The following is a 57,671-nucleotide window of genomic DNA, read 5'->3' as shown; positions in this document are numbered from 1 at the left end:
GTCTTACTCACATATTAAAAACACTTCGTATAAAAAAATAGTTCGAGGTAAAAATATGAAATTAACAACTTTTTAATGATTTAATAATGATGTACAGTTATAACTATTTTGAATGTTTTTATCATTGCATACCACCTCTTCACTTCTTATAACAACTGCGAAAAAAATCGTGTTGAAATCGTATTAACATAAACTGTCGGAAAACGGCCCAGTTGTTAAAGAATTACCTCTCTTTTACCTCCGATTATAGGGAGTGGGGGTAAACGGACCTTTAACGGAGGTTCAACGGAGGTAAGATGGGGTTTTTCTATGTTAAAACAGGTAAGAATAATTATGTTTGTTTAACCGGTTTTGCGTGAACACAATTTTGGGTTATTCAGTAGCTCAAACTTTTTTCCGCCTTCTCTGGTTCTTAAAATAGAGTGCAACCTGACAAGTAGGCGAGACTCCAGATCTCTTAATTTTACTGTTATGGCACTCGGTAATGGATCATGACAAAGATTAGCGGATCGGCTGGCAATTTGACTTACCGCATCCTGGAAGGAAAGCAGGTAATGATGGGACGTATTCAAAAAATGACGAATCCCAAAACTGCTCTCCAAGTGAACCAACGTATTAAATTTCCTAATATCGTCGCGATGTATAGGGCGTTTCACGGATTGCTTAAGGAAGGCTTCGAAAAGAAGCGTAAAGGAAGAAGAAGTAAGGATGTGTCTGATTTCAATCGTTTTATGAGTGCTAATCTGCAAAGTGCACCGGTGTTTCTGACCCAGAGCGAGTCGGCTGCTGGCTATTGCTTCGCTGGTTACAGTGGCAGGAGTTGTGCGAAGTACAGGTGATCATACATTTGCCATCCAGAAAGATGACAAGGTCGTATTGGAAGGCTCACAACTTGGAGGTAATGGATCGGTACAAGTTGTTTATGGGACAACCGATAAAGAATCGGACGAACACAAAGTGACAGACTTGACTGTGGTTACGCGTACGAATAACCGCATCGAGGCTACTGTACCGGAAGAAGCCGCAGGTTATTGTTTTGGTTTCTATGTTACGCCACGCATGGTAGCTGTGTATGTAGGCGAACAGCAAAATCCCGGAACAGGCGGCGACAGGCCGGAGATTGAATGACTCTTATTTATCTACTTTTCCATTGGTATAATGTAATCTAGGGATAGCCCTCTTGTGAAAGAGGGTTATTTTTTTGTTTATGTCTTTTTTTAGTAAAAAACCAACTACTAATGAATCTGAAAAAATCTTAGAACACGAAATTATAATCTTACCAGATAAAACAAAATAAAAAATGCCATTGTTATTTTAATAAACATACATTATTTATTGAAACAATATATTATTTTCTGAATAATGTATTGAAGAATAAAATTATGGCAAATTGAATAATAAAATAGGTGTTTTAGTATTGTTTTAGATGTATTTAAGTGTATAATTTAAAAAAAAACTATTCAAATGAAAAAGATTCTTTTTATAGCATTTTTGCTGATAACATCCCTTGGCGTATTTGCCCAAAAAGGAGAATTTTCACTATTGGGAAATTTTGGTTATCAGACAGATTTTAAACGAGTCATGTTGGGCGCTCAAGGGCGTTATAATTTGACGGATCATGTACGTTTGGCACCGGATCTGATGTTCTTTTTTCCAAAGGATAAAACAACAGGATTGGATGTGGATGTCAATGCTCACTATGTATTTAATCTGAAAGAAGATCACTTGTCGCTTTATCCTTTGGCGGGGTTTAACTTACAGAATAATTTTCAGGGTAAACGAACTGTAAAAGGAGAAGATGGAGAAGTTACTTTAGATTCTCACAGTTCTACTAATTTCGGTTTTAATGTGGGAGGTGGATTGACTTATAATCTTAACCCGCGCAACTTTCTTAACGTCGAATATAAATATGTCTTTGGTAAAGACAATTCTTCTGTAATTGCATTTGGTTGGGGATATCGCTTCTGATCCCGATTTTTTTTCATCACAAAAATAATCCAATCATGAAAAAGTATTTGTTTATTATGGTGCTTTTTAGCATCATACAAACCTCTTTTGCCCAAACAAAAGAAGGTCAAAGTTTGGAACCGGCTCGTAAAGCAACTTTTATCAATAATGGTTTCTGGGATCATTGGTTCATTGGGGCTGGTGCAGGTGCTAATATATATTTCGGTGACAGGAATAGTGATGCCGACTTTTTCCATCGTTTCACTGTCGCGCCGGAAATTCAGTTTGGTAAATGGATTAATCCTTATTTGGGCACTCGTATCAAGGGTGCGGGGCTGACGAATCTGCATACGTTTAATGACAATGCGACTATTATGTCGCGTAACAGATATGCGAGTGTACAGGCGGATTTAATGTGGAGTATGACTGATTATTTTATGAAGTATAATTCCAAACGCGTGTATAGCTTTGTGCCATACGTAGGATTCGGATGGGCTTTTGGATGGGACTATGCAAATCAACCGGCTTATGCCGGCGGACATACTCGTGTAAACGGTATGACTCTCAATGCTGGTATTGTCAATAATTTTAAATTGTCAGACCGGGTGACTCTTTCTATTGAGTTTGCTGCAACGGCTGTGAAAAGCGAATTTAATCAGGTCAAGAGTAGTGGCAACTACGATATTTTGGGAACTGCTTCGGCTGGTCTGATCTTTAATGTGGGTAAGTCGGCAACTTTTTCGGAAGCCGAGTTGAGGAATCCGCAGGAGATTGATGAGTTGAACAGTCGTATTAATGAATTGTATGCTCAGAATCAGGAATTGGCAAAACGTCCTATAGATTGCCCGGATTGTCCGGAACCTGAGGTTATTACTGAGAAAGTGGTTGAATTTGAAGAAAATCCGTTAATTAATAATGTAGTTCTCTTTAAAATCAACCAAACAAAGGTAGATCCTTATCAGGGAGTTAATATTTATAATATTGCACAATATCTGAAAGATAATCCTCAGTTTAAGGTACGTGTGATCGGTTATACGGACCGTAAAACCGGAACAAGCCAGATCAACGAAAAGCTTTCTGCGGAAAGAGCACAAAATGTTGCCCGGATATTGATTAGTGATTATAATATCAATCGCGATAGGGTTATTGTGGAATGGGTTGGCGATAAGGAACCTCCTTTCGATAAACCGGAATGGAATCGCGCCGTGATTCTTTACGTAGAACAATAACGAATAAGGATGAGACCATCCCGTAATGTGTTTAGGAGATGGTCTCTATATTTTTAAGAACAGAGTAATTGATTAAAATTTAAGCATTATGACACGTTTAAATAATTGGGATGAATTGAAAAAAAGAGTTTCCTGGGGTAGTGTATTTGGTGGTGTGGTGACAGTGCTGGCTGTTTCTATTTTATTGTCGGTATTAGGCTCCAGTATCGGATTGTTTATGTTTGACCCATTTGCAGATAATCCGGTTTCGGGTATTGGGACTACGGTTGGTATAGGTACTGCTGTCGCTTTGATTGTCAGCATGATTGCAGGTGGTTTTGTAGCCGGTAAATTAGCAGGAGTAGATGGTTTGATACATGGCTTCCTGGTTTGGGGCACGACACTTATTGTCGGGGCATTTTTCGGCGTTTTACTTACTGTTGGAGCTGCAAAGTTAACTATGAATGCATTAGGAGCTGCATCGTCGGTTGCAGGAGGGGTTATTTCCGGAACTGGCTCGATTGTCGGTAGTGGAGTTTCTGCACTTTCGGATCAAGCGAAAGAATTATTCGGTGGAATTGATTTTAAAGTAGATTTGAAAGATGGAGAGATTCCGAAGGATATCCGTGCGGTGCTTGCTAAAAGCAAAGTGAAAGAGTTGCAACCCGATTATTTGCAGAAGCAACTTGAAAATGTAAAGACCGACTTAGGAAAATCTGTGAAGAAAGCGATTGCTTCTCCTGAAGATGCAGATGAAATTTTTAAAAACTTTCTTACCCGTTTGAAAGAACAAACGAATAATTGGACTAAAAGTATAGATCGTAATGACTTGGCCAAAGCCTTGGCAAATAATACCAATATGTCAAAAGCTGAAGCCGATAAAGCGATCAAGCAGTATACGGAAATTATGCGTAAGGCATCAACCGAAGCAGACAAACAAATCCGGAATCTGGAACAAAGTTTGGAGAAAGCGACCCAAGAATGGCAGGAAGTGAAACAGAATACATTAGAAGCTGCGGATAAAGCTGCGGATGCTGCCGCGCGATCAGCTCTTATATCTTTCTTTGCCCTGTTGATTGGAGCTGTTTTGTGTTGTTTGGCCGGTGCATACGGAAGCAGAAAAACACAGGAAAGAATCGATATATAATATACCTGCTAAATTATCATTAAATAAAATCTCTCTTTAAGTAGACGGGACGTATCTGTGAAGATGCGCTCCCGTTGGTTGCTGGTATTGGTTTTCTTTATAAAAATCAAAAATAAATAGTATGAGAACAAGATTATTTTTATTGTTTCTTGGTATGGCTTTAATATTTAAGTTCCCATTGAAAACAAATGCGTGTACAGGAATTACTTTGAAAAGTGAAAGTGGAACAACAATAGTGGCACGCACGATAGAATGGGGAGGAGGTAATTTGAATAGCCAATACGTGGTGGTTCCACGTGGCTATCAAGCTATATCGTACACACCAGATGGCATTAATGGTATGACTTTTAAAACCAGATACGGTTATGTCGGATTTGCAGTAGAACAGAAGGAGTTTATAGCAGAAGGTTTGAATGAAGTTGGGCTGTCTGCCGGATTGTTTTATTTTCCGAAATATGGAGAATATGAAAAATATGAAGCTTCTAAAAGAGATATAAGTATCTCCGATCTTCAGTTAGTCTCTTGGTTGTTGGGGGAGTGTGCAAGTGTAGATGATATAAAAGAGGCTATAAGTAAGGTTAGGATTATCAGTTTAGATCCCCAAATTTCAACAGTTCATTGGAGATTTGCCGATATTTCGGGGCGTCAGCTTGTGCTTGAAATAATAGGAGGAGAACCTCGTTTTTATGAAAATACATTGGGAGTCTTGACTAATTCTCCTGGGTTTGACTGGCAATTGACCAATCTTAATAACTATGTGAATTTGTTTCCTGGGGCGGCACCAGGGCAATCTTTAGGAGTACTCCGTTTGTCTCCTTTTGGTTCAGGAAGTGGTTTTCTGGGAATACCAGGTGATGTGACTCCGCCATCCCGTTTTGTACGTGCAGCTTTTTATCAGACTTCGGCACCCAGACAGAAAACGGCTCTAGATGTGGTTTTTCAGGCTTTTCAGATATTAAATAGTTTTGATATTCCGATAGGAATAGAAGTTGCTACGGGAGAAGTTGCAGCCGATATACCAAGTGCAACGCAATGGACTTCAGTTACTGATATGCAAAATCGTATAGTTTATTTCCGTACTATGTATAATAGCGCAATCCGGAGTATAGATCTGAACACGATAGATTTTTCTTCTGTTCAATATCATGCAAAACCTTTGGACAGAAGTAAACAGCAACCGATAGAGTCTATTATGGTTAAGTAGGGAAATGTAGGAATTTTTGGTGAATACGTTTAATAACATGTTGAACTTGAATTGTTCTAATATAAAAAGTGTGGAACAGGTATGGTTTATTTAGCAATATGGTTTATAGGCTTGGTTTTGGCTTTAAAAGCTGCACTTAGAATCTGGAATCTTAATGCTCCTAGAAGAAAAAGGCTGATAGCTGTTATATTGATAGTCTTTACCAGTTGGGTAGGATTGTTATTTTATGATTTTTATGGTAGGAGCAGATTTCCGGTGTGGTTAAACCACTAAGTGAAAAATGTAAATTTTTCCAGATGATTTGACATTGTTTTAGGAGGAATGAGAGTGATCTCTGTTCCTCCTTCTCTTATTTGTTAGATATTGGTTTGTGGCGTTTAGAGGATACGTTCGAAACCAAATATATCTTTGCGTTCGTCCTTTATTCCTTGTAGGGTATTACGTATGATCTGTGCACCAATCATACTGAATGTGATACCATTACCACCGTATCCTAGATCGAAAAATATATGTTTCGTTCCCGGCCATGTTCCAATAAAAGGAAGTCCGTCTTTTGTTGTACTGAATGTACCGCACCAAGCCATTTCTGTTTTGAAAGGTACAGAAGGTAATAGCTTGTGAAATTTCTTTTCAAGTATTTCCGTTTTTTTTCGAAGCAGTTCATCCCTTGCTTCTGGATCGTTGAATTCTTCATCCTCTCCTCCTATGATAATGCGGTTACCGCTAGTCCTTACATATATATAAGGTTCTTCAGTTTCCCAGATGAGGCAATGTTTCGTCCATAAGTCTTTACGGTCGATAGGGTGAGAGATAAGCGCGTAAGTAGAAGTTAACTTCATTACTTTCTTGGGTAGAAACTCTCCTGCTTCAAAACCGGCCGCGATGATTACATATTTGCATTGAATGATTGAGCCTTCCTTTGTTTTCAGTCGACAGCCTTCAGATATTTCTTTACATGACGTTACTTCTGTGTGGGTGAATATCTGTAAATGATTTTTTTGCATGTGATACCAGAGGAGTTGTGTCGCTGCTTTATAGGCATCAATCTGTGCTGATTGATCATTGAGTAACGCTCCCGCATAGGTTTTCAGTTTATATTTCCTATAAAGTTCTTCCTTGTTTAATAGTTTTGTTGGAAGTCTGTGTTGTTTGCGTATTTTATATTCACGTTCGATAAGTTTCACGCCTTTTTCATTACTGGCATAGAAAATGCTGGGTAGCCATTCAAAATCGGCATCAATTCCTGTTTCTTTTAAAACAGCCTCAATATCTGATATCGATTGAAGGCAAGAACGGTAAGCAGTTACCGCTTTTTTTTCACCGATTTGTTTTACCATTCGGCAAAGCGGAACATCAATTTCGTATTGTAGTAATGCCGTACTGGCAGCAGAACTTCCTGTGGCAATACTCCGTTTGTCCACAACGCAACATTTCAGTCCCGTTCGGCATAGTTCGTGTGCCATGAGAGCACCGGTAATACCGGCACCAATAATTACTATATCCGTTTCCAGATCCTTTTTCAAAGGATTAAAATAATCAAATAGAGGATTTTTAATTATCCAATAGGGTAATCCTGAATGTAAGTCCATTGTAATAAGTTTTTTATTTTTATATTTTTTCTACTTTATGTTTTATCTTATCTGTTCCTTTTCGGTTTTCTTTCTTAGTTTCATACAAAGTGTTTTTTAATTTGTCTGCCTCGTGTTCCACTTTTTCTATGGCATTATCCAAGGCTTTGTTTATATCGATCTTATTCTGTTTTTTATTGCTGCATGATAACGAAAGAAAACTAAACAAGCAAATTGTAGCTAATAAAAGTGTATGCTTGATCTTAACTTTTGATTTGCGTGAAAAGAAATATAATCCGATTCCAACAAATACAATCAGACCTTGAATGAATTTATTATTTCCAAATCTCTTCCTGTTCTCCAATATGGGAGTGGATTTCTTTACTGTGTTACTTTTTGTTTTCATACCATTTCTATATAAGTTAAACTTTTATGTATTTAGTTCTTGTTTCTTTTAGAAAACAGTATGAGAATATTTTTTGGTTGATAGTCTTAAGAAAACTGAAGAATATTTTTGAGAATTGTTTTATTGTTCTATAAAAAGGAATAAAAACAAATAACATTCTTTCTTTTATAAGAAATATAATTGTTTATATATTCGGATATTTTGGGGGATTAGTGTAAGTTTTTTCTTTGTTTCATATTTTTAATTTTATCTTTGTAAGATAATTCTTTATTATCTGTGAATATATGAATGAGACCATTCTGAACGGTTTGTTGAATCTGTTTGCTGTTTTTGCTTCGGCTGTACGTATCGAAGAACAACAGGCGAGCCGTGCAGTTCATTTCTATTTGTCCAGTCATTTCGGTGTCCGTTCCCATAAAGAGTATATTGAGTTATACAGTGAGTTGCGTAGCATGTACGATGATCCGCTTTTTCCTGTAGATAAGGAGAATGTGATCCGCAATATCTGTGAACAGATGAAGGTGAAGCTGGTGGCGGAAGAACAGCTGCTTCTTCTGGTCCGCTTTGTGGAGTTCGCCTATTCGAACTCGGAAGAGTTTGAAAATCATTTGCCACTCTTTCATCTGGTGGCTGATATTTTTGCTATTCCGCAAGAAGAGTTTGACGATATACTTGCTTTTATTACCGGAAAACCCTCTTCTTCTTTATTGACTATCAGTGGAGAGGATGCCGCCATAGGGAATCATATTACCCGTAAAGGGATGGACGGTTTTATTCGTGTACTCTTTATCCGGCGGTTTGACAAGCAAATCTTTACTTACTATGGCTCAGGTGTCGTTTTCATGAACGATATTCCTTTGTCGCCGGGTATCTTTTATGCTTGGCAGCATAGTAGTGTGTTGAAAGGACCGTTGTTTCTTCCGGTTTATTACAGTGATCTGCTGACCGTATATAATAAGAATGAACGGAAGGAAGCCATATTCCTGAACGGTAGAGATTTGAATTTTACTTTTAAGAATAGTACCAACGGTTTGCATAACTTTTCTTTTAACCTGGAATCGGGCCAGTTGGTCGCGATAATGGGAGGAAGCGGAGTCGGTAAATCTACTTTGTTGGGTATCATGAACGGGAATATCCGTCCCGATGAGGGTAGTATTACGGTGAACGGCTACCCGTTGGATGCCCCCGAAGCCCGTCAGTTGATCGGTTTTGTTCCGCAGGACGACTTGTTGATAGAAGAATTTACCGTGTATCAGAACCTTTGGTTCACGGCGCGTCTCTGTTTTGCCCGTCTTTCGGATCAGGAAATCAAAGCGCGGGTCGAAAATGTATTGAAAGAATTGGACCTGGAAGGGATAAAAGACCTGGAAGTCGGTTCCCCCATCCGTAAAACGATCAGCGGGGGACAGCGGAAACGGTTGAATATAGCCCTTGAACTGATCCGTGAACCGGCTATCCTGTATCTGGACGAGCCGACCTCCGGTTTATCTTCATCCGACTCCGAGAAAGTTATCATGTTGCTGAAAGAACAGACGCACCGGGGGAAGCTGGTCGTTGTCAATATCCACCAGCCATCGTCTGAAATCTATAAATTATTCGACCGTCTCTGGTTACTGGACCGGGGAGGTTATCCCATTTATGACGGAAATCCGATCGAAGCGATTATTTATTTCAAACAAGCTGCGAAATATACCGATCCGGATATCAGCGTTTGCAGTACCTGCGGGAATGTGAATCCGGAACTGATTCTGAATATTATCGACTCGAAGAAGATCGACGACTCCGGAAATCAGACGAACATCCGGAAGTTTACACCTGAAGAATGGCACGAGAAATATATTTCGTCGCGTCCGTCCTATACACCGGTTGAGGAGAAGGAACTGCCTGACAGCAAGCAGAAAAAACCGACCTGGTTCAAACAGTTTTGTATTTTCCTGGAACGGAATATCCGGACAAAACTGGTTAATAAGCAATATCTGGCAATTACGTTGCTCGAAGCTCCGTTGCTGGCGCTGATCGTTGCTTTGCTTACCCGGTATGTGGATGGTGACGAATATACTTTGCTGGCTAACAAGAATTTTGTGTCTTATATCTTTATGTCGGTTATTGTGGTTACCTTTATGGGGTTGAGTATAAGTGCCGAAGAGATTATAAAAGACCGGCCTGTCCTGAAGCGGGAACATTTCCTCCGGTTAAGCCGTAGCAGCTATCTTACATCTAAAATAGTTTACCTGCTGGGAGTATCCGGACTTCAGTCCTTACTTTTTATTTTAGTGGGAAATACGATCATAGGGGTAGGATGGGAGATGTTTGGTGTTTGGTGGAGTATCCTTTGGGCAACCTCTTTCCTAGCCAATCTGACGGGACTGATTTTGTCACAGTCGATGAACTCTGTCGTTGCGATCTATATAACTATTCCTCTTTTGTTGATCCCGCAGATATTGCTTTGCGGATTGGTTATCAAGTTTGATGATTTGAATACCAGTGCTTCAAAGGAAAATAAGGTCCCGTTGATCGGTGATATTATCCCTTCGCGCTGGGCTTTTGAGACCTTGATGGTAGAGCAATTTGCCGATAATGCTTACAATCAGGCTTACTTCCCGATAGAGAGGGAAAAATATCTGGCGCAGTATTATGAAAATATACATTCGAAAGAAGTGCGTCGCCTGGCTGAACAACTGGAGGGAAAAGATGATCCGGACAAACGTCTGACGGTAGAAAATGAACTTGCCGTATTGGGACGTGCCGCCCGTATCGCTTCCCGCCATGAAGGTGAAACTTACTTGTCGTATCTGGATAAGGTAGATTCAGCGTTGCACGAGCGCGCTCATAACTTTACGGCCTATCTGGATCAGGTACAGGAAAAGGATATACGCGAAAAAGGGGCTGAATGGGTAACCGAACAGAAGAAAAAGTATCATAATTCGGCTATCGAAGACCTGGTTATGGGAACCGGTGGCCGTAACTTTTATAAAGAGCACGGGCATCGCATCTATCCGGCCGTCGGTCAGATTTATATTGTTCCGGATAATCCGTTTGGCAGGGCTCCTTTCTATTCTTATGAGAAAAAACTGGGCAGTATGTTAATTTCTACCTATAATTTTAATTTATTGATTATAGGTTTCTTTGCATTATTAGCTATTATCGCTATATTCGCAGAGTTTCCGGGACGTTTCCTGAGAGAAGAATAAAAAAGCTGGAATATAAATTATTAAATAAAGTAACATGAAAAAGAGTGTATTAAGCGTGCTTGCAATAGCCGCATTAATGGTGGGCATGATTTCCTGCAACGGAGCTAAAAAATCAAATGAAGCCGAAAAGACGGAAGAAGCTGCCGTTATAGCAGGTAAAGCGCCGAAAGATTTGTTAACTGAAGAAGTAAAACAGGAAACTGTTAAATTCCTGGCTGATATGCCGGAGTCAGAAATTCCTTATCGTTTGTCCAGCGGTGAAGTTCAGGTAAAAGTGGGTGATTTAACTTATATGCTGCCTGTTGCTAAAGCTGCTGAACTAAGTACTGCTACACAAAAAGCGCGTGCACTCGGTATGTATATGGCTGATTACAATGTGTTGAAAGCGATCGGTCAGCCTACTGCAGAAGTAGAAGGAGCCATTGTAAAACTGGCTACAGACCTGAATGTTTCTTTTGTACTCGATATCCTGAAAGAGGAAGCTCCGAAAGATGCAACCAAAGAACAGTTGCAGGCTTTCATGAATGCACAGGAAGATAAGATCATCGACAAGATGGCTGCCGAAAACAAGATCGATGTACAGATTGAAATCTTAGGTGCCTCTTCTGCTGAATATGCTTGTCTGCTTGCTAACCCGACATTGGTTATTAAAGGGGATGCTACATCTGCCGGACTTTCTGATAATATGCTGAAACGTGTGACTATGCTGGAAGAAGTAGTAGCCGACCTGGCTTCTTATTATCCAGACCTGCAACAGCTGGGTACAACTATCAGCCCGTTGAAGGAAAAAGTCGGAACTATCCAGGATGCCAGAGCTGCTAATGCAGATATCATGGGTATCCGTGATGCTTTACTGAAATAAGTACATATATATAATGTATATAAAAAAGGAGATGTTCCGACCGGGGCATCTCCTTTTTACTATTCTGTGGAAGTCTTTTATCCCTGATAGGTAATAGACAACAAGGTGATATCATCCGATTGTACGGCTCCTACAACGAATTTTCCTACCGTTTCCGTTATTCTGTCTACAATTTCTTTGGGACTCTTTCCGATCAACTCCCGGCAGTTTTCCAGCAAACGTTTTTCGCTGTACTGTTCGTGGCAGGTATTCATCGCTTCTGTTATTCCGTCCGTATAGAGCAGCAGGTTGTCGCCGGGCGATAACTGCAAAGTCTTTTCGTGATAAGTCATGTTTTCTACGCCGCCCAATATAAAGTCGTTTGTGAGCGGGACTGATACAACCGTGTTATCTGCTTTCATTAGAACCGGTGGATTATGACCGGCATTACAATAGGTTACAAGACCGGTATTCAGGTTCAGTATTCCGTAAAACGCTGTTACGAACATTTCATTAACGTTCTCCTGGCAAAGGAACGTATTTGAGCGTTGCATGCACATGGCTGCCGAGTTTTCCGTCAGTGCAATTGTCCGGATAACAGTCCGGCTGATCGCCATAAAGATGGCAGCCGGGACACCTTTGCCGGCAACGTCTGCAATAACAAATCCCAAACGGTCCTGATCTATGCGGAAGAAATCGTAGAAGTCGCCTCCCACATATTTTGCCGCATTCATATAGGCATAGATATCGAACGTTTTCAGTTCGGGAAACGGAGGAAATGTTTTCGGCAGGATCGTTTGCTGAATCTCCTGGGCGATGTGAAGGTCGTTACGGATGGATTCCAGTTGCGAATGCTCCTGCTGTGCTTTTTTGATGAATGATATTTGTTCGGCTGCTTTTTCGATCGTACGTTCCAGGTCTTCCAGATTGATCGGTTTGGTCGTGAAGTCGAATGCTCCCTGATTCATGGCACTACGGATATTGTCCATATCTCCGTAGGCTGAAACCATGATGCATTTTAGAGCCGGATTTTGCATTTCGTTGATTTTGGCAAGCAAGGTCAGTCCGTCCATTTCCGGCATATTGATGTCACTTAGTATCACATCGAAATCCGGTTGGACAAGCATCAGTTGAAGTGCTTCCAGTCCGTTGTGCGCAAAATAGAATTCATATTCTCCTTTCTTTATCTTGCGACGGAAATATTGGGTAAGCAACCTTTCCAGGTCTAATTCATCGTCTACACTTAATATTTTTATAGCCATGACTTTTGTCTCTGTTATTGTTGGATAGGAATAGAAATAGTAAAACGGGTATATTCGCCGGGGCGTGAATCCATTCCGATCGTACCGTTATGTTTTTGTTCGATAATCGATTTAGTGATCGACAATCCGAGACCGGTGCCTTCACCGATCGGTTTTGTCGTGAAGAAAGGCGTATAGAGTTTCTTTTTTGTCTCTTCCGAAATTCCTTGTCCGTTGTCTTCTATGCTCAGGTTTATACGGTCACCCTCTTTTTTCAGGCATACCCTGATGGTTGGCTGATAGGTCGCATCGGCTATCTCTTTCGACTTGCTGAATACGGCGTAGCAGGCATTGTTCATCAGGTTGAGTATGGCGCGGCTGAAATCCTGCGGAATAACTTTTACTAATGGCAGGTCGACGGCATACTCTTCCTGTATCGCGACATTGAAACTTTTGTTGTTTGCCTTGACTGCATGGTAAGAAAGCCATACATATTCTTTGGTCAGCTGATGCAGGTCGGTCGGGATATATTCGTCGTCTTTGCCGCGTGAATAAAGCAGGATGCCACGCACAATTCCCGAAGCCCGGTTGCCGTTCTCCTCTATCTTGTTCATATTACCTTCCAGGTCAGACATGATCTCTTTGATCTCTTCGACTGAGTCTTCCGGTAATGCGTCTCCGAGTTCATCCAGGACTTCCTGCATATCCTTTAGTAACTTCTGCGAAACTTTGCTGAAATTGATCACGAAATTAAGAGGATTCTGTATCTCATGTGCAATGCCGGCACTCAATAATCCGAGTGAAGCCATCTTCTCCTGTTGGCTGATCTGTTTCCTCAGCTTCTCAATTTCTTTTTGGGTGTTCTCATTCATTGTTAATCCTTTTTTGACTGATAGGAATTGTAATTAAGAATTCTGTATAGCTATCCTTTTCGCTTTTCGCCAGGATCGAACCCTGGTGGTTGAGGATAACTTCACGGCAGAGATACAACCCGACACCGGCTGCTTCGGCAGAAGGTTTGGTTGTAAAGAATGGTTCGAATATCTTGTCCTTGATACTGTCTTCGATACCGATCCCGTTGTCATAGATACTGATAAATACAGTATTGTTGCCTCTTTCTTCCAGTTTTATAGTGATAAAAGGAGAGAAACTTTGTTTTTGCAGTTTACGGAGCAATGCATAAATACTGTTTTTAAGAATGCTGCCTAGTGCCTTGTTCATCTGTTCGATATTAATTTCAGCCATAACCGGCTTTTCGGGGCATTCTATATGTATCTGTATCTGATTTTCTTCAATTTCTTTTTTGAATAGTTTGTTAAGGACATCGACGTTTACTTTGCACAGGTCGCACAGGTCGGTCGAAGTCACATCGCCGTGCCGGTCTTTCAACAAATCTTCCATCGCTTTGACAATGCGGACGGTGTTGCAACCATGTTCATTGATCTTTTGCAGGTTGCCTTCTATCATGTCGAGTATTTCGATGCTGTCTTCATAGATTTCTTTCGTCATGACAGATTGCTCGTTCGTGATGTTGTCTTTCAGGTCTTTGATCAGGTTCGCCGACAGGCCGGCAAAGTTATTGATGTAGTTCACCGGATTCAGGATACGGTCCACCAACCCTTGTGTAAGTTGCCCTACAGTAGCCAGTTTCTCTTTTCGAACCAGTTCGTCCTGTGCCTTGGCAAGGGCATCCAGCGCTTGCGACAACTTTTCGGATTCTTTCAGTACCTGATCCCGCTGGATACGGAGTTCGATGGTACGTTCTTCCACTATTTTGGCCAGATATTCTTTTTGTTTCAGCTTCTTTCGTAGGCGTCCTTTTAATATATAAAGAACGATCTGCACGACCAGCATGATGCCGGGAACTGTGTCCCAGTCATAGTAGAAACCCGCAATGATGAGTATCCAACCTGCCAGCGTCAGTTTTTCTATGATGCGCAGCTGTCTTTTGAGGGAAGCTATCTCTTTTATATCGAAGTCGGCCATATTACTGAATTTCTTTGGTCATTGTTAATCTATTCTTTCCTTCGGAACGGTCGTATCTGACATCTGTCATCAGTTGTTTTACCAAAAAGATGCCTAGTCCGCCGATCGGGCGTTCTTCCAATGGAAGTGTAATATCCGGCTCCCGCGTTTCCAAAGGGTTAAATGGGATGCCGTTGTCGGTTATGACTATTTTCAATAGTCCGTCGTCGCACCCCATATCAATGCCTATATCTCCTTCCATACCGGGATATGCATATTGAATAACATTTGTTACAGCCTCATCCATCGCCAGCTTTATCTGCATCAGCAGTGCTGTGTCAATTCCGCAACTCTTGGCCTGTATTTCCAGAAAATCATACAGGAGCGCAAGTTGTTCCGGATTATTCTTAATGTGTAGTGTGCTGGTCATTCTACCGGAGTTTGAATCTTGTTATTCAATGGTAAGAAAAGAAGAGAAACCTGTTATTTTGAATATCTCCATAATGCTGTCCTGGATATTCCTCAATACAAATGTTCCGCCTTTCTGGCCCATCTTTTTTTGCAGAATGAGAAGCAAGCGAAGTCCGGCACTGCTGATATATGTGAGTTTTCCACCGTCAAGCACCACGTTTTGCGCATTACCTTCAAGTATATTGGTAATCTCTTTTTCCAGATCGGGCGAACTGAGTGTATCCAGCTGTCCGGAAAGACAGATTACTGTCTCTGTTCCGTGCTTTATTTCTATTTCCATATATCTTTTTGTTTTCTATTTGAGCAAATGTAAATATTATAATCAAGCTCAGCAAGTTATTCTCAGAATTTGTTTATTCCGGCTTACTTCTTAGTAAGCCGGCTGATGCCTCGTGCAATTTCACCTATCCAGAGAACCAGCGAGCTGGAACCGATAATGATACCCCAGTCTTTTAAAGACAAAGGAACCACATTGAACATCTCTCCGCCAAACGTAACGATCAGATACTGACCGATAAGGATAAGCAGGGCTACAAACAGGAAGCTCTTACTCTCTTTCAGGTTAGCGAATGCTGAACGGCCTTCCATAAATGCCTTGGCATTGAACATATTCCAGAACTGAAGCATTACAAAGAAGCTGAAGAACCACGACAAGTCATGCGGCGTCAGTCCAGTCTGTGCATGGAAATAATACAATACTCCCATTAGGATCAGCACGAAAGCAATACCTACTCCGAAGATATTGTATGCCATCGGCCGGGTGATGATAAAATCGCCATCTTTTCCGCTCCGGCGGGGTTTATCCTTCATAACCCGTTCGTTAGGGGGGAGGGAGGCCAATGCTCCGGCGGCAAATGTATCCATGATCAGGTTTACCCATAACATCTGTGTGATGGTAAGCGGTGATTCGGTCCCGAACAGCGAACCCAGCAGCACGATCAGACAGGCTGCCACGTTGATGGTTAACTGGAATAAGAGAAACTTCTGGATATTACGATACAAGGAACGTCCCCACATTACGGCACGTGTGATACTTCCGAAGGAGTTATCCAGGATCGTGATGTCGCTGGATTCTTTGGCAACAGAGGTTCCGTCACCCATGGAAAGACCCACCTGGGCGGCTTTCAGGGCCGGAGCATCGTTGGTTCCGTCGCCGGTTACGGCAACTACGGCACCTTTCTTCTGTAATAACTGCACCAGGCGTTGTTTGTCGGTAGGACGGGCGCGGCACATGATTTTCAGATCCAGCACGCGGTCGAGCACTTCTTCGTCGGTCAGTGCTTCAAAGCCCGGACCTGTGATGATGTTGCGGTCGGTATCTTCCGGTTTCCAGGTTCCGATCTGACGGCCAATCTCACGGGCCGTTCCCGGAGTATCACCGGTTACGATCTTTACATCAATACCAGCATTCAGACAGCTTTGTACGGCGGCCGGAACATCTGCACGGACAGGGTCGGAGATCGCAACGATTCCCAGATAGGTCAGGTCGGTATTATGCAGGCGGCCATTGACGAAGAACGATTCGTCCTGTCCGTCTTCAATAATCTGATAAGCAAAACCGAGTGTACGCATTGCCTGATTCTGGTAATCCAGCAGTTGTTTTTCGATATCGGCTTTGCAGGCGTCTACCGGTTTATAAGTGTTGTCAATGGCTACACGTTGGCTGTTTGCCAGTACAATTTCCGGTGCCCCTTTTACGTACAGCACTTTTTTACCCAATAGCGGCGACTTAACGACTGTCGCCATATATTTCCGTTCGGTCGAGAAGGTCAGCTGGTCCATGACCGGCGCTTCTTCTCTTAATGTCAGGTAGTTTTGTTGCTGGCTGTTCAGCCAAAGCAATAAAGCTGCTTCGGTAGGGTTGCCTAATGTCTTTACTTTCTCTTCCGAGAAGTCGAGGAAGGCAGTCGAGTTAGCGGAAATACCTTCCTTAATAAGGTTGCTTAGTTCATCGTCTCCCAGTTTCTGGTCTTTGAGATTATAGAAATTGGTCTGGTAAACCTGCATTTGGTTTTGTGTCAGCGTACCGGTTTTGTCGGTACAGATAACCGTAGTCGCCCCCATCGTTTCGCAGGCATGCATTTTGCGGACCAGGTTGTTTGTCTTGAGCATGCGGTTCATACTCAGGGCAAGGCTGAGGGTTACGCTCATCGGCAAACCTTCAGGAACGGAAACTACGATCAGGGTTACTGCTATCATGAAGATATTCAGTATATGGGAGATCAGATCCATGACCGGCATACCCGATGAACCGAGTAATAATTTGATCAGCAAGGCAATAAAAGTAAGCCCGGCAACCGTATACCCTCCTTTACTGATTACGGCGGCAAGTCCTTTCAGCTGTATCTGGAGCGGAGTCTCTATGTCGCTTTCAATCTGCGAACCTTCATATACTTTACCATATCCGGTAGCGTCTCCCACTAGTTCGACTTTCATGACTCCATGCCCGTCGACAACAGTTGTTCCCCGCATGACCATATTGGACGGATAGGTCGCTTCAGGATCGAATTCGGCTTCGTTGGTTGTTTTACTGATAATTGGTTCCCCGGTCAGTGTCGATTCGTTGATTTGCAAAGATATAGCTTCCAGCAAATGACCGTCGGCAGGAATCTCCTCTCCGGTTTCCAGTACGACGATGTCGCCGACAACGACTTCTTTTTTGGTTACCTGGCAGATATTTCCTTCGCGGATCACTTTGACCAGTGTATCGTCATTGACGGTATTCAGCACATCGAATGCTTTGTTGGCCTTCAGTTCGAAGAAAAAGCCGACACAGGATGCCAGCATGATGGCAAAGAATATACCGATCGGCTCCAGGAAAGCGGTAAACCCTTTCGCTTCCGGTCCCCAGCAATGTACGCCGGCAATAATCATTGATAACAACCATGCTACCAGCAGGATCTTGATGATCGGATCATTAAACTTTTCGAGGAATTGACTCCAGAGAGAGGCTTTCTCTGGTGGAGTGAGGATATTTTCGCCGTGAAGGCGCCTGCTTTCTTCTACTTCTTGTTTGGTTAAGCCTTGATACTGATGTTTTTTCTCCATAAATTTGTTTAATCTGATTCAGAAAAATGAGTAGACAAATTACGTAAAGTTGACGGACATACGCAAGTGCTTTGGTTTTTAATTGATGATAGAATATAACAGTAATGTTTTGTTAACCGTTTGTTGTGTTAATTTAACGAACGGAAGGTAAACCTTTGGTCTGTTCTGATTGTCTTATATATAGAAGCAAAATGTGTGTTATTTATTTAAGGTTATGAAGAATGTTAGGTTATTCTGGTTATTAGGGATTGTCCTTTTATTAGCAGGGCAATCCCTTTATGCTCAAAGTAAAAAGGAAAAGCGGGAGCAGAAGGCAAATGAAGTGAAAGAATTAATAGATAGTAAACGGTTTACAATAGATGTAAATCGTGCGATACCCATGGGAGGACGTTCACTCAATCTGACGTCTCCCTACTCTTTGGAAATGCGCGGTGACTCGGTTATTTCCTATCTTCCTTATTTCGGAAGGGCTTATTCGGCTCCTTATGGTGGCGGTGACGGGTTACGTTTCGAAGAATCAATTACCGATTATCAATGTTCTTTTAATAAGAAAGGAACCGCTCAAATACAGTTTCGTACCCGAAGCGATGACGATACCTTTGCATTCAGTGTGCAGGTGTTCTCAAATGGTTCCGCGACAATCAATGTGACGCCTGTCAACAAACAGAACATCACATTCTATGGGGAACTGGCTCCTAAGAAAAAGGAATAAATAATCGTCCTTGCCGTGCATTTCTTTCGGCAATACGCTTATTTACTTTCGCAGTAAATTCGAAGTTCTTAAGTCCCCAGTCGGGAGCGATCAACAGCTCTTTCGGGGATTGCGATACAAACCTCTCTACCACAATAGAGGGGTTTAATTTTTCTATGAAGTCGATTACCAGGTCGATATATTCGTCGGCCGTATAAAGATGGAACTCTTCAGGATGTTCGGCATATTCTTTGGCCATGCGGGTGTTGCGAATCAGTTGCAGTTGATGCAGTTTCAAAGTGGTTACGGGCAATTCGGATAACCGGTCGGCATGATGTAATATTTCATCCCTGCTTTCTCCCGGTAAACCCAGAATCAGGTGGGCACCGGTGTAAATGCCCCGTCCGGCTGTCCGGCGGATAGCGTTTTCCGACTCTTCATAGGTATGTCCGCGGTTGATGCGGAGCAACGTTTTATCGAGTGTGCTTTCCAGTCCGTATTCTATCATGACGAACTTTTCCCGGGAAAGGGCCGTGAAATAATCCAGCAAAGCATCCGGCATGCAGTCCGGGCGTGTTCCGACGATTAACCCGACTACACCGGGATAAGATAACGCTTCTTCATATTTGGCTTTCAGCGAACTGAGTTCATCGTATGTATTGGTGTAAGCCTGGAAGTAGGCGAGGTATTTCATCTCCGGATATTTGCGGGAGAAGAAGCGGATTCCCTCTTCCAACTGTTCGGTCACACTCTTTTCCGTGTGGCAATACTCCGGACTGAATGTTTGATTATTACAATAAGTACAGCCGCCCCATCCTTTCGAACCATCGCGGTTCGGACAGGTGAAGCCTGCATTTATAGAGATTTTCTGTACCTTACAGGGGAATATTTTCCGCAGGAAATCTCCGAAATCATTATAAGGTTTTACGTTTTCCATGGGGCAAAGGTAATTTATAATGGTTAATGACCAATGTCCGGTGGTTAATTTAATGATAAAATGCCCGGATAACCAGGCTCCGGTACATAATTTACCTTTAATGGTGAACGGTTTACCGTGATAAAATACTAACTTTGCAGCCTATTCAAAATAAAATAAAAGTATTCATGAGACGATTGGGTGTTGGTTTCTTGCTTTCATTGGCGATAATTGGAAGCGTATCTGCTCAGAACGGGAGCAAACGTGTCGATTTAAAAGAAATTACAGATGGAAAGTTCCGTCAGGTAACTGCTATTGGTGAAATGCGGTCGCTGCCGGATGGAGAACATTATACAGCAATGAATAAAGATCGGAGTATGATTATCAAATACTCCTATCGTACAGGTAATCCGGTGGACACGTTGTTCAATGCCCGGACTGCCCGTGAATCCACATTCGATGATTTTGACGGATACGATATCAGCAGTACCGGCCATCATATCCTTGTTTGGCGGGAAACCGAACCGATTTACCGTCGTTCTTTCAAGGCGATGGTGTACGATTATGACGTGCGCCGTAACTATGTAAAGCCTGTTTCCGATTCGAAGAACAAGCAGATGATTCCGACTTATTCGCCGGACGGACGCATGTGTGCTTATGTCGTGGATAATAATATATGGATTCGTAAGTTTGACTATGATACGGAAGTACAGGTTACCAAAGACGGTGAACTGAACAAAATACTGAACGGCATTACCGATTGGGTATATGAAGAAGAATTCGCTGTGACTAACCTGATGGCCTGGTCGCCCGACAGTGAATATCTGACTTATGTGCGTTTCGACGAAAGCGAAGTGCCGGAATATTCCATGCAGATGTGGGGTAACGGACTGTATCCGGGATATTATAATTTCAAGTATCCGAAAGCAGGCGAGAATAATTCGAAAGTAACGGTTCATTCTTATAGCGTAGCGACAAAAGATATCAAAGAACTGAAAGTGCCGGTGGAAGGTGATTATTATATTCCGAGAATTACCTTTACTACCAATTCCGACCAGTTGGCTGTCATGACGTTGAACCGTCAGCAGAATGTTTTCAATATGTATTATGTGAATCCGAAGAGCGGCGTATCCCGTTTGATTCTTCGCGATGAGAACAAATGCTATGTGGATTCCGAATGGCTGACTTCCATTCATTTCAATCCGAGCGGATTTACGTATGTCAGCGAACAGGATGGCTATTCCCATATTTATTTGTATTCTCCGACGGGTGTTATGCAACGCCAGGTAACGAAAGGCAACTGGGACGTAACCCGTCTGATTGGTTACGACGATGCCACTAAGGTTGTATATTATGAATCGGCCGAAGAGAGCCCGTTGCGTCGTTCTGTTTATAAGATTGACCAGAAAGGCGTAAAGACAAAACTGTCGGAAGGAGAGGGGACGAACAGTGCCGACTTCAGCGCGAACTATGCTTATTTTGTCAATAATTATTCGAATGCAAACACTCCCGCAGTGATTACCGTCAACGAAACAAAGTCGAAAAAAGTATTGCGTGTGTTGCAGGATAATGCTGCTTTGAGAGAAAAATTGGCAAATACATCTTTCTCTAAAAAAGAATTCTTCAAGGTGCATACAGCATCTGATATTGAGTTGAATGCCTGGATCGTTAAGCCGGTCGATTTCGATGAATCGAAGAAATATCCGGTGTTGATGGTACAATATAGTGGTCCTAATTCGCAACAAGTACTGGACAAATATGGTTTTGACTGGGAACATTACCTGGCTGCGAACGGAATCATCGTAGTCAGCGTGGATGGCCGGGGAACCGGTGCACGTGGTGAAGCCTTCCGCAAATGTACATACTTGCGGATGGGTGATTTGGAATCCAGAGACCAGGTGGAAGCAGCACAGGCTTTAGGCAAACTGCCGTATGTGGATGCAAAACGCATCGCCATCTGGGGCTGGAGCTTTGGCGGATACAACACATTGATGTCGATGAGCGTAGGTAACGGTACATTTAAGGCCGGTATCGCTGTCGCTCCTCCGACAGACTGGAAATATTATGACTCGGTATATACCGAACGTTTTATGCGTACGCCAAAAGAAAACTTCTCGGGCTATGCTGCAACATCGCCCATCCGGCTGGCAAAAGACTTACAGGGTAAGCTGTTGCTGGTACACGGAACTGCTGACGATAATGTACACTTCCAGCAGACGATGGATTATGCAGAAGCATTGGTACAAGCCGGTAAACAGTTCGATATGCAGGTTTATAAAGACCGTAATCACAGTATTTACGGAGGAAATACCCGTTATCATCTGTATACCAGGATGTCTAACTTTTTATTGGATAACTTATAATGTCAGAACATGTGAGAAAGCCGGATTGGTTGAAGATCCGGCTTGGTGGGAACGAACAGTTTACAAAGACGAAAAGCATTGTTGAGTCTCATTGTCTGCACACCATTTGTACAAGTGGAAAATGCCCGAACATGGGAGAATGCTGGAGCCGGGGAACTGCTACGTTTATGATTGCAGGCGATATCTGTACCCGTTCCTGTCGATTTTGTAACACGCTAACAGGCAAACCGCTGCCGCTGGACCCGAAAGAACCGGCGAATGTGGCGGAAAGTATTCGCCTGATGAACTTAAAACACGCAGTGATAACGTCGGTTGATCGCGATGATCTTCCTGACTTGGGAGCCCAACATTGGGTGGATACAATCCGGACCATCAAAGAGGTAAATCCGGCCACCACCGTAGAAGTCCTGATCCCTGACTTTCAGGGACGCCTTGAACTGGTGGATCAGGTAGTGGAAGCTGCTCCCGAGATTATATCGCATAATATGGAAACCGTGCGGCGTATCAGCCCGCAGGTTCGCAGTGCAGCCAAATACGATGTCAGCCTGGCTGTCCTGTCCCGTATAGCCGGACAAGGTGCGACGGCAAAGACCGGTATTATGGTCGGTTTGGGCGAAACCCCCGAAGAAGTATGCTGTCTGATGGACGATGTGCTCGATGCAGGTGTTTCCGTATTAACAATTGGTCAATATTTACAACCATCCAGAAAAAATATTCAAGTAACTGAGTATGTGACCCCTGATCAGTTTAATGTCTATAAATCAATCGCTTTGGAAAAAGGTTTTCGTATGGTAGAGAGCGCTCCGCTGGTCCGTTCCTCTTATCACGCTGAAAAGCATGTTTAATTACCAAAACTTTTAACAAAGTGGGTTGTTATATATTTAAAGTGCGAAGAAAGGGGGAAAGGGTATGAACAAAGTTAAGAAGGGATTAGACAATCAAGCCGTTGGTCTGTTGCCATTGTTGCTTTTTATGTTTTTGGATAATTATTTTTCTTATCTGTTGTCTTTCATTATCGGCGTTACCTTCTGTTTTGTATGTATTTTTCTGTATCAGGTGTTGAGTAAGGATAAGGTATATCAATTTTTATTGTTGCCTTCTGCAATTACTTTAGTATTGTATTCCGTCTTTCTCTGCTTGAAACTGGAGCCCGTATTGTTTATTTATTCTCCGTTGATTACGGAGGTGCTGTTGGTCGTAGTACTGGCGTTTATCGGTTTTAGCCGGCGCTCAGTATTAAAGAAGATAAGGACTTCAAAGCACCCGACTTATAAACGGACTTTAATGCGTACGACGCTGAATGAATTCTATTTCATTGCCCAGCTGGTTCAGAATTTGTATACATTACATCTGTTTGTCATCCTGGTTTACAGTATCCTTCCGGATACGATGCAGAATGTACATGCGGAACGTTTCCTTTACAGGGAACTGGGGGTATTGATTGGAGTTCTGGTCATTCTTTATGAGCAGGTACGTTTATCGTTGATGCAAGGTAGTTTACAGAAAGAAATGTGGTTACCGGTGTTGAATGAGGGAGGAAAGGTTATTGGTTGTATTGCGCGTTCGGTCAGCCGCACGTTGCCTAAGAAGTACTACCATCCGATCGTCCGGATTGCCGTCATTCATGACGGAATGCTTTATCTGATGAAAAGGAGTAAAGATGCGTTCGTATCTCCGGATACGATTGATTACCCTTTCCATAGTTATGTATTGTTCAGGCACAGTATTGAAAGTACGGTGCGTGAATCGGTTGGCGAACTCGCCGAACAGCAGGATGTAAATCCCCGTTTTCTGATACGTTATACGTTCGAGAACGAGAAGGTGAAACATCTGGTATCGCTTTACGTGATCTGTCTCCGTACAGAGGAGCAGTTTAACCAGTGTAAGCGAGCTGGCGGTAAGTTATGGACAGCCAAACAAATTGAAGAGAACCTGCATACCGGTGTATTCAGTGAATATTTCGAACAGGAATTCTCTTATCTTCAGAACACAATTTTACTGGCAGAGAGTTTCTGCTGTGGTAAGTAGGCTGGGTATTTATCGGATACCCAGTTCGATTACTTCAAGGTCTTTAATATTTTTGCCGTCAATCACAAAACGGATAAGGGTACGGACCTGATGGAAGCCGCTTTTGCCGGCTGCGCCCGGATTGATATATAAACAATTCAGGGATTGGTCGAAGGCGACTTTCAGAATGTGCGAATGACCCGCTATGAACAAGTTCGGGCGGGTATCGTACAATTCTTTGCGGATAGCCGGGTTGTAACGGCCTGGATAGCCGCCTATATGCGTCATCATCACATTTACTTCTTCCGCTTTAAAATGAGCCACTTCGGGATATTCTAACCGGAGCGATTGCCCGTCTATATTTCCATATACCGCCCGGAAAGGTTTCAAAGCAGCTAGCTTTGCTGCCAACCCGTCCGAACCAATATCACCTGCGTGCCATATTTCATCGCATTCTGCGAAATATTCCGCATATTTATCATCCCACCAAGCATGGGTATCTGAGAGAAGTCCTATTTTAAGCATAACTGTTTCTTTTCAACATGTAAAAGTAAGAAAATATTACAATGAACCGGTTGACGGAGTTAGTTTAGTTCGTATTTTCTTTATAAAGGTTTCTTTCTGGTGCGATAGTCCCAGTCTTTTACGGCTTCCGGGATTATAGTTTTATATATTATGATACTGTATTCTCATATATTATGATATCGAAGTCGTATAATATATAAGAATACAGTATCATAATATATGAGAATTTGAAAGAGTATATTAGTGGCTTGTGATGATTTTGTTTACTTATGGCTATTTATTTTGAAGATTGTGATGGAATGTAAAATATTGTTCTTACATTTGGGGTGTTTGCATAAATGTATTCATATAAATTTAAAACTATGCCTATGGTATAAAACTGTCTAAAAGACATATTAAGATATAAAAACGTAAAGTTTATTTCGAAGGTGCTGAAAAACTACCACTTTTAAATGCTCTCTTCCAAGTACACTGGACGTTCACGTTTAGGCGTGGACTTCATTGTTGTATTATGAGGAGAGCGGGTTGTGGTAGACCTTTCAGGACCGTAATACGAAAAGACAATGGGTCCACGTTTTTTTATTGGTCTACTTTCTCTCAATTTTGGACTCCCGGCGAACAGCCGGATATGAAACCTTGTTTAGTACTATTCCTTTCTTATAGGATTCTGATGTAACAACGTGAATGTTGCCAAATGAATTATTATGAAATGCGGACATTGTTTTGTAGCAAGAATGTGTGGTGAATGTCATTCGCTTGTCTTCATGCTGAAACGTCTTCTTGTTTATTTTGTCCCGCAATAAATCAAATTTATTATTATTTAATAAAATGAAACGAGAGAAAAATGTATTCCATTTAGTGGGTGTTTTATGTCTTGCCGTAGCATTGCAGTTCTTTCCTGCATCTACATGGGCGGAGACCAATGTTTTTCCTATTGTTAACCAACAAAGTACGTATACTGTAACGGGTAATATCGTGGATGGGAAAGGAGAGCCGATTATCGGTGCCAATGTTGTGTTAAAAGGTTCTGCGACAGGTGTCGTGACTGATGTGGATGGGAATTTTTCAATGAGTGTATCGGGAAATGATGTCCTGATGGTTTCCTATATAGGATACAATTCGTTGGAAATTCCGGTAAAAGGACAGAAGAGTTTGAATATCGTAATGAAGGAAAATGTAGAATCGTTGGATGAAATCGTGGTTATCGGCTATGGTACGATGAAGAAGAAGGATTTGACAGGTTCCGTGTCAGCGATAAAAGCCGACGAAATTACAGCCTTTGCTGTTTCTAATCCTATCCAGGCTTTGCAGGGGAGGGTTCCGGGGGTTGTTCTTTCGCAGAATACCGGAGATCCATCGGGCGATTACTCGATCCGTATTCGGGGAGTCAATTCTATCAAGGGGGACAATGCTCCGCTTTATATCATTGACGGAATACCGGCGAGCACTTCCTCTGTTAATACTTATGACATCGAATCCATGGAAATTCTAAAGGATGCGTCGGCGACAGCGATCTATGGTTCACGTGGTGCGAATGGCGTTGTTATGATTACAACCAAGAAGGGAAAAACCGGAAAAACAACCGTTTCCTATGATTTTGAATACGGCTTTCAGAAACAGATAAAGAAGCTGGATTTAATGAATGCCCGGGAGTGGGGACGGTTTTATAATGAATATCTGGTTAATGCGGATATTTTGAGCGAAGCTCCTTTCTCGGAAGCGGATATTGCAGCAATGGGAAAAGGCGTGGACTGGCAGAGTGAAGTATTCCAGAACGCCCCAATCTCGAATCATAATATTAATGTTTCGGGAGGTACGGACAACGTGAGTTATTTCATAAGTGGTTCGGCTATGATGAAAGATGGTTTGATTCATAATAGTTCGTATGATAAATACAACCTGCGTTCAAGCCTGGATTTGAAAATGAGCAAGATGGTCAGTGCTTCGTTGAACATGGGATATTCGTTGATAAATCAAATGAACCAGTCTGACGGAGGAGGTAATGGAGGATCGTCCATGATCGGTGCCACCTATTCTGCCGCACCGGTCTTTTATCCGTACGATGAAAACGGTGATTATAAGGATTTGCGTTCCTGGTATTCCTGGTCGTCGCATGAAATTAAAAATCCGATCTGTATGGCTTATGAGTCTACTTATAAGACGGTCACGAATCTGACGAATATCAATGCGGCCATCAACTTTCAACCAGTCAAGGGACTTTCCGTCAAGGCGACTTTCGGTCTGGAAGGCTCTGATTCCCGGTATGATGCTTATACGACTAAAAAGTATATTTATCAGAATAATTCCGCCTCTGTGAATCATAAGCGTTCCACCAATGTAATAAATGAAGATATTGTGAATTATGACTTTACTGTTAATAAAATTCATTCATTCAATCTGATGGGCGGTTTTACTTATCAGCAGAATGTGTATAAATCAATAGCGGCATCCGGTAATACCTTTTTGAGTGATGTCCAGCAAACAAATAATTTGTCTTCGGCAGGAACAGTCAATACTCCTTCTACTTCTTATTCCAAATGGGCGCTGATGTCTTATCTCGGGCGTATCAACTATTCTTTTAATGGAAAATATTTGGTGACAGCCAGCTTTCGTGCAGACGGTTCGAGCCGCTATTCGGAAGGATCGCGCTGGGGATATTTCCCTTCGGGAGCTTTGGCATGGAGGATTTCTGAGGAACCATTCATGAAGCAATTTGATAAAGTTACCAATTTGAAGCTGCGTCTGGGATATGGTAGGACCGGTTCGAGTGCTATCGACCCGTATATGACACAAAATTTATTGAACACCGGGAAAACAGCGACTGGTAGTGATAATGTTCCTTACTATGCACCAAGCAGCACTTTCCCGGAAGATCTGAAATGGGAGACAACGTCTCAGTGGGATATTGGTGCCGATTTGGGTTTGTTCAATCAGCGTCTGCGTTTTACAGCCGATTATTATTATAAAAAGACGACCGACCTGTTGAATACGGTTTCCTTACCGTCTTCGTCCGGATATTCATCGACAGTCCGGAATATCGGCAGTATGAGTAACCGGGGAGTCGAACTTCTGGTGGAAGCGGATGTCGTACAAAAGAAGGATTTCGGTTTTACGCTTCAGTTTAATATTGCACACAATAAGAATAGAGTCGAAGAACTGGCTGACGGAGACGATATTCTGGGAACGACTTACAGCAACTATGGTTCCGGTTCTATAACCATTATCCGGGAAGGGGAACCTTTGGGAGCGTTTTATGTATATAAAGATGCCGGATTAGATGAAAAAGGGTCTCTTTCTTATGTAGATATGAACGGTGACGGTCAATATACGGATACGGAAGACCGGTATATTGCCGGATCTCCTTTTCCGGATTTTACCTATGGTCTGAATTGCGGTTTCCGTTATAAAAACTGGGATTTCAATTTCTTCCTGCAAGGCAGCCAGGGGAATGATGTCTTTAACCTGAGCGAAATGAGAAACTATTCTTATGGGCAAGGCATGAATATCGAACGCAAAGTGTACTATGAAAGTTGGAGAGAGGGGCAAGATAATTCTCATGTCCATTATCCAAAAGTCGAAGCGGTCGGTTCTTTAAAGTACTCGGACCGTTTCATCGAGAATGGCTCTTATTTACGTTTGAAAAATGTGAGTCTGGCCTATAATTTCCCTTGTGAAAAATGGAGTACCCGGAATTGGCTCAGCGGTATCCGGGTGTTTGTAAGTGCACAGAACTGGTTAACCTTTACCAAGTATAACGGGGTGGATCCGGAGGTGAGTTCAAAAGCGAGTGATGTCAATGCTGGTATCGACCATTTGACTTATCCGAACAGTAAAACTATCTCAATGGGTTTGAGTGTCAAATTTTAAAAATCAGAAGCAATGAAAAGTAAGTTTTTAGTATCAATAGTGGCCTGCCTCTCTATCTTTCAAGCCTGTGACAATTGCCTGGACGAGACGAAATATACATATTCGATTTCGAGTGAAACATTTTATAATACACAGGAAGAAGCGAATGCGGCGGTATTGGCTCCGCTGGATGTGATGCGGTCGGCTTATAATTCTAATTTTTTCGCAACGTTGGAAATCAATACGGAGTATTGTTACCCGAAAGGAGTTTACCAGACTTATAAAGCATACAACGGTTTTGTAAATTCTACTCATATCACGCGGAGTGAATCTAACTGGACAAATTTATATAAAGCGATCATGTATTGTAATACCGCGATAGAGAAACTTCCGTCGGCAACGGAAATGACCGAGGCGGAAATTATATCCTATTTGGGGGAATTGAGATTCCTGAGAGGATTCAATTATTTTAATCTGGTCAAATACTGGGGTGGAGTACCTTTGAAGACTGAAAATAATATTACGACATGGGATGTACCCAAGAGTTCGAAGGAAGATGTTTATGCCTTTATTATCGAAGATCTGAAATATGCGTTGGCTAATTGCCCGGATAAGTCCCGATATTTGGCAACACCGAATAAGAATGCGGTAAGAATATGTCTGGCCGACGTGTATATGCATACGGGGCATTATGAAGAAGCCAAAACATTGGCGGGAGAAGTGGTCAATAGCGGGGTTTACTCATTGGTACAGGTCGGTACTTCAAGGGATTTCGACAAAGTATTCGGGTATGACCTGACAACTTCGACGGAAGAGGTGTTTTACATCAAGACATCGCGGACGGACGGCAAAACCTGGGATTACCTGTCTTATACATCGCATCCGAAATATGAGATAGAACCGGGCAAGTTGATGTTGAATGGGAACGGCTATTTTACGCATTATACGGATTTGAGGAATCATGTGATATCTACCTGGGATAAGAATGATCTCCGTTATGGGCTGAATGTCGGTTTTTATATCTTTGGAGCCGATGCTTACGGAGAGTACACCTGTCTTTTGACAAAGTATTGGGATCCGAATTCACAAGGGGGAGGTGCAAATGTATCTATTCCGTTGATCCGTTATCCGGATGCAATGCTTATTTTTGCGGAAGCGACAGCACGTGTTGCAGGAGGGCCGACGGAGGAATCTATGGAAATGCTGAATCAGCTTCGCCGTCGTGCTTATGGGCGTGATCCAAAAGTGCCGGATATGGAGTTGGATTATAAGTTGTCGGATTATAAGACGATGGATGAGTTTATTGATTTGTTGATTAAGGAAGAAACTTACGAGCACTTCAATGAAGGGAAGCACTGGGACTTCATTGTTCGTTTGGGCAAAGCTCAGGAACTGGTCGGGAAATATTATAATGTAGAAGACGGGGCGTGGACAGACATACAGGAAAGACATTATTTATGGAAGATTCCGGATTCCGAATTCAACTATAATAAAGCGATGAACCAGTCTACCGATCAGAATCCGGGTTATACTTCTGCGGAATGATTAATATGTTAAACTAAAAAAAAGGAAATAGGAATGAAAAAACAGCTTGTTAACAGGGTACGTATATTTTTTATGCTTGCGTTTGTGTGGACAATAGCCTGTCTTGTTACATCGTGCGGCGGACGTTCGGAGAAGGGGCATTTACGCCTTCTCTACTGGAATATACAAAATGGAATGTGGTCCGGACAGGGAGATAATTATGACAGTTTTGTCGAATGGGTTAAAGAACAAAATCCGGATATCTGTGTCTGGTGTGAGGCCCAATCCATCTATAAGACCGGGACGGCCGATCCTATGGAGGCTGCGGACCGTTATCTGACTGATAACTGGGAGAAACTGGCAATGCGGTACGGACATACATATTGTTATATAGGAGGTCATCGGGACAATTATCCTCAGGTGATAACTTCTAAATATCCGATAAAGAATGTCTTGCGTATTGTCGGCTCGGAACCGGATAGTGTCGTTACTCACGGTGCCGGTTGGGCTCAGATCGAAGTCAACCAACAGACGATAAATGTAGTAACGCTTCATACCTGGCCCCAGGCTTTTGCTTTCCGGGCCGAAGATAAGGAGGCCAGCAAAGCGGAATCCGGAGGGGATAAGTACCGACGCATGGAAATAGAATATATCTGTAAACATACGATCGACTCGGTGCCCGAAGCAGCGGGCCAGTATTGGATGATGATGGGAGATTTTAATGCGCGGTCAAGAATTGATAATGCAGTTTACAACTACCCGGAAGAAGATACGCGTTTTTTGGTGCATGATTATATCAGGGAGAATACGCCTTATATAGATGTGATCGCTAAAAAATACCCCGGCGAGTTTAAGACAACGACCGGAAAGGAGGCGCGTATAGATTTCGTATATTGTACTTCTCCGTTATATGAAAGAATTGTGGCTGCCGATGTCGTGACAGATACTTATACGAAACCGGTGCGCGACCCGGCTAATCTTTCAAACTTTTGGCATCCATCGGATCACCGTCCTATTTTAGTGGATTTTGATTTGGAAAAGTAGGGACTATATTCACCGGAAACGGTAGATTTGTGAGGTAAAAGGTAAAATCGGGCAACACTTCCATGGGTTGTCCGATTTTTGTGTAAGTATCTATTTCTTTTATTCTAATAAAGTATCTATATTTACGCATCTAAGAATAGAATACGATGGAGAATTCATATAAATACTTTAAGCGCGACGTTAGTTGGCTGTCTTTCAACTACCGGGTTTTACTCGAGGCGGAAGACGATACGTTGCCTGTCTATGAGCGGATTAAATTCTTGTCTATCTATTCTTCCAACCTGGAAGAATTTTACGAAATACGTGTGGCCGAGCATCGCGGGGTGATTATGAAAAAGAATTTTACCGAAGAAAGCGGTGATGAGGCCGAAGAAGTGTTGACCGAGATAACCAATGAAGTAAACCGCCAGCAACGTGAATATTACCGGATCTTCTCTGAAAAGATATTACCGGAGTTGAACCGGCAGAATATCTATCTCTATCAGGGAAGCGAACCTGAGCCATTCCATGAAGAGTTCGTTCATAACTTCTTTAATGAGGAGGTGTTTCCGTTCCTGTCGCCTGTCATGATACAGGCTGGGGATATCCGTACCTTTATCCGTGACCGCCGTCTGTATCTGGTGATCCGCATGGTAAAGAAAAGCAAGCGGAAACTGGAAGGAGATCAGGCGCCTGAATATCATTATGCACTGATGAAGATACCCTATGCCAAGGTACCTCGCTTTATAGAGTTGCCGCAACATGAAGGGAAGTTCTACATCATGTTTATCGATGATATTATTCGTGCGAACCTGGCGAATATCTTCCCCGGATATATAATTGACAGTTGTTACAGTATCAAGATATCCCGTGATGCCGATATTTATCTGGAAAATGAGAAAGGTAATATCGTTGAAAGCATCCGGAAGAAAGTGAAGAAACGGAAGATCGGTGCCCTGAGCCGTTTTATGTACGACCGGGCAATGCCGGACGATTTCCTTTCATTTATTTGTGAGGCTTTCGGCATTACCCGCGATGACCTGGTTGTAGGAGGGCGTTACCTGAATTTGCAGGACTTGGCTAAATTGCCCAATCCAAAAGGGAAAGAGTTGGAGCAGAAGATTCCGACGCCTATGCGTGTCCCTTATCTGGATGAGAAAGGTTCCGTATTCCGGGCAGTGAAGAAGAAAGATATTTTGCTGCATTTTCCCTATCAGTCGTTCGATTATCTGATACGTTTCCTGATGGAAGCCGCGTTCGATCCGAAAGTGGATGAGATAAAGATCACCCAGTACCGGGTGGCGGAAAATTCGGCCGTCATCAATACGTTGGTCAGTGCGGCGCAGAACGGGAAGAAGGTAACGGTGTTTGTCGAACTGAAAGCCCGCTTCGATGAAGAGAATAATATGAGTACGGCTGAACGGATGGAGCAGGCGGGCATACGTATTATTTACAGTATTCCCGGATTGAAAGTGCATGCGAAAGTGGCGGTTATCATCCGGAAAGATCCGGAAGATGGAAATAAACGGCGTGATTTCGCTTATCTCAGTACCGGCAATTTTAATGAAAAGACTGCCCGGGTCTACTCGGATATGGCCTTGCTTACCTGTAATGACGAGATCATAACGGATATAAATAAAGTGTTTGCCGTGCTGGAAGGGAAAATGGCGGAGCCTACTTTCCGGCATCTGCTGGTTGCCCGTTTCAACATGGTGCCCGAACTGATCCGTATGATCCACCGTGAGATCGAACATGTGAAGCTGGGACGTAAAGGGCGGATCGTGTTAAAGATGAACGGACTGCATGACCAGAATATGATAAACGAACTGTATCATGCCAGCGAGAATGGGGTGGAGATCGACCTGATCGTAAGGGGCATCTGTTGTCTGGTTCCCGGACAGCCTTACAGTGCCAATATCCGGATCACCCGGATTGTCGATATGTTCCTGGAACATTCCCGTATCTGGTATTTCTATAATGACGGCAAGGAAGATGTTTATCTGACATCGGCCGACTGGATGCGTCGTAATCTGAACCGCCGGATAGAAACGGCTTTCCCGATACTGGTTCCCGAAATAAAGCAGGAAGTGATCGACATTCTGAAGATACAGATGCGCGACAATGTAAAAGCCTGCCTGATCGACGAGCAGCTGCATAACAACTTCAAGCATAATGAGGAACCGGTGAAAGTCCGTTCCCAACTGGCTATTTATGAATATTTGAAAAACAAATCATAAATAAGATCGTATGGACAATCCTTCTTCCCTGACTTTTTTTCTGTTCTGTTTCTGTTGGGTGGCTCTGATAGCGGGAGCGGTGCTGGGGTATATTATAGGTATCCGTATGGCACGCAACCGGGAACGTCACCGGCTCGTAAAGGAAAAGATCAGGAAGAACAAAGTTGCGATTTATCATTACCAAAAGGAGAAATACGATTATATCGAGCAGATCAACCGGCTGGAACAGGATTTACAGAACTTGACGGAAGAATCGGAGCTTTACAAGGAACGTGTCAGTGACCTGGAATATTACAAACGGAAGGTGCGTGAGCATGAACAGGTCATTGAACGGCTTTCCTCTGCTTCGTCAGAAACGATAGAATTGCCGGTCGATGCCTTTTCCCTGTTGCTGCAACTCAAACAAGACCCGGTACGCACCAATCTCAGCCGGCAGGAATGGATGGAATTGCTTCGTACGACCGACCTTCTTTTCAATAATTTTCTGACGGAGTTGAAGCAGAAATATAGTATAACCCGTCATGAAGAGGAAATCTGTTGCCTGATAAAATGGAACTTTCTCCGCAAGGATCAGATGGCTGTTTTCAATAACACGACCGATGCCCTCACCAAGTCGAAGAGCCGCCTGAAAAAACGTCTGCAACTGGATGAGAAGACCGACCTGGATCAGTTTATCCGGATGTATTAGAAAAAAAGTACCTGATTCCTTTTCCGATGGTCGGAATAGTACTCTTCCGGTCATCGGAACACTGCTCTTCCACCCATCGGAATAACGTTATTCCGATGGTCGGAAAAAAGCAGAAGCTCGACAGTTTCTTTTATTGGCGGAAAATATTTGAGTCGTTTCTAAAGCATCATGTCCAGATAAATACATAAAATCAAATAGTTTTAGGGTATATGTTTCTTATATACAATCTGTTAAGTCTGTATTCGTTTGTCCGGCACCATTTCTTTTCTTCTGTTGACTTATCCTTTACTTTTGTCGAAGTAAACAATAAACTCTGGAAAAGATAAATCAATAAAGCTATGAGAACACAGCATCTATTTACTTTTTATTTAGTGGGATTACTGACATTAGTGAGTTGCAACTCTTCGATCGTAGAAAAACGGGCTACCGGTTTGCCGTATGAAATCCTGGTTGTCATGACTCGGGAAGTTGGAGACAGCGAGGTTGGGGAATTAGTGAAAAATCAATTAAAATCTCCCATTGCCGGATTGCCCCAACCTGAACCCGCCATGCGTGTTACATTTGTTCCTACCGAGACTTTTAATGGCTTGTTGAGATACGTCCGCAATATTCTGGTTGTCGATATTGATCCGACGAAGTATACGATGGTTTCGTTGAATGGTTTTAAAGATGAATGGGCAAAAGGGCAGGAAGTGATAAAACTCTGTGCTCCGTCGACTCGTGAACTGGTCACTTACCTGACATTGCATGATTCGGATATTGTCAATCATTTCTGTGCAATCGAAAAGGACCGTCGTATAAAGATCCTGAAAGAACATTACAGCCAGTTGGCAATGGATAAAGTGCAGGAGAAGTTCGGTATGAAATTGCATGCTCCGGACGATATGACTTATTATAAAGATACAACCGATTTCCTGTGGGTGTCGAACAATGCTAAAACCGGGCGTGTCGATCTGATCGTTTATTCCTTTCCATATACCGATGCGAATACATTTACACAGGACTATCTGGTGGCAAAACGGGATTCTGTTTTAAAGGATAACCTGCCGGGTGCTTTTCCGGATTCTTATATGACTACGGAAAAGCGTGTCGACCTGACTTACGAACCTATAATGTTGCATGATAAATACTGCGGAGTCTTGCGTGGCCTGTGGAAGATGGTTGGCGATAAGATGGGCGGACCGTTTGTCAGCCATGCTTTTCTGGATACGAAGACACAGCGTGTGATTGTTGCCGAAGGTCTCGTTTATGCTCCGGAAACAACCAAACGGAATTACATACGTAAGATCGAAGCGGCACTTTATACGGCACGCCTGGATACGATATCGAGATAGCTGTACCCTCACTAGCACCAGTGAGGCAAAGGCATTACCTTTTCTGCAGGTAGTCTGTTAGCAGTAATACCTGTTCCGGCATATATCCCGTACGGATACGCCATTCTTGCGGATAAAGGTTGTTGGCTCGTTTTCCGAGATGTTTGACAAAACCTACAGGAAATCCCTGGTAGCAGACCAGTACGTACCCTTTTTCTATTTCGGCGGGGAGAAGCAATACTTCTTTTTTCAGGTATTTGATGGCATCGTCCCAGCTTACTTCGGCACAGGTAAAAGCCTCTTTGTTCAGTGCCGTGCTTAAAGCCAGTGAATGGGCCGGTAAAATATCTTTGCCTTTTATCTCTCCGATGCGGATTCCGGCAGATACGATTCGTAACTGGGTGGATAGCAATAGCCAAGTGTCATAATGGATGGACGGTATGGCTTGTATCGTATCATTGAATATTTCCATCCGGAAGCTGTCCGGCTCCTGTATCCATTTGTTTACAACAGGAGGGATGACGGGAGCGGCTTTTCCTTTATCCTTCTTGTTTTTACTTTTAGGACGGATTATTTCATCGACTTCGCCGGACGCTTTACGCAGGGCGGCCAGGAAGAATCCTTCCCCTTTTGTTTTATGGGGGAAGAAACGGTAGACCGGGTGTGCATGGCGTAGCGGTCCGGTGATCTGCCATTCTTCCCTGATGGGAATGGACAGGGCTTCGGCTCCCAGTTCTTCTATTATATAATGTATATTATCTTCATCCTCTTCCGTATTGTAAGTACAGGTGCTGTAAATGAGCAACCCACCTGGTTTCAGTGCGTTCCATATGTCGTGGATGATACGGCGTTGACGGGCGGCACAAAGGTTGACGTTTGCCACGCTCCATTCGCCGGTACTGTCGGTGTCCTTGCGGAACATTCCTTCGCCGGAACAGGGGACATCGGTAACAATAACATCAAACAGATGAGTAAGGCGCCCGATATCTTCGGGATCGTTGTTCGTGACGATATTGTTCGGATTTCCCCATTTGGTGATATTTTCAGCCAGGATATTACTGCGGGTACGGATCACTTCGTTGCTGACCAACAGACTGCCTTCGGGTAAAAGGTTCAACAGATGGGTGGACTTACCACCCGGTGCGGCACAAAGGTCCAGGCATTTCACCGGTTCGCTGACAAAGTTCCGGATGGCTTGCTCCAGGAACATGGAGGAGGCTTCCTGCACATAATAGGCTCCGGCATGAAACAGCGGGTCGAAGGTGAACGACAGGCGTTCGGGCAGATAATAACCTGTTTCGCTCCAGCCGACCTGAGGTGTTGAGGGAGCCTTCGTCCCTTTATTCCGGTTGATACGGATACTGACGGGAACGTCCGCTTGCAATGCGGCTTCCAATTTGTCATATTCTTCGCCCAGCAAGGCACGGGTACGTGTGATAAATTCGATAGGAAGTGCCATCTTATTCTGTTTGTTTGGCACAAAAGTACTAACTTTGCGGAAAACTAACAGTATGCAAGCATCGCTTTTCCTTATACCGGTTACATTGGGAGACACCGATCATCGGCGTGTTCTCCCGGAATATAATCGTGAAATCATTCTACAGATCAAACATTTCATCGTTGAAAATATACGTACTGCACGCCGTTTCCTGAAAAAGACGGAACCGTCTATCGTGATAGATGATCTGACTTTTTATGAACTGAACAAGTATACTTCGCCGGAAGATGTGGCCGATTATCTGGTTCCGTTGACGAAAGGGGAGCATGTCGGTGTGATATCTGAGGCCGGTTGTCCGGCTGTTGCCGATCCGGGAGCGGATGTCGTTGCTATTGCGCAGCGGAAGAATTATCCGGTGGTTCCCCTGGTTGGGCCGTCTTCTATATTAATGTCGGTAATGGCTTCCGGTTTCAACGGGCAGAGTTTTGCCTTTCATGGCTATCTGCCCATCGATGCTTCGGAACGGACAAATACAATCAAAAAGCTGGAAGGCCGTATCTATTCGGAAAACCAGACACAGCTTTTTATCGAAACACCTTACCGTAACAATAAACTGGCTGAGGAGCTGATCCGTACTTGTCGCCCGTCAACCAAATTATGTATCGCTTCGGATATTACTTGTGAAGATGAATATATCCATACCCGTCCTGTGAAAGACTGGGCAGGAAAAGTTCCTGATCTGAGTAAGAAACCGACTATCTTTTTAATCTATAAATAACTTTTTATGGCAGCTTATCAGGCACATGAAACAGCAGTGATCGATCCAGGCTGTACGATCGGCGATGATACTTTTATTTGGCATTTTTCTCATATAATGGCCGGCTGTATCATTGGTGAAGAATGTAATATCGGGCAGAATGTCGTTATTTCGCCGGGCGTGGTTTTGGGGAATAACGTCAAAGTCCAGAATAATGTTTCCGTTTATACCGGAGTGACTTGTGAAGATGATGTTTTTCTGGGACCGAGCTGTGTGTTCACGAATGTGATAAATCCGCGCAGTGCCGTTTGCCGCAAAGACCAGTATAAGAAAACTCATATAGGAAAAGGGGCTACTATTGGTGCCAATGCAACGATTATTTGCGGGCATAATATCGGAGCCTATGCATTGATCGGTGCGGGAGCGGTTGTAACTAAAGAGATTCCTGCTTATGCTTTAGTCGTTGGTAATCCTTCCCGGCAGATCGGCTGGGTCAGCGAGTATGGACACAGACTGGAGTTTGATGAGAAAGGTTTTGCTATTTGCCCGGAGAGTGGAGAAGGGTATCAGCTGAGGGATAATGAGGTGGTCCGTATCGGATAAAAAAGAGAAAGGCGGATAATCAACCATCCGCCTTCTGAATATTTCTTAGCAAGCCTTCAAACTCATATCGAGACTTTTGACCGAGTGGGTTAGTGCTCCGACAGAGATAAAGTCTACGCCGCATTCTGCATAATCGCGCAGTGTGTCGAATGTGATACCGCCGGATGATTCGGTTTCGAAGCGTCCTCCAATCATTTCGACTGCTTTCTTTGTATCTTCGATATTGAAATTATCCAGCATGATGCGGTCGATACCGCCAACATTCATTGCCTGCTGCAATTCGTCGAAGTTGCGTACTTCGATTTCGATCTTCAGGTTTTTGCCTTTTTCTTTCAGGTAGTTCTGTGCACGGGTAATAGCCTGTTCGATGCCACCGGCAAAGTCTACATGATTATCTTTCAGCAGGATCATGTCGAATAGTCCGATACGATGGTTGACACCGCCGCCGATCTTTACAGCATCCTTTTCCATCATACGCATGCCCGGAGTCGTCTTACGGGTATCCAGTACGCGGGTTTTAGTTCCTTCCAGTGCTTTTACATATTTGCGGGTTGTTGTTGCAATACCGCTCATACGTTGCATAACGTTCAACATCAGGCGTTCTGTCTGTAGCAGCGACTGCACTTTTCCTTCAACGGTAAAAGCGATATCGCCTTTCTTTACTTCTGCGCCATCATTGATGAAGATTGTCATTTTTAGTTCCGGGTCGAAGTCATGGAAGATGCGTTTAGCCATTTCCACACCGGCCAGTACGCCATCCTCTTTGATAATAAGCTGACTCTTTCCCATAGCTGTTTCGGGAATGCAGCATAACGTTGTATGATCGCCGTCACCGATGTCTTCGGCAAACGATAATTTAATTAAATCGTCAATTAACTGATCCATTTGTTATTCTATTCTGATTGATTGTATAATCGCTTTGTTGCCGTCGGCACGGTAAGTAATGTTTACACGATATTCGCCTGAAGCGGTCGGGAGTTTACCGACAAAAAATCCAGCGTCTTTTTTGTCTGCATGATGTACCACGGAGAATCCCGAAGGTTTGTTACTGCCAAAAAAAGTAGACAGCATCTTAACGGCTTCGCTTCCGCTGCACTTTTTAGATGAGCCGGGTAGGGCCATATCTACTTCTTGGTCCATTGCTCCTGTCAGTGTAGAGGCATCTCCTCCTTTGAAGGCGTTTGATATCGGAGTAATATCGGCTGCCATTACGCTCAAAATTGAGAATACCAATGCCAATGTAAGTAATAATCGTTTCATAAGCTATCTCCTCTTTTTATGAGTATTCTGATGCAAAGGTATGTATTTTTCCTGTAAATTAGCGCCTTCAATATTAAAATGTCAACGAATGAAGATTGCACTGATTGTAATAGGCAAGACGGATGCCGGTTATTTTGTGGAGGCTATTAATGAATATAAGAACCGTCTGGTTCATTATATCCCTTTTGAAATGGAGGTTATCCCCGATATCAAGAACGTAAAAAACTTATCGGAAGTCCAGCAGAAAGAGAAGGAAGGGGAATTGATTTTAAAGACATTGCAATCCGGTGATTATCTGGTTTTGTTGGATGATAAAGGGAAAGAATTTACTTCCATGCAATTTTCTGCTTATATAGAAAAGAAGATGCATACGGTACCGAAACGGCTGGTCTTTGTGGTCGGTGGTCCGTATGGATTCAGTGAAGCGGTATATAAAGCCGCTTCGGAAAAGATTTCATTGAGCAAGATGACTTTTTCGCATCAGATGATCCGTCTGATTTTTATTGAACAGATTTACCGCGCGATGACTATTCTGAATAATGAACCTTATCATCATGAATAGAATAATGTGCCAATATGCCAATTAAAAGAGTGATGGCTCTATTTTTTAATTGGCATATTAGCACATTGACACATTGGCATATTATTCTCTAGTCTTCTGTATCAACAAATAATCAAGCAAAGTCATTGCTGCCATCGATTCGACAATGGGAACGGCACGTGGAAGCACACAGGGGTCATGGCGTCCGCGGGCTTTCAGGATTGTGTCTTCTCCATCCATGCTGACGGTTTCCTGTTCCATCAGGATCGTAGCCACTGATTTAAAAGCGACACGGAAATAAATATCTTGTCCGTTGGAGATACCTCCCTGGATACCTCCCGAGTTGTTTGTATGAGTATTGATATGTCCGTTGTCATTGAAGAAACGGTCGTTACGCTGGGAACCACGATAGAGGGCCGCTTCGAATCCGTCACCATATTCAAATCCTTTGACGGCATTGATTGTCAACATGGCATGGCCTAAAGCTGCATGTAGTTTGCCGAAAACAGGTTCACCCAAACCGATGGGAGTCCCTTTGACTACGCAAGTAATAACTCCGCCGATCGTGTCTCCTTTGGATTTCACTTCGGCAATTAACTGTTCCATCTCTGCCGCCTTTTCCGGGTCGGGACATCTTACTGCGCTTTCTTCGGTCAGATTCAAGTCGTAGTCTTTATATGAACCTTCCAGCTTGATGGGACCTACCTGTGAAGTATAAGCCTGGATATGGATACCTTTCTGGCGTAAGGCCAGTTTGGCTATTGCTCCGGCTACACATCGTGCGATTGTTTCACGGGCAGATGAACGGCCACCGCCACGGGGATCACGGATACCATATTTTGTTTGATAAGTATAATCGGCATGCGAAGGACGGTAGACTGTCTTCATATTGTCGTAATCGGACGAATGCTGATTCTTGTTCCAGATAATGAAACCGATCGGCGTGCCGGTCGTTTTTCCCTCGTAAATCCCGGAAAGGAATTGTACTTCGTCGTCTTCCTTGCGGGGAGTCGTAATTTTGGATTGTCCCGGTTTACGGCGGTTTAATTCTTTTTGGATGAAATCTGTATCCAGTTCGATACCAGCCGGGCATCCGTCGATAACACCTCCGATACCCGGACCGTGTGACTCTCCGAATGAAGTTAATCTATATATATTTCCGAATGTATTCATATGTAGTAAATGCAAGTGGAGAATTAAGAATTATATCGCTTAAAATGAAAAATGAGGAATGCAGAATCTGTTTCATTCTTCATTCCCCATTCTGCATTATCCATTTATTAGTGACAGCTACCGCATCCGCAACCACCGTCTTTGTGATCGTGGTCACCGCAATCGCTTCCACAGTCGTCGCATCCGCAACCACATCCGCCTGTCGGTGCTGATAAAGCTGCAATTTCTTCTGCTGTCGGTTCGTGAACGTCGATAACTTCACCGCTGAAGTGAAGTGTTTCACCTGCCAACGGATGGTTGAAGTCCATAACGACAACGTCATCTTTCACTTCCAGAACAGAACCGTTCAGACGGTTACCGTTTGAATCCATCATAGGAACAGTGTTACCTTCTTTGATGATTTCAGAGTCGAACTTACCTTCAACTTCGAAAATGTTTTTTGGCAGATCAAGCACGTGATCTTCCACATATTCTCCGTATGCGTCAGCCGGAGCGATAGAGAAGTCGAACTTGTCGCCTACTTCCAGACCTTTCAAAGCATCTTCGAAAGCCGGGAGCATTGCGCCTGTTCCAAAGATGAATTTCAACGGAGCCTCAGCTACTGCTTTTTCCATCAACTCACGCTCTTCACCTTCTCCTACGTTCAGGTCATATGTAACCGCAACGAACTTATTTGCTGTAATTTTCATTTTTAATTGTATTTGTAATAAATAAAACGAGGACAAATTTACGTATAATTTCCGACTTAATCAGGTTATTCTTTTAAAAATAAAGATATGTAATGTTTTAAGCTAGAATATAGTTATCTTTGTCGGCTGAAATAAAAATGAGAGATCCTGTACTTATTCTATGGTTACAGTGTTTGTCGGTAGGTTAATAAAGTAGTGTTTGCGGATGCGGTTTTCTAAGTTAAAAGACTTTTTCTTTCCGGGCGGAACGGAAAGCAGGAAGTTGATCGGTTTATTTTTTGCTGTCTTGTTTCTGAAGTTTATGTGGTTCAATCTGCTTTGGTGCATGTTATCTACATTTACTCCATTTTCAAAGATTGAAACTTATCTGGATACTATATTAGTCTCCTTATTTTTGTTATTACCCCTGGTTTGCTTTCGTGCTGTCAAGACTACCCTGGTGATTTTCTTTCTGCTGGACGGTTTGCTTATTTCGAACCTGATGTATTTCAGGACTTACTTTACTGCCATACCGTTGGATAGCTATTTGCTGATAGACAATTTGTCTGATTTTACCAGCAGTGTATTTGATTCCTGGCGGATGGTCGATCTGTTTTTCCCTTTGTCTACAATGGCTGCGGGTGTTTTGTGGTGGTATAATTTTCATCGGAAACATGAAACGGAACAGGCGGTACGGTGTAAAGGCGGTTTTGCTTTTGCACGTTATCTGGTTCTGATTGTTTTAGTGGCTTTGATTCCTGCTGTTCGTCTTTGGAGCCAGAATGGTTTTAAAGTTGCTTATGAGAGATTGCAGGATGCCTATTTGCATACTTGTAATATCCCGATGTATACGATTTTCGGTTCTCTTTATTATGATTATACCTGCGACCAGATAGTCTATACACCGGAGATAAAGGCCCGTATCGATTCCTGGCTAGCCAGGAAAACGGATTGCAAATCCGTTTTATCACCATTTAATCCAAAGGATAATTGTATTATAATCCTGGCCGAATCATTGGAAAGCTGGGTGTTGGATAAGACGGTGGAAGGCCAGGAGATTACTCCGAACCTGAATAGAATATTAAAGGATACGTCGGTGATCTATGCCCCTCATGTTTTATCGCAGGTGAAAGGAGGGCGTTCGATCGATGCCCAGTTGCTGATGAGTTCCGGGCTTTTGCCTATCAACTCCGGACCTTACAGCATCAAATTCCCGGAATCATATTATCCTTCTATTGTAAAGGCGTTTAAAGAAAAACATAAGGATGCCAAAGCATATAGCTTGACTATCGACAAACCGATGGTCTGGAATCAATGTATAATAGCTCCGGTTCTGGGGTATGACAGTCTGGTTTCGAAAAACTGTTTTGTACAGGAAGAGCCGGTCGGTTCGCGTAACCAGGTGGGTGACCGTGCCTTTTTGCGCCAGTGTCTGGATAAAATACAGAAGAATGAAGTTTGGGATGAATCCGGAAATACGCTGGTGCAATGTATTACCTATTCCGGGCATAATCCTTTTATTTTGCCGGATTCATTGAAAAGAGTTTCTTTTTCGCCCGAAGTCCCGGAGGTCTTGAATAACTATATGACCATGGCCAATTATACAGACCGGGCAATAGGTGAATTTGTAGCAAAGATCAAAGCGGACAAGCGTTTCGATAATACTTTAGTCGTGATCATGGGAGACCATGAAGCATTGGGAACAGTCAGGAAAGAACTGTGCAACGATCCGGTAGGAAAGGATATTGTAGCTGATAAATCGTTTGTTCCGCTAATCATTCTGAATGCGCCATTTAATATGTATTATGGCAAAGTCATGGGACAGGTGGATGTCTATCCGACATTGCTGGAGCTGTTGGGGCTGAATGATTACTGGTGGAAAGGATTGGGAGAAAGTATCTTTAATCCGCTGAAACCTGATTTTGATGTCGACCCCCAGTTCAATCTTATCGGAGATACGGCTGGTGTTCCCGATGAGAATATCCGTCAGGCCAAAGAAGCCTGGGAAATATCAGACATGATTATCCGCTATGATTATCTGGGACATAAACTGAATATAAAAGAAGAACCGGTGAAAGTGGCAGGGGTAAAATGATAAAAAATATGTCGAAAGCGGTTGCAGGAAAGAACCGGCTTTCGACATATTTTTGAATACTTATTTCTTGTCGATCGCTTTCTTCAAAGCATTCAGGGCGGTATCCAATACGGAGCGCGGACAACCCACGTTGAGGCGCATATATCCTTCTCCGCCGGGTCCGAACATTGTTCCGTCGTTCAACAGCAGACCGGCTTTGTCCTGGAATAAATGAACCAGTTCTTCCTGGCTTAGTTTGAGGTCGCAGCAATCCAGCCAGACCAGGAAAGATGCCTGTGGTGGATAGACTTTGATCTTTGGAAGTTTCGTCTTGAAGAATTCATCTACGAAACGGACATTCTCCATTACATACATCCGCATTTGCTGTAACCATTCGGCACCATATGTATAGGCCGCTTCGGTTGCCGTATAAGCAAAGATCGTCCCGTCGCCCAACTCGCCGGCTTCCAGGAATTCATAAAATTCTTTCCGTATCTTTTCATTGGGAACAATGGAGTAGGAGGTTACGATGCCTGCGATATTGAATGTCTTGCTCGGAGCCATGAAAGTAATACTGCAATTGGCGGCAGCTTCTGATACGGTGGCAAACGGATGATGAGTAAACTGCGGATAAGCCATTTCCGCATGTATCTCGTCTGAAATAACCAGTATATTGTGTTTTGCACAGATATCCGCCAGCTTGACCAGTGTATCTTTTTTCCATACGATGCCGCCCGGGTTGTGGGGATTGCAAAGGATCAACACTTTGCACTGCTCGTCTATTACGGATTCCAGCTGTTCGAAATCCATCTCATAGGCGCCGTTCACCAGTTTGAGCGGGTTGTTGACCACTTCCCGTTTCATGCTTTCCGGAACAATTCGGAACGGATGGTATACAGGTGGCTGGATGATTACTTTATCGCCCGGTTTGGTAAAGCTCTGGATGACAAAGCCGATACCTTTGACAATTCCCGGAATATAGCTGAGCCATTCCCGTTTGATCTTCCAGTTCTGTTTATAATGTACCCATTCTATAATACTATTATAATACGAGTCTGATCCGAAAGTATAACCGAATATTTCGTGTTCGCAGCGTTTCTTTATTGCATTGACAATAAAGTCCGGAGTCCGGAAATCCATATCGGCAACCCAGAGAGGAATAAGGTTCTCGTTGCCGTACCGCTCTTTTATTGCATCATATTTCACGCAATTGGTACCGCGGCGTTCAATTACTTCGTCAAAGTTGTATTGCTTCATTTTTATCTTAGTTCAGTCAGTTATCTTTGTTTTAGTCTATTGATCGGGGTCAAAGATAAACAGAAAAATTGATAGGTGAAGCAGAATGACAAAAGAACACGATCGGATTATAAGACTTCCTCCATGCGTTCCAACTCACAACCACGGAACTGCATTATGATACAATGTAATTTTGTGTCCTGTATCAACTGACGTACCTTTGGTGCAGCGGCATATTGTTTTATCTGTTCAACAGCTTCTTCCCACTGAACTTTAGCTTTTTCCCCGGAATCTTTTGCTGAAAGATATTTCAATTCAAGTATATAACTGTGTTTCACTTCATAGCGCAACAAATCGGGCATCAGGAACAGGTCGCAATAACCATGGTTCAACTCCATCTCCGGGGCTGTCAGATAGTAGGCATTTACACTGAGATAAGCCGTGAAAAATCCCTGGATATTGCGTTCGCCTTCAATAGCACTGCGAACCGACGAGTTTTCTTTGTAGGCATGGGCTATAAATTCCAGAGATTCGCGCCAATGGCCGTCGTAGGCCATATCATCGAACAAATCTGTCAACTGGTTCAAATTGATATATCGTTTATTTTGGTATTCCTCTAACAGGAATTCGTAATATTGCTTGCGCACATTGTTGTTGGGGATACTTAATACCACACGCCCCCCGCGGGTATCGGTAATAGTCAGCATACCATAATAAAAAAGCAGACTGGGGAAGATTTCCGGATTGGCAATCTCTGTTGCAGGAAAAGTGATTGCCAGATTAGTAACGATTTGTCCCTCATCAGTGATTTTACGCAGTACCCCTTTGCGGTCACCGTCGAGACGGTCCAGCTGGATGAGTTTCTTCATTTTGTTATAATCCGTACGGGTATTGGGGTCTATCATCTGTTCGGGAGATTTTTTCAAGGTTATGTAATTGCGGAGATAGTAGAGTACCATGTCGCAATTGAACATCTTCGGGTCACTTTTCAGGCTTTCTTTTGCAAAACAATAATTGTCATACCACGGTTTCATCTCCGTAATCATTGCCTCTATATCTGCATCATCCGACAGTTGCCCTGCATCTTTATAATACTGGAACATAGAGCGTACGTCTACTTCACTGAATCCTAGCATCATATTGAATTGATGTTCGGTGCTGATGTTCCAGCCGATATTAAAGCCGCTGGTAAGATCGTCTAACGTAACAGGACTGACGCCGGTCATGAAGATACGTTCGAACATTCCTTTAAATTTCTTGAAAATCTCGCGATAGAACCCGCTGGCATGTGTGAGAGCATGGTAAACGTCATTACCTTGCTCATTGAGTATTATATTGGTGAAGTTATCATATTCGTCGATAATAAGATAGAGATGCGCCCCGGTTTCGGGTGCATGAAGATTCAAATAGTTCAGTTTGCTGACAAAATCGGGCAATGCTTTCATTTCATTGGCAAACCCCGGATAATAATAAGACTCGTAAGACATGCCGAACATATCCATCACCATACTGCAATACCGGTCAAAGTTCTCTGATAGCGAACCACTGCCGCCGCTGGCACGTGAGAAATCCAGATAAAGTACTTGAAATGTTCCTTGTAAAGGGGTGGGATGCTCTCCTATCCACAAATTGCCGAAACGTTTTTGAAACTTCTCTTTTTGAGCAATATCATAATAGGCCCGGAGCATACTCAGAAAGATGCTCTTGCCAAAACGCCGGGGCCGGATGAAAAACAAATTACTGGGTTGCTCTTCCAGCATAGGCAAATACATCGTCTTATCCACATAATACTGGTTCTGCTCTACCACTTCCACAAAATTGGAAATGCCGTAAGGGATTCTTTTTGCAACTTCCATAATAATTACTCCTGTTTTTTATTTATGCTTACGAGATAAGACAAAGGTAGTTTATGTTCCCGTGTTTTCTATGAATTTATCAAAGTAAATAATTTTATTTCTGATATTTTTTGTTACTTCGCACTAGTTATGGAATTACCAGAGGAGCAACATATCTTGAGGGAGATCGCAAGAGGAAACATAAAAGCTTTTGAACAGCTTTTTTTCGACTACCAACCTAGGTTGGTATATTTCCTTGTCGGCCTGACGCACGACAAGGAAATCAGTCGTGATATATCCCAGGATTTGTTTCTTTCCATATGGAAAGACCGGGAAAAACTGAGAGACGTCCGTTCTTTTTCCTCCTATCTCTTTCAGATGGCGCGCTTTACCGTTTATGATTATTTCGACCGTCTTGCCGTTTCAGAAAAGTATACCAATGAGTTTTTACTGGAAGCCTCCATCTCCCAATCGGAAGAGGAAGCGATGTTTGCACGTGAACTGCAAAGCATTATCAGCCGCACTGTCGAACGAATGTCTCCCCAGCGGAAACTGATTTACCAGATGAGCCGTGAGCAAGGTTTGTCTAACGACGAAATCGCAACGCGTCTGAATATCAGTAAACGAACTGTAGAAAACCATCTGACGGCAGCCCTTGCCATTCTTCGCAAGGTACTTTATCTTTTTTTCCTTACTTATTTGGACTGAAAACTGACGACTTCCAAAGAGTTTCATCCTAATGAAACAAATGTTTCACTTAGGAGAAACAACTGTTTCATTAGGATGAAACTCTTTCAATAATCGCATTCGTTAGTACCGGAATCAAACTATTTTCAAAAAAAGTTGATTTTTGATTGTGTGTATTGTTGTCATAAACCTACATCCATATAAAGACGGATATTTTATGGAAGAGAACAACAAGATAAAACAACTCATGCAGCTCTACTTCGGAAAGCACTTTTCCCGATATGGACGTATCTTGTTTGGGCGTTGGTTGAGGGCGGACGATGCAAAAGCTGAGAAAGAAGAAATGTTGCAGGATTTGTGGAAGAAATCTCAGCCGGAGGTGACGGATTCTACCCATAGTGATTGGAAGGCTTTGCAAAGGCATCTTTCCGTGGTCCCCGTTCGTGAACGTTCGGTGCCATTCTATCGCCAGTGGTTGAAATATGCGGCCGTTATTGTCTTGATGATGATGACTGCCGGAACGACCTATTGGGCAACCGACCGTTTTAAACCGGTCCGTCATGTGGAAATGGCACAGGTATTCGTCCCTTACGGAGAAAGTGAGCAGGTGGTATTGCCTGACGGTTCGAAGGTGTGGGTGGATGCCGGTACGCTGTTGGTTTATCCGAAAGATTTTACCGATACACGAACGGTTTACCTGACCGGGCAAGCATCCTTCTCTGTCCGTAAGAATCCGGAGCAACCCTTTATTGTGAAGACGACTTACCTTGATGTCCAGGCGTTGGGTACTGTCTTTACCGTGGAGGCTTATCCGGGCGACTCCTGTTCCATGGCAACATTGGAGGAAGGTAGTGTGCTGGTATCCGTCAGGAATGAAGACATTCAGCCGACTGTGCTAAAGCCTGACCAACAGTTGGTTTATTCGCATTCGGAACATACCGTGATGGTCCATTCTATCGACGCTTCCTTATATAATATGGAAAGAAACGGCTATCTGATATTTGAAAATACATCTTTCAGCCGTCTGATGGCCTCTTTGGAACGTAAGTTCAATGTGACGATTCATTATAATTCCCAAAAGTTTGCGGGAGAATATTATAATGTCAAATTCTCGCCGGATGAAAAGCTGGAAGATGTGCTGAACATTCTGCAACAACTGATTGGTATACATTATAAAATAAAAGGAAAGGTGGTATTTATAAACTAAAATATAGGAGTAAACAAATATGAACAAAAGAAAACCGGAAAGACAGAAAGTACGAAAATCCCTCTTTCCGGAATTCGAAATCGAATCTTGAACATCATTGGATTGACGAGTAAATCGTCATGGTTTTATTAATATTCAATTTTCAAATGTACAAATATATGAAATTAACTAATCTAATACGTATAAATAACGGAAAAAGTGTATCCAGGCTGTTGTTTATTACAGCTTTATCTTCCATCAATTTGTTTTCTTATGCGCAACATCAACAAGTGCGCCTGACCGGAAGCAATGTAACACTGAAGACAGCCTTCAAACAAATCGAGCAACAGACCAAACTGTTTGTCGATTATAACACGCAGGAAGTGAACGATTCCCGCGTCCTGACAAAGTTACCGAAGAACAGTAATGTGAAAGAGGTTATGGAACAGTTGCTGGAAGGTTCCGGTTGTTCGATAACGTTCAGTAACGGACATATTATTATCAACAAGCAAGCCCGTACTGTTTCTTCAACGAAAAAGATATCAGGAGTTGTGAAGGATGAAACCGGTGAACCCGTTATTGGTGCGAATGTAGTCGTAAAGGGAACAACGAACGGGACAGTTACGGATATGAACGGACGGTATAGTCTGGAAGTCCCGGAAGGTGGTGTGTTGCAGATATCTTATATCGGTTACAACACCCAGGAAGTAAAGGTTGGAAGCGGAGATGTCGTAAATGTTTCACTTCGCGAGGATTCCGAAGCCTTGGATGAGGTTGTGGTTATCGGTTATGGTACGGTAAAGAAGAGCGACCTGACGGGAGCTGTCGGTTCCGTGCAGATGAAGGACGTGAGCCAGGTGGGTATAACCAGTGCCGACCGTGCGTTGCAGGGACAAATAGCCGGTGTGCAGGTTAATGCCAGAACCGGTCAGCCAGGTGAATCAATGATGATTCGTGTCCGTGGAAGTAACTCCCTGGCAGGTGGTAACGAACCGCTTTATGTCATTGACGGTATGCCGGTAGAAAAGATGAATTCGGATATTAATCCGGAAGACATTCTGTCGATGGAAGTATTGAAAGATGCATCTTCTACGGCTATCTACGGTTCACGTGGTGCAAACGGTGTCGTTATGATTACGACGAAAAGAGGACGTACCGGCGATACGGTCCTTGAATATAATGGATATGTCGGTGTTTCTTCTTTAAGAAAGAAACTGGACTTACTGGGAAAAGATGATTATATCGCCATGGTAAATGAAGTTTCCCAGAATGACGGGAACGGTATTGCCATCACACCGGAGCAAGCAGCTCTGCTGCCGAACAATGACTGGCAGGATCTGGCTTATCAGACTGCCTTGACGCATAGTCATCAGGTATCTGTTTCGGGCGGTACGGATAAAACGAAGTTGTACTCCTCTCTGAACTATATGAACCAGGAAGGTATTATCAAAGGTTCTGATTATAACCGTTTTGCATTGCGTATTAATGGCGACCAGAAGCTGGCGAGAAATTTGTCGTTGAATGCCAGTATTGCTTATTCATACGGAACTCAGAATACAGCGAACAGTAATGCGGATGGCTGGGGAGCGATTGCTTATACGGCAATGGTCATGGCTCCGATACAGGAAATAAGAGATGCCGATGGCAAGTACACCAATTTCTCGGGAACTCCCTGGGGAGGAACAAACCCTGTCGGTATGGCTGAATTGTATAAGAATAAAACCGTTAATTCCCGCTTACTGGCGAATATGTCGCTTATCTATGAGATTATCGACGGATTGACTTTCCGGGTGAATGCCGGTGCTGAAGTCAATGCGGGTAGTTCCGATCGGTACATTCCGATTGGTTTGTCTGCCGGAGGTAAATTGGATGGTGATGCATCTAAGTCAAAATCTAATTATTATACTATTATTAATGAGAATATTTTGACCTACGACAAGCGGTTCAATAAGAATCATGCATTGAACCTGATGGGTGGTGTTACTTTCCAGACCTATCAGTATAATGATTTGGGCGGCTCAGGTACAGGATTTCTGCGCGATGTCTATGAAACGAATAATTTGGGAGTAGCCTCTACACCCGGAACTCCGTCTTCCGGTTACAGCGATTACCGGATGGCTTCTTTCCTGGGACGTGCCAATTATAACCTGATGGAAAGATATCTGTTGACTGTCACCGCACGATATGACGGTTCGTCTAAATTCAGTAAGAACCATAAATTCGCTTTCTTCCCTTCCGCCGCATTGGCCTGGCGTTTGTCGGAAGAGAATTTTATGCAAGATATTGATTGGCTGAGCAATCTGAAACTGCGTGCCAGTATCGGACAGACCGGTAATCAATCTATTAGCCCGTATCAGACTTTCGCCCGTCTGGGAACTTCCGGTCCTATTTTCGGTGATGGAAAAGATATTGGTTTCGGTTTGTCCTCCATGGCAAACGACGACTTGAAATGGGAAACAACTACACAAACGGATATAGGTGTCGACTTCGGATTCTTTTCCAACCGCCTGAATATCGGTTTTGACTATTATTGGAAACAAACGCGTGACTTGCTGTATAATGCGACTCTTCCCCCGTCTTCCGGATATTCTTCTATGCTGAGAAACTTAGGACGTATTGATAATAAAGGTTTTGAAATATCTATCAATACAATCAATATGAAAGGAAAAGTGAACTGGACGACTAATTTGAATATTACATCCAATAGATCAATCGTGAAAGATTTGGGTTCGGATGTGTATGGAAATAAGATTCAGCGGATAGATGCTCCTATCGGTGGCGGAAACTGGTTCCCTCTGTTTGTCGGTAAAGCTCCGTTCCAATTGTATGGCTACGAAATAGAAGGTATTTATCAGACGGATGAAGAAGCTCGTTTGAATGGCGAAGCAACCAAGAAAGCAGGTGATTACCGGTATAAAGACACGGACGGGAAAGCTGGTATTACAACAGGTGATAAAACGATTATTGCAAATACGCAGCCTAAGTTTACTTTCGGTCTGACGAATATTATCAATTGGAATAACTTCGAGTTATCATTCCTGTTAATAGGTAGTGTTGGTGGTGATATCGTTAATGAATTTAATAAAAGTATCACTAATATCGGTGGCACATGGAATATCCGCAAAGATGTTTGGGAAAACCATTGGACTCCTGAAAATCCGAATGCCAAATATGCACGTGCTTCTGTTGCGACCAAGGATTATCTGGCCTTCGGTGACCCGAGTTCGGTTTGGGTGGAAAACGGTTCGTATCTGCGATTCAAAGATATCAAACTGGCTTATACGTTGCCGTCTCAATGGTTCGCAGGTTCCCGTAAACCTAATATCTCGGTTTATCTGAGCGGACAGAATCTGATTACGATTACAAGCTATTCTCATTATGACCCGGAAGCATCCTGGACGTCTTCTGCCGTGAACGGATGGGACAGAGGGGTTTACCCGTCTGCGAAATCATTTACTTTGGGTTTACAGGTTAAATTTTAATACGTATGAAAAGAATGAAAACACTGATTAAAAATATATTGCTGGCTGTACCGGTTATTCTGTCTGCTTCTTGCTCCGATTGGCTGGAAGAAGACCCGAAAACATTTATTTCTCCCTCTTCCTTCTATCAAACGGTGGAAGATTTTGACGGAGCTTTGAAAGGGTTATATCCTCAGGGACAAAATCTGAATCTGACGGAAGTTTTTGCCGACTATAATGATAAGCCTGAATCGGCTGAACAGGTCGGGGATATCTGGGCAAATAATCCGGGATATGGTTTTTATGCCTTTAGAAATGCCTGGTCCGGCCCATACAGTACGATAAAGAATGCGAATATGATATTGGAGTCGATAGAAGATAAGGATTTTACTGCCGAAACCAAGAATCGTATTATCGGTGAGGCGAAATGTTTGCGTGCCTGGTCTTATTTTACATTGGTCCAGTTCTTTGGAGATGTCCCTTTGCGGGATAAAGTCGTGACCAGTGATGCCGACGTGGCAATAGACCGTACGCCGCAGGCTGATATCTATAAGTTTATTTTTGACGATATTCTGGATGCGGAACAAAAGCTTCCGGAAGAAGCGCAGGATATGGGACGTGTAAATAAATGGGTCGTAAAAGCGATTATGGCACGTATCTATCTGACTTCTGCCGGCTTCCCGATGAATCAGAAAGAAAATTATGCGAAAGCCAAAGAGAAAGCGCTTGAAGTAATCAACAGCGGTCAGTATTCTTTGATGCCTACCTTCGATAAAGTCTTTAAGACGGAATGTTATACGGCTGAAACTATCTGGGCTCAGTTGTTCTCCGCTCCCGATAGCTATAGCGGTATGCATAATGAATCTTCACCGATTGGCAGTCAGACAGCCTTGTATCTTCCGACAGATGCTTTTATCGCCAGCTTCGATAAAGGTGATATGCGTAAAGAATGGGGAATTAAACCTGAATATGTAAATGCGAAAGGAAATAAAGTCATCGCGCGTACATATTATAATAAGTATATCAATGAAGAGTATCTGGAACAGGAGTTGCCAGCATCTAATACCAATATTTTAACCTGGCAGACTCAATTGATTCGTTTGGCTGAAATGTATCTGATTGCCGCCGAAGCTGAAAATGAGATAAACGGACCGGTCGGTGCTTATCAATATATCAATGCTATCCGTAAACGTGCCCGTGTCGACCAGAACGATCCGACAAACGTGCCTGACTTGAGCGGACTTTCTCAGGACCAGTTCCGTGAAGCCGTTCTGCTGGAACGTCAGCATGAATTGTATGAAGAAGGTTTTGCTTGGTACGATTTGAAACGTACCCAGACATTCGATAAGGTACAGAAAGCGCGTGGCAGCAGATTGAATGTCCCTATCGGTGCTTACAACAATACTTGGTTGATTCCTGATACCGAAATTCTGAATAATAATATACCTCAGAATCCGGATTACAGATAATTAATGTAGAATACATGAAGGGCCGGTCTGAGTTATTATTGGATTGGCCCTTCCTATATCCGTAAAATACGAATGAAAAAGCAATTTATTTATTTTTTGTCTTTGTTTGTTATGTGCCTGGCTGCTTGCAGTAATCCGGTTGATCCGACGGCATTAAACCTGGATTCGGCGAACATAAACCGGTTGATTCCTTTTCGTGGAGAACTGAATAATGGTGTGAAACAACTTTATCCGGAAGAACCTTATAAAGCATTCTGGGCGGAGAACTGGAAAACTCCCGAGCAGTCAATATCCTGGAAAGTCAATACGGACGGTGAAGACTACATGGCTGAAATGATCGTTTCTGTCAACCGGATGGGAGATGGGGAAGAAACGGAATTGGTATTATCCAATGGAACGGACAGTGTTATTTGCCGGATAAATACAACCGGATGGCAGCGTTGCCGGTTCCCCCGCCCTTTACATTTTAATAAGGGGACTTCCGTTTTATCTTTAAAGATTGGCAAACCCGGTAAGCAGGATGATTTTAATGTGTATCTGTACTCGTTGGAACTCACCCGGCCGGAGACTTATGAGCGGTTGCGGGCGGAAGCTACATCACTTCGCTGTAATACATCCTGGATGGCGGATTTGCCTTATGGCTTTTTCTTCCACTGGAATTCAAAGAGTATGCCCCAATCAGGAGAGCCGTTAGCCTATGAGGATGCAGTCAATAACTTTGATGTGGACCGCTTTGCACGAACTGTTTACGAATGTGGCGGGAAGTTGATATTTTTTACAACGTCGTGGGCGGAATATTATTTTCCGGCTCCGATACAGGCAATCGATTCTATTTTGCCGGGACGTACCACAAAGAGAGATTTAGTGGCTGATTTATCTGATGCGTTGGGTAAATACGGCATTCGTCTGATTCTGTATTACCATGTCGGTCATGGAGACAAAGAATGGTGGGACAAGCAGCATTATACACGTGATAATGCAGGAGATTTGTTTACAAATGTGGAAAAGATAGTGGGAGAGATTAGCCAGCGGTATGGAAATCGTCTGGCCGGTTTGTGGATGGATGACGGTATCGGTTATTATCCTAACGGCGCTTCGTTTGAAAAGATTGCTAAAGCCGCCAAAAGTGGAAATAAGGAGTTGGCGATTTGTTTTAATTCCTGGATATTGCCGAAACTGACGGACTTTCAGGATTATTATGCTGGCGAACTGGGTTTGTCTTTGGCCAGTGCCGGTGTTAACGATCCTTCTCTTCCGCTGGATGGGGACGGATTGTTTCACGGTGGCCCTCAGGATGGTTTACAGGCGACTTTCTCCGGAACATTGGAGCCGGGTGACTGGACGCACATTTATAAAGATTCCATTATCGGCGATCCTGTTCTTTCCATTGACGAATTGACGCAGGTAGTGAAAGAATCTAACAAGCGGAAAAATCTTCCGATGATTAATGTCCGGATTTATCAGGATGGAACGATTTCTCCGAAATCGTATGCTTTGTTGAAAGAACTGAACAATCGTATCAGTAAAGGAGAATGACCGGAAATTATCGAATATGAAGCGAATGGAGGCTCAGAAATAAGAATTCAATTGATTGAGGGCAGGTTCTCTGTTAAAATGCAAGATGAACCGCCCTCTTTTATTGATAAATGAAAGAAAAAGTAAGATTTTTCTTTTAAATCCTTTGCTCGTACAAATTATTATTCTACATTTGCAGCGTCAAACAAAATAAAGACGATAAGAAAAGATGATGAACAATGTATTACATATTATTCTCGTGGTGGTCCTTCTAGTCATTAGTAGGTAAGGAGAAAGGTGTGTAAGAAGTTGTGAAGTCGTAAAAGATATTTCTTAAGCCTTTCTCCATATAGAGAAGGGCTTTTTTATTGACTAAAAGATAAAAACAGATATGATGAAGAATCCGTTAAGAAGCTCCTATAGCACAGAAGGCAGACGTATGGCCGGAGCCCGTGCATTATGGCGTGCCAACGGCATGAAAGAAGAACAGTTCGGTAAACCGATCATTGCCATTGTGAATTCATTTACCCAGTTTGTACCGGGCCATGTGCATCTACACGAGATCGGACAGCAGGTAAAAGCGGAAATCGAAAAGCTCGGTTGCTTTGCCGCAGAATTTAATACGATCGCTATTGATGACGGTATTGCTATGGGACATGACGGAATGCTTTATTCTCTGCCTTCCCGCGACATCATTGCTGACAGTGTGGAATATATGGTGAATGCGCATAAGGCGGATGCTATGGTTTGTATCAGTAACTGCGACAAGATTACTCCGGGTATGCTGATGGCCAGTATGCGTCTGAATATTCCGACAATCTTTGTATCCGGCGGTCCGATGGAAGCCGGTAATCTGGACGGACGTGCACTCGATTTGATCGACGCCATGATTGAAGCGGCTGACGATTCTATCAGCGACGAACAAGTAGAAAAGGTGGAACGTTCCGCTTGCCCGACCTGCGGTTGCTGTTCCGGCATGTTCACGGCTAACTCTATGAACTGTCTGAACGAAGCGATTGGATTGGCTCTTCCCGGCAACGGAACAGTTGTTGCAACACATGCCAACCGTACCCGCCTGTTCAAAAAAGCGGCGAAGATGATTGTTGATAATGCCTTTAAATATTATCGTGACGGCGATGATTCCGTATTGCCTCGCAGTATTGCCACCCGGCAGGCCTTTCTGAATGCTATGTCGCTGGATATTGCCATGGGGGGATCGACGAATACAGTCCTTCACCTGTTGGCCGTGGCTCATGAAGCGGAAGTCGATTTTACAATGAAAGACATCGATATGCTTTCACGCAAAACACCGGTTATCTGTAAAGTGGCTCCGAGTTGTTCTTATCATGTGGAAGATGTGAACCGTGCCGGAGGTATCATCGGTATCATGAATGAGCTGGTAAAAGCCGGTCTGGTGGACGGCTCCGTGAAACGTGCGGATGGTCTGACTTTGAATGAGGCTATCGACCAATACTGCATTACCTCTGTAAATGTAATGGAAGAAGCAATCAATATTTATAAAAGTGCTCCGGCCCACCGTTTCAATCTGGTGCTCGGATCGCAGGAAAGTTATTATAAAGAACTGGATACCGACCGTGCAACCGGATGTATCCGCGATGTGGAACATGCTTATGTGAAAGACGGTGGTCTGGCTGTTCTGTATGGAAATATTGCACAGGACGGTTGTGTGGTTAAAACAGCCGGGGTAGACGAAAGTATCTTCCGTTTTGCCGGTCCTGCCAAAGTATTCGATTCGCAGGATGCCGCTTGCGAAGGTATCCTGAAAGATCAAGTCGTCTCCGGCGATGTCGTCGTTATCACCTATGAAGGTCCTAAGGGTGGTCCGGGTATGCAGGAAATGTTGTATCCTACCTCTTATATAAAGAGTAAACACCTGGGTAAAGAATGTGCGCTAATCACAGACGGACGCTTCAGCGGTGGAACATCAGGTTTGTCAATCGGACATATTTCTCCCGAAGCGGCTGCCGGCGGAGCGATTGGCTTAGTGAAAGACGGCGATATTATCGAAATTAATATTCCCGAAAGAACCATACATGTAAAGGTGACAGACGAAGAACTGGCCAAACGCCGTGAAGCGGAAGAGGCCCGCGGAACAAAAGCCTTTACACCTCCTTTCCGCCAACGTACGGTATCGAAAGCACTGAAAGCATATGCAAAGATGGTTGCTTCGGCCGATAAGGGCGGTGTACGAATAGTAGAAGATTAATTAGTAACAAAGAGTATTCTTTCCCCTCTTGAGAGGGGATAAGGGGTGTGTTAAAGTTCAGCTCTATTGGATAGCATTAACACACCCCCTACCCCCTCTCAAGAGGGGAAAGGTTACCATCAGACAATAAAACAACAAATATGGAACAAAAGATAACCGGTTCGGAAGCTT

47 protein-coding genes (1 of these 47 cut by a window edge) are annotated in these 57,671 nt (G+C 43.1%); 30 read left to right on the top strand and 17 right to left on the bottom strand.

Features of this window, described 5'->3' with window-relative positions:
- Positions 1 to 491: 491 nt before the first annotated feature.
- From HMPREF1535_RS02900 to HMPREF1535_RS26165, 7 genes are all read left to right on the top strand, one after another.
- Entirely contained in the window at positions 492 to 839 is a 348-nt protein-coding gene (locus tag HMPREF1535_RS02900; protein ID WP_046145243.1) for a DUF6266 family protein, read from the top strand.
- Positions 823 to 1,128 carry a hypothetical protein gene (locus HMPREF1535_RS02895; protein WP_007654575.1) on the top strand — a complete coding sequence of 102 codons (306 nt, stop codon included), beginning with the start codon at positions 823 to 825 and terminating at the stop codon, positions 1,126 to 1,128. Before HMPREF1535_RS02900 ends, HMPREF1535_RS02895 begins: the two co-directional genes overlap by 17 nt.
- A 336-nt stretch (positions 1,129 to 1,464) precedes the next feature.
- Complete coding sequence (locus tag HMPREF1535_RS02890) at positions 1,465 to 1,968, top strand: outer membrane protein (RefSeq protein WP_046145242.1); 504 nt, start codon at positions 1,465 to 1,467, stop codon at positions 1,966 to 1,968.
- A gap of 35 nt (positions 1,969 to 2,003) precedes the next feature.
- Positions 2,004 to 3,176, top strand: a complete 1,173-nt coding sequence (locus tag HMPREF1535_RS02885) for an OmpA family protein (RefSeq protein WP_010802125.1) — start codon at positions 2,004 to 2,006, stop codon at positions 3,174 to 3,176.
- A gap of 88 nt (positions 3,177 to 3,264) precedes the next feature.
- Positions 3,265 to 4,302, top strand: a complete 1,038-nt coding sequence (locus HMPREF1535_RS02880) for a hypothetical protein (protein ID WP_010802126.1) — start codon at positions 3,265 to 3,267, stop codon at positions 4,300 to 4,302.
- A gap of 121 nt (positions 4,303 to 4,423) precedes the next feature.
- A complete protein-coding gene (locus HMPREF1535_RS02875; protein WP_046145241.1) occupies positions 4,424 to 5,506 on the top strand; it encodes a linear amide C-N hydrolase in 1,083 nt (360 codons plus the stop codon).
- Positions 5,507 to 5,587: 81 nt separating this feature from the next.
- Entirely contained in the window at positions 5,588 to 5,779 is a 192-nt protein-coding gene (locus HMPREF1535_RS26165; RefSeq protein ID WP_007654568.1) for a hypothetical protein, read from the top strand.
- Between the two features lie 104 nt (positions 5,780 to 5,883).
- Here HMPREF1535_RS26165 and HMPREF1535_RS02865 read toward each other — a convergent pair whose 3' ends face one another.
- Together HMPREF1535_RS02865 and HMPREF1535_RS02860 are read right to left on the bottom strand one after the other, a co-directional pair.
- Positions 5,884 to 7,095, bottom strand: a complete 1,212-nt coding sequence (locus HMPREF1535_RS02865) for an NAD(P)/FAD-dependent oxidoreductase (protein ID WP_046145240.1) — start codon at positions 7,093 to 7,095, stop codon at positions 5,884 to 5,886.
- 19 nt (positions 7,096 to 7,114) lie between these two features.
- Entirely contained in the window at positions 7,115 to 7,480 is a 366-nt protein-coding gene (locus HMPREF1535_RS02860) for a hypothetical protein (RefSeq protein WP_046145239.1), read from the bottom strand.
- 284 nt (positions 7,481 to 7,764) lie between these two features.
- On the opposite strand from HMPREF1535_RS02860, the gene HMPREF1535_RS02855 reads away from it, so the two are divergent.
- Entirely contained in the window at positions 7,765 to 10,671 is a 2,907-nt protein-coding gene (locus HMPREF1535_RS02855; protein ID WP_046145238.1) for an ATP-binding cassette domain-containing protein, read from the top strand.
- 34 nt (positions 10,672 to 10,705) lie between these two features.
- Positions 10,706 to 11,533 carry a hypothetical protein gene (locus HMPREF1535_RS02850; RefSeq protein WP_046145237.1) on the top strand — a complete coding sequence of 276 codons (828 nt, stop codon included), beginning with the start codon at positions 10,706 to 10,708 and terminating at the stop codon, positions 11,531 to 11,533.
- A gap of 77 nt (positions 11,534 to 11,610) precedes the next feature.
- Here HMPREF1535_RS02850 and HMPREF1535_RS02845 read toward each other — a convergent pair whose 3' ends face one another.
- The 6 genes from HMPREF1535_RS02845 to HMPREF1535_RS02820 form a co-directional block, all read right to left on the bottom strand.
- A complete protein-coding gene (locus HMPREF1535_RS02845; RefSeq protein ID WP_046145236.1) occupies positions 11,611 to 12,774 on the bottom strand; it encodes a PP2C family protein-serine/threonine phosphatase in 1,164 nt (387 codons plus the stop codon).
- A gap of 14 nt (positions 12,775 to 12,788) precedes the next feature.
- Positions 12,789 to 13,625, bottom strand: a complete 837-nt coding sequence (locus HMPREF1535_RS02840; protein ID WP_010802131.1) for a sensor histidine kinase — start codon at positions 13,623 to 13,625, stop codon at positions 12,789 to 12,791.
- The gene (locus HMPREF1535_RS02835; protein ID WP_010802132.1) at positions 13,618 to 14,739 is read right to left on the bottom strand and encodes a sensor histidine kinase; all 1,122 of its coding nucleotides are present in this window, start codon (positions 14,737 to 14,739) and stop codon (positions 13,618 to 13,620) included. Before HMPREF1535_RS02835 ends, HMPREF1535_RS02840 begins: the two co-directional genes overlap by 8 nt.
- Position 14,740: 1 nt before the next feature.
- Complete coding sequence (locus HMPREF1535_RS02830; RefSeq protein WP_007654549.1) at positions 14,741 to 15,148, bottom strand: ATP-binding protein; 408 nt, start codon at positions 15,146 to 15,148, stop codon at positions 14,741 to 14,743.
- A 21-nt stretch (positions 15,149 to 15,169) separates the two neighbouring features.
- Positions 15,170 to 15,469: an STAS domain-containing protein gene (locus tag HMPREF1535_RS02825; RefSeq protein ID WP_007654542.1), complete on the bottom strand. Its 300-nt coding sequence runs from the start codon at positions 15,467 to 15,469 to the stop codon at positions 15,170 to 15,172.
- An 83-nt stretch (positions 15,470 to 15,552) separates the two neighbouring features.
- On the bottom strand, positions 15,553 to 18,237 hold the full coding sequence (locus HMPREF1535_RS02820; RefSeq protein ID WP_046145235.1) for a calcium-translocating P-type ATPase, PMCA-type: 2,685 nt from the start codon (positions 18,235 to 18,237) through the stop codon (positions 15,553 to 15,555).
- Between the two features lie 214 nt (positions 18,238 to 18,451).
- Here HMPREF1535_RS02820 and HMPREF1535_RS02815 point away from each other — a divergent pair, with 214 nt between their 5' ends.
- Positions 18,452 to 18,949: a DUF4251 domain-containing protein gene (locus HMPREF1535_RS02815; protein WP_046145234.1), complete on the top strand. Its 498-nt coding sequence runs from the start codon at positions 18,452 to 18,454 to the stop codon at positions 18,947 to 18,949.
- Here HMPREF1535_RS02815 and mnmL read toward each other — a convergent pair.
- Positions 18,933 to 19,865 (bottom strand): tRNA modification radical SAM protein MnmL/YtqA, encoded by a 933-nt coding sequence (mnmL, locus tag HMPREF1535_RS02810; protein WP_010802135.1) that lies wholly within the window; start codon positions 19,863 to 19,865, stop codon positions 18,933 to 18,935. The two genes, HMPREF1535_RS02815 and mnmL, sit on opposite strands and share 17 nt — an antisense overlap.
- Before the next feature lie 167 nt (positions 19,866 to 20,032).
- Here mnmL and HMPREF1535_RS02805 point away from each other — a divergent pair, with 167 nt between their 5' ends.
- The 3 genes from HMPREF1535_RS02805 (at position 20,033) to HMPREF1535_RS02795 (ending at position 24,235) form a co-directional block, all read left to right on the top strand.
- On the top strand, positions 20,033 to 22,207 hold the full coding sequence (locus HMPREF1535_RS02805; protein WP_007654537.1) for a S9 family peptidase: 2,175 nt from the start codon (positions 20,033 to 20,035) through the stop codon (positions 22,205 to 22,207).
- A complete protein-coding gene (gene lipA / locus HMPREF1535_RS02800; RefSeq protein WP_007654536.1) occupies positions 22,207 to 23,052 on the top strand; it encodes a lipoyl synthase in 846 nt (281 codons plus the stop codon). Before HMPREF1535_RS02805 ends, lipA begins: the two co-directional genes overlap by 1 nt.
- Positions 23,053 to 23,116: 64 nt before the next feature.
- Positions 23,117 to 24,235: an NUDIX hydrolase gene (locus HMPREF1535_RS02795; RefSeq protein ID WP_007654535.1), complete on the top strand. Its 1,119-nt coding sequence runs from the start codon at positions 23,117 to 23,119 to the stop codon at positions 24,233 to 24,235.
- Between the two features lie 9 nt (positions 24,236 to 24,244).
- Here HMPREF1535_RS02795 and HMPREF1535_RS02790 read toward each other — a convergent pair whose 3' ends face one another.
- Complete coding sequence (locus HMPREF1535_RS02790) at positions 24,245 to 24,739, bottom strand: metallophosphoesterase family protein (protein ID WP_007654533.1); 495 nt, start codon at positions 24,737 to 24,739, stop codon at positions 24,245 to 24,247.
- 828 nt (positions 24,740 to 25,567) lie between these two features.
- On the opposite strand from HMPREF1535_RS02790, the gene HMPREF1535_RS02785 reads away from it, so the two are divergent.
- From HMPREF1535_RS02785 to HMPREF1535_RS02760, 6 genes are all read left to right on the top strand, one after another.
- Positions 25,568 to 28,606 carry a SusC/RagA family TonB-linked outer membrane protein gene (locus tag HMPREF1535_RS02785; RefSeq protein WP_046145233.1) on the top strand — a complete coding sequence of 1,013 codons (3,039 nt, stop codon included), beginning with the start codon at positions 25,568 to 25,570 and terminating at the stop codon, positions 28,604 to 28,606.
- A 12-nt stretch (positions 28,607 to 28,618) separates the two neighbouring features.
- Positions 28,619 to 30,130, top strand: a complete 1,512-nt coding sequence (locus HMPREF1535_RS02780; RefSeq protein ID WP_046145232.1) for a RagB/SusD family nutrient uptake outer membrane protein — start codon at positions 28,619 to 28,621, stop codon at positions 30,128 to 30,130.
- 33 nt (positions 30,131 to 30,163) lie between these two features.
- On the top strand, positions 30,164 to 31,153 hold the full coding sequence (locus HMPREF1535_RS02775) for an endonuclease/exonuclease/phosphatase family protein (protein WP_046145231.1): 990 nt from the start codon (positions 30,164 to 30,166) through the stop codon (positions 31,151 to 31,153).
- A 146-nt stretch (positions 31,154 to 31,299) separates the two neighbouring features.
- Positions 31,300 to 33,369: an RNA degradosome polyphosphate kinase gene (locus HMPREF1535_RS02770; RefSeq protein ID WP_046145230.1), complete on the top strand. Its 2,070-nt coding sequence runs from the start codon at positions 31,300 to 31,302 to the stop codon at positions 33,367 to 33,369.
- A gap of 10 nt (positions 33,370 to 33,379) precedes the next feature.
- A complete protein-coding gene (locus tag HMPREF1535_RS02765) occupies positions 33,380 to 34,057 on the top strand; it encodes a hypothetical protein (RefSeq protein WP_046145229.1) in 678 nt (225 codons plus the stop codon).
- A gap of 338 nt (positions 34,058 to 34,395) precedes the next feature.
- Entirely contained in the window at positions 34,396 to 35,391 is a 996-nt protein-coding gene (locus tag HMPREF1535_RS02760; RefSeq protein WP_010802143.1) for a DUF4837 family protein, read from the top strand.
- A gap of 34 nt (positions 35,392 to 35,425) precedes the next feature.
- On the opposite strand, the gene HMPREF1535_RS02755 is transcribed toward HMPREF1535_RS02760, so the two are convergent.
- Entirely contained in the window at positions 35,426 to 36,829 is a 1,404-nt protein-coding gene (locus HMPREF1535_RS02755; protein ID WP_046145228.1) for a methyltransferase RsmF C-terminal domain-like protein, read from the bottom strand.
- A gap of 52 nt (positions 36,830 to 36,881) precedes the next feature.
- Between HMPREF1535_RS02755 and HMPREF1535_RS02750 the strand changes: the two genes are divergently transcribed.
- Together HMPREF1535_RS02750 and HMPREF1535_RS02745 are read left to right on the top strand one after the other, a co-directional pair.
- Positions 36,882 to 37,586 carry an SAM-dependent methyltransferase gene (locus HMPREF1535_RS02750; RefSeq protein ID WP_046145227.1) on the top strand — a complete coding sequence of 235 codons (705 nt, stop codon included), beginning with the start codon at positions 36,882 to 36,884 and terminating at the stop codon, positions 37,584 to 37,586.
- A 6-nt stretch (positions 37,587 to 37,592) separates the two neighbouring features.
- Positions 37,593 to 38,168 carry an acyltransferase gene (locus HMPREF1535_RS02745; protein WP_010802145.1) on the top strand — a complete coding sequence of 192 codons (576 nt, stop codon included), beginning with the start codon at positions 37,593 to 37,595 and terminating at the stop codon, positions 38,166 to 38,168.
- A gap of 45 nt (positions 38,169 to 38,213) precedes the next feature.
- Here HMPREF1535_RS02745 and nadC read toward each other — a convergent pair whose 3' ends face one another.
- Positions 38,214 to 39,053 (bottom strand): carboxylating nicotinate-nucleotide diphosphorylase, encoded by an 840-nt coding sequence (gene nadC, locus HMPREF1535_RS02740; RefSeq protein WP_010802146.1) that lies wholly within the window; start codon positions 39,051 to 39,053, stop codon positions 38,214 to 38,216.
- 3 nt (positions 39,054 to 39,056) lie between these two features.
- Complete coding sequence (locus tag HMPREF1535_RS02735; RefSeq protein ID WP_007654516.1) at positions 39,057 to 39,428, bottom strand: DUF4783 domain-containing protein; 372 nt, start codon at positions 39,426 to 39,428, stop codon at positions 39,057 to 39,059.
- An 88-nt stretch (positions 39,429 to 39,516) separates the two neighbouring features.
- Here HMPREF1535_RS02735 and rlmH point away from each other — a divergent pair, with 88 nt between their 5' ends.
- Positions 39,517 to 39,990, top strand: coding sequence for a 23S rRNA (pseudouridine(1915)-N(3))-methyltransferase RlmH (gene rlmH, locus HMPREF1535_RS02730; protein ID WP_046145226.1), 474 nt, complete (start codon positions 39,517 to 39,519; stop codon positions 39,988 to 39,990).
- 81 nt (positions 39,991 to 40,071) lie between these two features.
- Here the strand turns inward: rlmH and aroC are convergent, their stop codons facing one another.
- Both aroC and HMPREF1535_RS02720 read right to left on the bottom strand, forming a co-directional pair.
- Positions 40,072 to 41,142, bottom strand: coding sequence for a chorismate synthase (gene aroC / locus HMPREF1535_RS02725; RefSeq protein WP_007654507.1), 1,071 nt, complete (start codon positions 41,140 to 41,142; stop codon positions 40,072 to 40,074).
- A 107-nt stretch (positions 41,143 to 41,249) separates the two neighbouring features.
- Complete coding sequence (locus HMPREF1535_RS02720) at positions 41,250 to 41,831, bottom strand: FKBP-type peptidyl-prolyl cis-trans isomerase (RefSeq protein WP_010802148.1); 582 nt, start codon at positions 41,829 to 41,831, stop codon at positions 41,250 to 41,252.
- A gap of 205 nt (positions 41,832 to 42,036) precedes the next feature.
- Here HMPREF1535_RS02720 and HMPREF1535_RS02715 point away from each other — a divergent pair, with 205 nt between their 5' ends.
- On the top strand, positions 42,037 to 43,905 hold the full coding sequence (locus tag HMPREF1535_RS02715) for an LTA synthase family protein (RefSeq protein WP_046145225.1): 1,869 nt from the start codon (positions 42,037 to 42,039) through the stop codon (positions 43,903 to 43,905).
- Positions 43,906 to 43,965: 60 nt separating this feature from the next.
- Here HMPREF1535_RS02715 and HMPREF1535_RS02710 read toward each other — a convergent pair whose 3' ends face one another.
- Together HMPREF1535_RS02710 and HMPREF1535_RS02705 are read right to left on the bottom strand one after the other, a co-directional pair.
- Positions 43,966 to 45,141 carry a MalY/PatB family protein gene (locus tag HMPREF1535_RS02710; protein WP_046145224.1) on the bottom strand — a complete coding sequence of 392 codons (1,176 nt, stop codon included), beginning with the start codon at positions 45,139 to 45,141 and terminating at the stop codon, positions 43,966 to 43,968.
- 107 nt (positions 45,142 to 45,248) lie between these two features.
- A complete protein-coding gene (locus HMPREF1535_RS02705) occupies positions 45,249 to 46,976 on the bottom strand; it encodes an ATP-binding protein (RefSeq protein WP_010802151.1) in 1,728 nt (575 codons plus the stop codon).
- A 129-nt stretch (positions 46,977 to 47,105) separates the two neighbouring features.
- Here HMPREF1535_RS02705 and HMPREF1535_RS02700 point away from each other — a divergent pair, with 129 nt between their 5' ends.
- From HMPREF1535_RS02700 to ilvB, 7 genes are all read left to right on the top strand, one after another.
- Positions 47,106 to 47,663 (top strand): RNA polymerase sigma-70 factor, encoded by a 558-nt coding sequence (locus HMPREF1535_RS02700; protein WP_046145223.1) that lies wholly within the window; start codon positions 47,106 to 47,108, stop codon positions 47,661 to 47,663.
- Between the two features lie 196 nt (positions 47,664 to 47,859).
- Positions 47,860 to 48,849, top strand: a complete 990-nt coding sequence (locus HMPREF1535_RS02695; protein WP_046146374.1) for a FecR family protein — start codon at positions 47,860 to 47,862, stop codon at positions 48,847 to 48,849.
- A 158-nt stretch (positions 48,850 to 49,007) separates the two neighbouring features.
- Positions 49,008 to 52,310 carry a SusC/RagA family TonB-linked outer membrane protein gene (locus tag HMPREF1535_RS02690; protein ID WP_244275556.1) on the top strand — a complete coding sequence of 1,101 codons (3,303 nt, stop codon included), beginning with the start codon at positions 49,008 to 49,010 and terminating at the stop codon, positions 52,308 to 52,310.
- Positions 52,311 to 52,315: 5 nt separating this feature from the next.
- Positions 52,316 to 53,758, top strand: coding sequence for a RagB/SusD family nutrient uptake outer membrane protein (locus tag HMPREF1535_RS02685; RefSeq protein ID WP_046145221.1), 1,443 nt, complete (start codon positions 52,316 to 52,318; stop codon positions 53,756 to 53,758).
- Positions 53,759 to 53,830: 72 nt separating this feature from the next.
- On the top strand, positions 53,831 to 55,294 hold the full coding sequence (locus HMPREF1535_RS02680; protein WP_046145220.1) for an alpha-L-fucosidase: 1,464 nt from the start codon (positions 53,831 to 53,833) through the stop codon (positions 55,292 to 55,294).
- A gap of 373 nt (positions 55,295 to 55,667) precedes the next feature.
- Positions 55,668 to 57,500 carry a dihydroxy-acid dehydratase gene (gene ilvD / locus HMPREF1535_RS02675; RefSeq protein ID WP_046146373.1) on the top strand — a complete coding sequence of 611 codons (1,833 nt, stop codon included), beginning with the start codon at positions 55,668 to 55,670 and terminating at the stop codon, positions 57,498 to 57,500.
- Positions 57,501 to 57,640: 140 nt separating this feature from the next.
- Positions 57,641 to 57,671 carry the 5' portion of a biosynthetic-type acetolactate synthase large subunit gene (gene ilvB / locus HMPREF1535_RS02670; RefSeq protein WP_046145219.1) on the top strand. Its footprint extends 1,667 nt past the window's final position, so only the first 31 of its 1,698 coding nucleotides appear in the window; it begins with the start codon at positions 57,641 to 57,643; its stop codon lies beyond the right edge, outside the window.

Source organism: Parabacteroides goldsteinii DSM 19448 = WAL 12034 (assembly GCF_000969835.1).
Classification (GTDB): Bacteria; Bacteroidota; Bacteroidia; order Bacteroidales; family Tannerellaceae; genus Parabacteroides; species Parabacteroides goldsteinii.
The sequence above is the reverse complement of the archived record's forward strand: the minus strand, read 5'-3'. Positions and strand labels throughout refer to the sequence as shown.

Excerpts from the sequence above, each read along its gene's own strand:
- HMPREF1535_RS02760 (WP_010802143.1), top strand. The coding sequence starts at position 34,396 with ATGAGAACACAGCATCTATTTACTTTTTATTTAGTGGGATTACTGACA.
- HMPREF1535_RS02755 (WP_046145228.1), bottom strand. The coding sequence starts at position 36,829 with ATGGCACTTCCTATCGAATTTATCACACGTACCCGTGCCTTGCTGGGC.
- ilvD (WP_046146373.1), top strand. The coding sequence starts at position 55,668 with ATGAAGAATCCGTTAAGAAGCTCCTATAGCACAGAAGGCAGACGTATG.
- nadC (WP_010802146.1), bottom strand. The coding sequence starts at position 39,053 with ATGGATCAGTTAATTGACGATTTAATTAAATTATCGTTTGCCGAAGAC.
- HMPREF1535_RS02875 (WP_046145241.1), top strand. The coding sequence starts at position 4,424 with ATGAGAACAAGATTATTTTTATTGTTTCTTGGTATGGCTTTAATATTT.
- HMPREF1535_RS02845 (WP_046145236.1), bottom strand. The coding sequence starts at position 12,774 with ATGGCTATAAAAATATTAAGTGTAGACGATGAATTAGACCTGGAAAGG.
- rlmH (WP_046145226.1), top strand. The coding sequence starts at position 39,517 with ATGAAGATTGCACTGATTGTAATAGGCAAGACGGATGCCGGTTATTTT.
- HMPREF1535_RS02705 (WP_010802151.1), bottom strand. The coding sequence starts at position 46,976 with ATGGAAGTTGCAAAAAGAATCCCTTACGGCATTTCCAATTTTGTGGAA.
- HMPREF1535_RS02765 (WP_046145229.1), top strand. The coding sequence starts at position 33,380 with ATGGACAATCCTTCTTCCCTGACTTTTTTTCTGTTCTGTTTCTGTTGG.
- HMPREF1535_RS02700 (WP_046145223.1), top strand. The coding sequence starts at position 47,106 with ATGGAATTACCAGAGGAGCAACATATCTTGAGGGAGATCGCAAGAGGA.
- HMPREF1535_RS02890 (WP_046145242.1), top strand. The coding sequence starts at position 1,465 with ATGAAAAAGATTCTTTTTATAGCATTTTTGCTGATAACATCCCTTGGC.
- HMPREF1535_RS26165 (WP_007654568.1), top strand. The coding sequence starts at position 5,588 with ATGGTTTATTTAGCAATATGGTTTATAGGCTTGGTTTTGGCTTTAAAA.
- HMPREF1535_RS02850 (WP_046145237.1), top strand. The coding sequence starts at position 10,706 with ATGAAAAAGAGTGTATTAAGCGTGCTTGCAATAGCCGCATTAATGGTG.
- HMPREF1535_RS02695 (WP_046146374.1), top strand. The coding sequence starts at position 47,860 with ATGGAAGAGAACAACAAGATAAAACAACTCATGCAGCTCTACTTCGGA.
- lipA (WP_007654536.1), top strand. The coding sequence starts at position 22,207 with ATGTCAGAACATGTGAGAAAGCCGGATTGGTTGAAGATCCGGCTTGGT.
- HMPREF1535_RS02820 (WP_046145235.1), bottom strand. The coding sequence starts at position 18,237 with ATGGAGAAAAAACATCAGTATCAAGGCTTAACCAAACAAGAAGTAGAA.
- HMPREF1535_RS02815 (WP_046145234.1), top strand. The coding sequence starts at position 18,452 with ATGAAGAATGTTAGGTTATTCTGGTTATTAGGGATTGTCCTTTTATTA.
- HMPREF1535_RS02770 (WP_046145230.1), top strand. The coding sequence starts at position 31,300 with ATGGAGAATTCATATAAATACTTTAAGCGCGACGTTAGTTGGCTGTCT.
- HMPREF1535_RS02680 (WP_046145220.1), top strand. The coding sequence starts at position 53,831 with ATGAAAAAGCAATTTATTTATTTTTTGTCTTTGTTTGTTATGTGCCTG.
- HMPREF1535_RS02805 (WP_007654537.1), top strand. The coding sequence starts at position 20,033 with ATGAGACGATTGGGTGTTGGTTTCTTGCTTTCATTGGCGATAATTGGA.
- HMPREF1535_RS02710 (WP_046145224.1), bottom strand. The coding sequence starts at position 45,141 with ATGAAGCAATACAACTTTGACGAAGTAATTGAACGCCGCGGTACCAAT.
- HMPREF1535_RS02795 (WP_007654535.1), top strand. The coding sequence starts at position 23,117 with ATGAACAAAGTTAAGAAGGGATTAGACAATCAAGCCGTTGGTCTGTTG.
- HMPREF1535_RS02830 (WP_007654549.1), bottom strand. The coding sequence starts at position 15,148 with ATGACCAGCACACTACACATTAAGAATAATCCGGAACAACTTGCGCTC.
- HMPREF1535_RS02715 (WP_046145225.1), top strand. The coding sequence starts at position 42,037 with ATGCGGTTTTCTAAGTTAAAAGACTTTTTCTTTCCGGGCGGAACGGAA.
- mnmL (WP_010802135.1), bottom strand. The coding sequence starts at position 19,865 with ATGGAAAACGTAAAACCTTATAATGATTTCGGAGATTTCCTGCGGAAA.
- HMPREF1535_RS02855 (WP_046145238.1), top strand. The coding sequence starts at position 7,765 with ATGAATGAGACCATTCTGAACGGTTTGTTGAATCTGTTTGCTGTTTTT.
- HMPREF1535_RS02780 (WP_046145232.1), top strand. The coding sequence starts at position 28,619 with ATGAAAAGTAAGTTTTTAGTATCAATAGTGGCCTGCCTCTCTATCTTT.
- HMPREF1535_RS02735 (WP_007654516.1), bottom strand. The coding sequence starts at position 39,428 with ATGAAACGATTATTACTTACATTGGCATTGGTATTCTCAATTTTGAGC.
- HMPREF1535_RS02885 (WP_010802125.1), top strand. The coding sequence starts at position 2,004 with ATGAAAAAGTATTTGTTTATTATGGTGCTTTTTAGCATCATACAAACC.
- HMPREF1535_RS02825 (WP_007654542.1), bottom strand. The coding sequence starts at position 15,469 with ATGGAAATAGAAATAAAGCACGGAACAGAGACAGTAATCTGTCTTTCC.
- aroC (WP_007654507.1), bottom strand. The coding sequence starts at position 41,142 with ATGAATACATTCGGAAATATATATAGATTAACTTCATTCGGAGAGTCA.
- HMPREF1535_RS02860 (WP_046145239.1), bottom strand. The coding sequence starts at position 7,480 with ATGAAAACAAAAAGTAACACAGTAAAGAAATCCACTCCCATATTGGAG.
- HMPREF1535_RS02685 (WP_046145221.1), top strand. The coding sequence starts at position 52,316 with ATGAAAAGAATGAAAACACTGATTAAAAATATATTGCTGGCTGTACCG.
- HMPREF1535_RS02690 (WP_244275556.1), top strand. The coding sequence starts at position 49,008 with ATGAAATTAACTAATCTAATACGTATAAATAACGGAAAAAGTGTATCC.
- HMPREF1535_RS02720 (WP_010802148.1), bottom strand. The coding sequence starts at position 41,831 with ATGAAAATTACAGCAAATAAGTTCGTTGCGGTTACATATGACCTGAAC.
- HMPREF1535_RS02835 (WP_010802132.1), bottom strand. The coding sequence starts at position 14,739 with ATGGCCGACTTCGATATAAAAGAGATAGCTTCCCTCAAAAGACAGCTG.
- HMPREF1535_RS02745 (WP_010802145.1), top strand. The coding sequence starts at position 37,593 with ATGGCAGCTTATCAGGCACATGAAACAGCAGTGATCGATCCAGGCTGT.
- HMPREF1535_RS02865 (WP_046145240.1), bottom strand. The coding sequence starts at position 7,095 with ATGGACTTACATTCAGGATTACCCTATTGGATAATTAAAAATCCTCTA.
- HMPREF1535_RS02750 (WP_046145227.1), top strand. The coding sequence starts at position 36,882 with ATGCAAGCATCGCTTTTCCTTATACCGGTTACATTGGGAGACACCGAT.
- HMPREF1535_RS02785 (WP_046145233.1), top strand. The coding sequence starts at position 25,568 with ATGAAACGAGAGAAAAATGTATTCCATTTAGTGGGTGTTTTATGTCTT.
- HMPREF1535_RS02775 (WP_046145231.1), top strand. The coding sequence starts at position 30,164 with ATGAAAAAACAGCTTGTTAACAGGGTACGTATATTTTTTATGCTTGCG.
- HMPREF1535_RS02840 (WP_010802131.1), bottom strand. The coding sequence starts at position 13,625 with ATGAATGAGAACACCCAAAAAGAAATTGAGAAGCTGAGGAAACAGATC.
- HMPREF1535_RS02790 (WP_007654533.1), bottom strand. The coding sequence starts at position 24,739 with ATGCTTAAAATAGGACTTCTCTCAGATACCCATGCTTGGTGGGATGAT.
- HMPREF1535_RS02880 (WP_010802126.1), top strand. The coding sequence starts at position 3,265 with ATGACACGTTTAAATAATTGGGATGAATTGAAAAAAAGAGTTTCCTGG.
- HMPREF1535_RS02900 (WP_046145243.1), top strand. The coding sequence starts at position 492 with ATGACAAAGATTAGCGGATCGGCTGGCAATTTGACTTACCGCATCCTG.